The 57,671-nt window shown below is 59.9% G+C and carries 35 protein-coding genes and 2 tRNA genes (2 of these 37 running past the window's edge); 13 read left to right on the forward strand and 24 right to left on the reverse strand.

All coding sequences use genetic code 11. From position 1 onward, the window contains the following. A protein-coding gene (locus FYJ43_RS10925; RefSeq protein WP_154564775.1) for a S41 family peptidase crosses the window boundary here: on the reverse strand, window positions 1-1,397 show its 5' portion. It extends 1,870 nt beyond the left edge of the window; only the first 1,397 of its 3,267 coding nucleotides appear in the window; it begins with the start codon at window positions 1,395-1,397; its stop codon lies off the left edge, out of view. A 45-nt stretch (window positions 1,398-1,442) separates the two neighbouring features. On the opposite strand from FYJ43_RS10925, the gene FYJ43_RS10930 reads away from it, so the two are divergent. Next, the gene (locus tag FYJ43_RS10930) at window positions 1,443-1,826 is read left to right on the forward strand and encodes a hypothetical protein (RefSeq protein ID WP_154564777.1); all 384 of its coding nucleotides are present in this window, start codon (window positions 1,443-1,445) and stop codon (window positions 1,824-1,826) included. 2 nt (window positions 1,827-1,828) lie between these two features. On the opposite strand, the gene clpX is transcribed toward FYJ43_RS10930, so the two are convergent. The 7 genes from clpX to FYJ43_RS10965 all read right to left on the reverse strand — a co-directional run bounded on the left by clpX (window position 1,829) and on the right by FYJ43_RS10965 (window position 9,360). Further along, window positions 1,829-3,118: an ATP-dependent Clp protease ATP-binding subunit ClpX gene (clpX, locus tag FYJ43_RS10935; protein ID WP_154564779.1), complete on the reverse strand. Its 1,290-nt coding sequence runs from the start codon at window positions 3,116-3,118 to the stop codon at window positions 1,829-1,831. Window positions 3,119-3,299: 181 nt separating this feature from the next. Next, on the reverse strand, window positions 3,300-4,034 hold the full coding sequence (locus FYJ43_RS10940; RefSeq protein WP_154564914.1) for an ATP-dependent Clp protease proteolytic subunit: 735 nt from the start codon (window positions 4,032-4,034) through the stop codon (window positions 3,300-3,302). Then, entirely contained in the window at window positions 3,997-4,602 is a 606-nt protein-coding gene (locus tag FYJ43_RS10945) for a ClpP family protease (protein WP_122788224.1), read from the reverse strand. Before FYJ43_RS10945 ends, FYJ43_RS10940 begins: the two co-directional genes overlap by 38 nt. Window positions 4,603-4,710: 108 nt before the next feature. Next, window positions 4,711-5,925, reverse strand: a complete 1,215-nt coding sequence (locus tag FYJ43_RS10950; RefSeq protein WP_154564916.1) for an AI-2E family transporter — start codon at window positions 5,923-5,925, stop codon at window positions 4,711-4,713. Window positions 5,926-6,103: 178 nt separating this feature from the next. Then, a complete protein-coding gene (tig, locus tag FYJ43_RS10955; protein WP_326833603.1) occupies window positions 6,104-7,723 on the reverse strand; it encodes a trigger factor in 1,620 nt (539 codons plus the stop codon). Between the two features lie 291 nt (window positions 7,724-8,014). After that, complete coding sequence (locus FYJ43_RS10960; protein WP_326833604.1) at window positions 8,015-8,530, reverse strand: ClbS/DfsB family four-helix bundle protein; 516 nt, start codon at window positions 8,528-8,530, stop codon at window positions 8,015-8,017. A gap of 759 nt (window positions 8,531-9,289) precedes the next feature. Beyond that, window positions 9,290-9,360: transfer RNA gene (locus tag FYJ43_RS10965), tRNA-Gly, on the reverse strand. A 34-nt stretch (window positions 9,361-9,394) separates the two neighbouring features. Here FYJ43_RS10965 and FYJ43_RS10970 point away from each other — a divergent pair. From FYJ43_RS10970 to FYJ43_RS10990, 5 genes are all read left to right on the forward strand, one after another. Continuing rightward, window positions 9,395-9,595, forward strand: a complete 201-nt coding sequence (locus tag FYJ43_RS10970) for a hypothetical protein (RefSeq protein ID WP_154564783.1) — start codon at window positions 9,395-9,397, stop codon at window positions 9,593-9,595. Window positions 9,596-9,871: 276 nt separating this feature from the next. Then, window positions 9,872-12,748: a helicase-related protein gene (locus tag FYJ43_RS10975; RefSeq protein ID WP_154564785.1), complete on the forward strand. Its 2,877-nt coding sequence runs from the start codon at window positions 9,872-9,874 to the stop codon at window positions 12,746-12,748. Then, window positions 12,735-17,393 (forward strand): class I SAM-dependent DNA methyltransferase, encoded by a 4,659-nt coding sequence (locus FYJ43_RS10980; RefSeq protein WP_154564787.1) that lies wholly within the window; start codon window positions 12,735-12,737, stop codon window positions 17,391-17,393. Before FYJ43_RS10975 ends, FYJ43_RS10980 begins: the two co-directional genes overlap by 14 nt. Next, a complete protein-coding gene (locus tag FYJ43_RS10985; RefSeq protein ID WP_195839980.1) occupies window positions 17,390-23,782 on the forward strand; it encodes a DEAD/DEAH box helicase in 6,393 nt (2,130 codons plus the stop codon). Before FYJ43_RS10980 ends, FYJ43_RS10985 begins: the two co-directional genes overlap by 4 nt. Further along, window positions 23,775-26,039 (forward strand): 3'-5' exonuclease, encoded by a 2,265-nt coding sequence (locus FYJ43_RS10990; protein WP_154564789.1) that lies wholly within the window; start codon window positions 23,775-23,777, stop codon window positions 26,037-26,039. The genes FYJ43_RS10985 and FYJ43_RS10990 overlap by 8 nt, the downstream gene beginning before the upstream one ends. A 12-nt stretch (window positions 26,040-26,051) precedes the next feature. Here FYJ43_RS10990 and FYJ43_RS10995 read toward each other — a convergent pair whose 3' ends face one another. The 6 genes from FYJ43_RS10995 to FYJ43_RS11020 form a co-directional block, all read right to left on the reverse strand. Next, window positions 26,052-27,479 carry an HIRAN domain-containing protein gene (locus FYJ43_RS10995; protein WP_154564791.1) on the reverse strand — a complete coding sequence of 476 codons (1,428 nt, stop codon included), beginning with the start codon at window positions 27,477-27,479 and terminating at the stop codon, window positions 26,052-26,054. A 1,220-nt stretch (window positions 27,480-28,699) separates the two neighbouring features. After that, window positions 28,700-28,775 (reverse strand) — tRNA-Pro (locus FYJ43_RS11000). Between the two features lie 91 nt (window positions 28,776-28,866). Further along, on the reverse strand, window positions 28,867-29,802 hold the full coding sequence (locus tag FYJ43_RS11005; protein ID WP_154564793.1) for an alpha/beta fold hydrolase: 936 nt from the start codon (window positions 29,800-29,802) through the stop codon (window positions 28,867-28,869). A gap of 35 nt (window positions 29,803-29,837) precedes the next feature. Continuing rightward, window positions 29,838-33,083, reverse strand: coding sequence for a bifunctional lysylphosphatidylglycerol synthetase/lysine--tRNA ligase LysX (gene lysX, locus FYJ43_RS11010; protein ID WP_154564920.1), 3,246 nt, complete (start codon window positions 33,081-33,083; stop codon window positions 29,838-29,840). Between the two features lie 241 nt (window positions 33,084-33,324). After that, window positions 33,325-34,590, reverse strand: a complete 1,266-nt coding sequence (locus FYJ43_RS11015) for a hypothetical protein (protein ID WP_154564922.1) — start codon at window positions 34,588-34,590, stop codon at window positions 33,325-33,327. Between the two features lie 93 nt (window positions 34,591-34,683). Then, window positions 34,684-35,502, reverse strand: coding sequence for an Fpg/Nei family DNA glycosylase (locus FYJ43_RS11020; RefSeq protein WP_326833605.1), 819 nt, complete (start codon window positions 35,500-35,502; stop codon window positions 34,684-34,686). A gap of 123 nt (window positions 35,503-35,625) precedes the next feature. On the opposite strand from FYJ43_RS11020, the gene FYJ43_RS11025 reads away from it, so the two are divergent. Further along, window positions 35,626-35,865 carry a hypothetical protein gene (locus FYJ43_RS11025; protein ID WP_154564795.1) on the forward strand — a complete coding sequence of 80 codons (240 nt, stop codon included), beginning with the start codon at window positions 35,626-35,628 and terminating at the stop codon, window positions 35,863-35,865. On the opposite strand, the gene FYJ43_RS11030 is transcribed toward FYJ43_RS11025, so the two are convergent. After that, window positions 35,854-36,327, reverse strand: a complete 474-nt coding sequence (locus tag FYJ43_RS11030) for a ribose-5-phosphate isomerase (protein WP_154564797.1) — start codon at window positions 36,325-36,327, stop codon at window positions 35,854-35,856. The genes FYJ43_RS11025 and FYJ43_RS11030 overlap by 12 nt on opposite strands. A 56-nt stretch (window positions 36,328-36,383) precedes the next feature. Between FYJ43_RS11030 and FYJ43_RS11035 the strand changes: the two genes are divergently transcribed. After that, a complete protein-coding gene (locus FYJ43_RS11035; protein ID WP_154564799.1) occupies window positions 36,384-37,673 on the forward strand; it encodes a GNAT family N-acetyltransferase in 1,290 nt (429 codons plus the stop codon). A gap of 61 nt (window positions 37,674-37,734) precedes the next feature. On the opposite strand, the gene ligA is transcribed toward FYJ43_RS11035, so the two are convergent. Then, on the reverse strand, window positions 37,735-39,957 hold the full coding sequence (ligA, locus tag FYJ43_RS11040) for an NAD-dependent DNA ligase LigA (protein ID WP_154564801.1): 2,223 nt from the start codon (window positions 39,955-39,957) through the stop codon (window positions 37,735-37,737). A gap of 125 nt (window positions 39,958-40,082) precedes the next feature. Then, window positions 40,083-40,685, reverse strand: a complete 603-nt coding sequence (locus tag FYJ43_RS11045) for a DsbA family protein (protein ID WP_195839981.1) — start codon at window positions 40,683-40,685, stop codon at window positions 40,083-40,085. 169 nt (window positions 40,686-40,854) lie between these two features. On the opposite strand from FYJ43_RS11045, the gene pepN reads away from it, so the two are divergent. Beyond that, window positions 40,855-43,467: an aminopeptidase N gene (gene pepN / locus FYJ43_RS11050; protein WP_154564803.1), complete on the forward strand. Its 2,613-nt coding sequence runs from the start codon at window positions 40,855-40,857 to the stop codon at window positions 43,465-43,467. A gap of 104 nt (window positions 43,468-43,571) precedes the next feature. On the opposite strand, the gene FYJ43_RS11055 is transcribed toward pepN, so the two are convergent. Continuing rightward, complete coding sequence (locus FYJ43_RS11055; protein WP_154564805.1) at window positions 43,572-43,754, reverse strand: hypothetical protein; 183 nt, start codon at window positions 43,752-43,754, stop codon at window positions 43,572-43,574. Window positions 43,755-43,957: 203 nt separating this feature from the next. On the opposite strand from FYJ43_RS11055, the gene gndA reads away from it, so the two are divergent. Then, the gene (gene gndA, locus FYJ43_RS11060; protein ID WP_154564807.1) at window positions 43,958-45,406 is read left to right on the forward strand and encodes an NADP-dependent phosphogluconate dehydrogenase; all 1,449 of its coding nucleotides are present in this window, start codon (window positions 43,958-43,960) and stop codon (window positions 45,404-45,406) included. 65 nt (window positions 45,407-45,471) lie between these two features. After that, window positions 45,472-47,145: a glycoside hydrolase family 13 protein gene (locus FYJ43_RS11065; RefSeq protein WP_326833606.1), complete on the forward strand. Its 1,674-nt coding sequence runs from the start codon at window positions 45,472-45,474 to the stop codon at window positions 47,143-47,145. Here FYJ43_RS11065 and FYJ43_RS11070 read toward each other — a convergent pair. Both FYJ43_RS11070 and FYJ43_RS11075 read right to left on the reverse strand, forming a co-directional pair. Continuing rightward, window positions 47,142-47,987: an acyl-CoA thioesterase gene (locus FYJ43_RS11070; protein ID WP_154564811.1), complete on the reverse strand. Its 846-nt coding sequence runs from the start codon at window positions 47,985-47,987 to the stop codon at window positions 47,142-47,144. The two genes, FYJ43_RS11065 and FYJ43_RS11070, sit on opposite strands and share 4 nt — an antisense overlap. Then, on the reverse strand, window positions 47,987-49,894 hold the full coding sequence (locus FYJ43_RS11075) for an AMP-dependent synthetase/ligase (protein ID WP_154564813.1): 1,908 nt from the start codon (window positions 49,892-49,894) through the stop codon (window positions 47,987-47,989). Before FYJ43_RS11075 ends, FYJ43_RS11070 begins: the two co-directional genes overlap by 1 nt. A 128-nt stretch (window positions 49,895-50,022) precedes the next feature. Here FYJ43_RS11075 and FYJ43_RS11080 point away from each other — a divergent pair, with 128 nt between their 5' ends. Continuing rightward, window positions 50,023-50,559 carry a MarR family winged helix-turn-helix transcriptional regulator gene (locus FYJ43_RS11080; protein ID WP_154564815.1) on the forward strand — a complete coding sequence of 179 codons (537 nt, stop codon included), beginning with the start codon at window positions 50,023-50,025 and terminating at the stop codon, window positions 50,557-50,559. Window positions 50,560-50,563: 4 nt separating this feature from the next. Next, window positions 50,564-53,497 carry an FAD-binding and (Fe-S)-binding domain-containing protein gene (locus FYJ43_RS11085; RefSeq protein WP_154564817.1) on the forward strand — a complete coding sequence of 978 codons (2,934 nt, stop codon included), beginning with the start codon at window positions 50,564-50,566 and terminating at the stop codon, window positions 53,495-53,497. Between the two features lie 52 nt (window positions 53,498-53,549). On the opposite strand, the gene ettA is transcribed toward FYJ43_RS11085, so the two are convergent. From ettA to FYJ43_RS11105, 4 genes are all read right to left on the reverse strand, one after another. Further along, window positions 53,550-55,235, reverse strand: coding sequence for an energy-dependent translational throttle protein EttA (gene ettA, locus FYJ43_RS11090; protein ID WP_154564819.1), 1,686 nt, complete (start codon window positions 55,233-55,235; stop codon window positions 53,550-53,552). A gap of 121 nt (window positions 55,236-55,356) precedes the next feature. Next, window positions 55,357-55,818 carry a single-stranded DNA-binding protein gene (locus tag FYJ43_RS11095; protein WP_154564821.1) on the reverse strand — a complete coding sequence of 154 codons (462 nt, stop codon included), beginning with the start codon at window positions 55,816-55,818 and terminating at the stop codon, window positions 55,357-55,359. A gap of 114 nt (window positions 55,819-55,932) precedes the next feature. Continuing rightward, window positions 55,933-57,543 carry a YfjP family GTPase gene (locus FYJ43_RS11100; protein ID WP_154564823.1) on the reverse strand — a complete coding sequence of 537 codons (1,611 nt, stop codon included), beginning with the start codon at window positions 57,541-57,543 and terminating at the stop codon, window positions 55,933-55,935. After that, window positions 57,540-57,671, reverse strand: partial view of a GTPase family protein gene (locus FYJ43_RS11105; protein WP_154564825.1) — the final stretch only. The gene runs 1,734 nt beyond the window's last position; 132 of the gene's 1,866 nt are visible here — the last part of the coding sequence; the start codon falls outside the window, past its right edge; its stop codon occupies window positions 57,540-57,542. The genes FYJ43_RS11100 and FYJ43_RS11105 overlap by 4 nt, the downstream gene beginning before the upstream one ends.

Raw genomic sequence — 57,671 nt, forward strand, 5'->3', positions numbered from 1 at the left:
AATGACTCCCCCATCCCTTGCTCATCCCAGCATCGGATCTGGCCGATCATGGCCTCGCCATGTGCCATCGGCGAACGCCACACCAAGTATCGGGAATCCGGTGACCACGTCAGTCCATTCGCCTCACCTTCGAGAGACTTTCCAACCTCACGAATGGCCCCGTTAGCAATAGTGACGATCAAGATACGACCGTCATGGCTAATGACGGCGACCTTGTTACCGTCGGGAGACGGTGCGCTGTGCAGTACACGACCGATCCGCCCCTGGGCAATACGGCGAACCTCGCCAGTGCCGTCGAGGTGAGCGACCTCAAGGCAATCGTCACCATCGACGTCGCTAGCCCACACACCTTGGCCGGTCTGGCCAAGAACGCGCGGTTCACGAATGCGGACGCCATCGGCTGCCGAGAGGGCTCGCGCTGGGCCGGAGCGATGGGTAAGGAAATATGCGGCTCCTCGCCATTCGAGTAATGACCCGTCGCCGCCGTGATCAGAGATGATTGCTTCCAGACGGTCCGTAGGATCCAGCGGTACCCGCGGCGGGGCTCCGATACCGAGGTCGACGTCGAGACGCTGCGGCTCTGCGTCGAGGCCAGCCATCGTCCACAGCGCACCGTGGGCGTGGTAGACGATCGTTGCACCGTCAGTGCGTGGATCGCGGACATAACCCTCAGCCTCACTGTGACGGGTGTGTTGACGCAGGTCGTGCCCAGCTGAGTCAACAGACCATATCTGCGCCTGAGCCTGTGGGCTATCATCGTCGCTCATATCAGACGTGAACATGAGACGACCGTCAATCCAGCCGACGCTGTAGCGTCCGGCTGACGCGAATCGATCGTCGTTGCCATCACGCAGCAGGCGCACGAAGTGATCTGCCCCAGCTGGTCGCAGCCAAATCTGCGCGGCTGTTCCTCCGCGGTATCTCTTCCACCGCGAGCAGTCGCCAGAATTGGGGGTGACAACAGCGACGGCTCCGTCTGGCGTCACGGCCAAGTCCATCCCCGGCCCATATTCAAGACGCTCGATGTGACCGTCGAGAGACACCGTGTACAACCACGTCAAGCCAATATCGTTGGTTTGGTGTGGGGACGAAAACACCACGTGTTCGTCGTCCTGCCAACCGACGACAGCATTCTTTGCCGCTCCTAACCACGTGAGTCGACGCTGATCCCCGGTAGCCACGTCAATGACACATACTTCCGGTCGCTGACCTCGGTAGGAGGTCCATGCAATCTTGGTGCCATTGGGACTAAAACGAGGATTGCGAACCATGACATGATCGTTGCTGAGACGACTCGCCCGTCCTCCAGTGACGGGAACCAACCACACGTCGTCGTCAGCGGTGAACACCACGAGGTCGCCGTGGACATCGGGGTATCGCAGGTATCCAGTTGCCATGGCTGCCAGGGTACCGTCTGTCAACAAAACGCACAGGAGGAGCGCATGGCAAAGACGCGGAAATCCACCACACCGGGACTCGTCAAAACGGTTATTGAGGCTGGGACGCCACTGGCACGGGATCTATGGGATTCCATTAATGCTGACGGCCGCGCCGAAGCATGGGCGAAATCGGGCTACAGCAAAGCCCGCACATCGGTGACTTCCAAAATAGGTTTGGGGCGAGTCCAGCTCACCGTAGACCGTGTCCTTAAGTACGCTGACAACTCGTCGAATTCAAAGGCTCAACAATGGCGTGATGAAGCCCACGATATTGCCTCGCTCATTCCGCTGGTCAAAGTGCAGCGAAGCAAAGAACGCCGCAAATCTACCGTAATACTGCAGCGGCGGGCTGATTCGCTCCTCGCTGACGTCTTGAACGAGCATTGACCTCAAGCAGAGAGTCGGCCTCTGCCATGAAAGGCCGGCGAGGAGAAGTATTGGCATTTACCTTCCCCGGTGATGGCTTCCTCAGTTACCACGACTCGAGAAACATCGTCGCGGGAGGGGACGTCGAACATGACGTCCATCAGGGTCTCCTCGATGATAGCCCGTAGTCCACGCGCACCGGTCCCCCGCGCAACCGCTTTATCGGCGATCGCGCCCAAGGCTCCGTCGGTAAAGGTCAATTCCACCCCATCGAGTTCGAAAAGTTTCTCGAACTGGCGGGTCAGAGCATTGCGAGGCTCAGTCAGAATGCGAATCAGGGCTTCACGGTCGAGCGGATGCACGGTCGTCACCATCGGTAGGCGTCCAATAAACTCTGGAATAAGCCCAAACTGGTGAAGGTCTTCTGGGCACACCATGCTGAGAGCCTCGGGGCCTTCAACAACGTCGCGTTGTCCAGGATCGTTATTGAATCCCAACGGTCGGGTACCGATCCGCTTGGTGATGATGTCCTCAAGGCCAGCAAAAGCTCCACCCACAATGAACAAGATATTGGTGGTATCGATTTGGATGAAGTCTTGCTGGGGATGTTTACGTCCCCCCTGCGGAGGAACTGACGCTACCGTTCCCTCAAGGATTTTCAGCAAGGCTTGCTGGACACCTTCGCCGGAGACGTCGCGAGTAATTGACGGGTTCTCTGATTTGCGAGCCACTTTGTCAATCTCGTCAATGTAAACAATTCCTCGCTCAGCCCGCTTGACGTCGAAATCAGCCGCTTGTAGCAGTTTCAGTAGAATGTTCTCGACGTCCTCACCGACGTAGCCAGCTTCGGTCAGCGCAGTCGCATCAGCCATTGCGAAGGGGACATTGAGCTGACGAGCCATCGTCTGGGCTAGGTAGGTCTTACCGCAACCGGTCGGCCCAAGCAGCAGGATGTTCGACTTGCCGAGTTCTACCCCGTCATCTTCGGCCCGACGGGCATGCGGCACATTAACCTCAGGCTGAATGCGCTTGTAATGGTTGTACACAGCTACTGAGAGGGTCCGCTTGGCTTCTTCCTGGCCGATAACCCAGGTGTCGAGGAATTCGCACAGCTCGCGCGGTCGGGGAAGGTCCTCAACGCCACCGACCTCGTCGGAGGACGAAAACTCCTCCTCAATGATCTCGTTGCACAGATCGATGCATTCGTCACAGATGTAGACCCCGGGGCCCGCGATGAGCTTCTTGACCTGCTTCTGACTTTTTCCGCAGAAGGAACACTTGAAGAGGTCTCCGCTCTCACCAATTCGCGCCATCCGGCTTCCCTCCTACTCGGCAGGCCTATCTCACTTCGTCTTCTCCGGGACGATCATCCTCCCGAGGTGTGCGCTGTCCACCTTAGCTGTGGACGATATCTATATCGGGTGTCGTCGTCACCCGTGTCGGATGACGACGACTAACCCTGCAGTGGCCCTCGAGGGTCACGATGCGTGATTCTCACAAAGAGGTCAAGATGTCATCAATGAGACCGTACTCCTTCGCCCCCTGGGCAGTGAGGTACTTGTCGCGATCAATATCTTTGGACACCTGTTCGACGCTCTGGCCAGTCGCGGTAGCAAGCATGTTCTCCATGAGCTTGCGGATGCGCTGAATTTCGTCGTCCAGGATCTCAATATCGGTGGCCTGACCGTACGTAGCCTGACCCATCGCTGGCTGATGGATGAGAATCGTCGAGTTTGGCAAGGACAACCGCTGACCCTTCGCGCCAGCAGCCAGCAAGACGGCCGCAGCCGACGCGGCCATACCCAGGCAAATCGTCTGTACGTCGGGACGCACGTAATTCATGGTGTCGTAGATCGCTGTCATGGCGGTGAATGAGCCGCCAGGAGAGTTGATGTACATGCTGATCTGGCGATCGGCATCCATCGACTGCAGGCACAGCAGCTGGGCCATTACAGCGTTGGCGATGTCGTCAGTCACCGGAGTGCCGAGGAAGATGATGCGGTCCTCAAACAACTTCGTGTATGGGTCGACGCGACGCACACCGTAGGAGGTGCGCTCCTCCCACTGCGGGATGTAATAGTCGTTACGCGGACCTGCCGGGGCTAGCCCGCCGGGAGCAGCCTGCTCGGCCTGCTCGGCGTTGAAGGCGGCCAACCGATTCTTATCAAAGGCGTTGAATCCCATGGTCACCTCACTGATTAGGAGCGTCGCCACGAAGCTGCGACGCATTGCTGTAGACATGGTCAATAAGTCCGTAGTCGAGGGCCTCCTGAGCGGTAAACCAATGGTCCCGATCGGAGTCCTCGAGGATCTGCTCAAGGGTGTGGCCAGAGTGATCGGCGTTGAGCTGAGACAGCTCACGCTTGGTGTCCTTGAGCATCTTGGCGTTAATGGCGATCTCAGTAGCAGTACCACCAACACCGCCGAGCGGCTGGTGCATAAGGATCTTGGCGTGCGGCAGGGCGTACCTCTTGCCGGGAGTACCAGCAGTCAGCAAAAACTGGCCCATAGACGCTGCCATGCCCATCGTCACCGTCGCGACATCGTTGGAGATCCACTGCATGGTGTCGTAGATCGCCATTCCCCCGGTGACTGAACCGCCTGGGGAATTAATGTAGAGGTAAATATCGGCCTCGGGATCCTCAGCGTTGAGCAGCAACATCTGGGCGCACAGCGCATTCGCGTTCTCGTCCTTAACCTCTGATCCGAGGAAGACGATCCGGTTGCGCAGTAGCGACTGGTAGACGTTGTCGGTCATCCCGGCACCGCCGGTCTCGGGGCCGGCCATGGCGGGCATGCCCTGGGAAGTGATCGAAGTATTTTGATTCACGAACTCGAATTTACCGTGTGGACACGACAGTTCCAGAGCCTTTCGCGGTCAGCACTGCCGAACACCGTCGTCACGCTACTCGTCAGGGTCATCTTCTAAGCCTTCTGTAGGCCGAGAGGAGATGAGCGCATTGACCCACCGAGCACCCGGGTCGTGGTCGATCAGGGTCGCCTTGATGAGCAGGGAGCACGGCAGAGCAATGAGTGTTCCCAACGCTCCAAATACCCAGCCCCATAAGAGCAAAGATACGAAAGACATCGTCGGAGTCAGCCCGACAGCATCGCCCGCAAATTTCGGCTGAATAATCGACTGGATGACGAAGTTCAGTACCGAATAGGAGACGACGACAGCGACCGCTGCTACCCAACCGTCGTCGAAAAGCGCCAACAAGGCTGGCGGGATAACGCCGACAATGAAACCAATATTGGGGATGTAGTTAGTCAGGAAGCTAAACAGTGCCCACACCCCAGCCAGCGGAACTCCGATGATGAGCAAAGCCGCCCAGTCAAACAGCGCAACGATCAGGCCGAATACTGTCGTCACCAACCAATACTTACGAATTCCGCTAGCAAAGGACTCTAAGGCCACAACGACATCCGGCTTGCGGTTCCCGGCCATCCGTAGCCGATCATGCATCTGCGGGGTATCCATGACCATAAAGATCATTCCGGTGAGAATGACGATAATCATCGTCACAATGCTGGTGGTATCGGATGCCACTGACGTCACGACCGACATTACTTGTTGAGGGTCAATCTTCTTGAGCCTATCGGTGATGACGTCCTGGGAATACCCAATCTGGCTAGACCAGTGCAGTAGCTGGGTATAGATCTTTTCCATCTGTGGGATGTAACTCTGCAGCTGGCCAATCATCGCGGCCACCGACCACACCATGCCGGCGACACCAGCAGCCAGCACAATAATGACGGCGGTGCCAGCTGTGGTAGCCGAGATCCACCTCGGGCACTTGTGCTTCACGAGCCAGGTATGAATCGGGTATGCCGTAATAAGGAGGTTTAAACCGAAAAACAATGGCGCGATGACACTCGACAGCTCGTGTAGGAAACTCAGCCCCAACCACGCTGCTGCCACTGTAATGAGGACAACAGTCAGCTTAGGCAAGCCGTGTTTGCTGGTGGCTGTCTCAGCTTTTTCTTGATCGCTCGGCTGGGGTTGAAGCCCGGTTTCAGCCGCCTTTTGCGCGCTTGTTGCGCCATGAATGGGCTGTTCCTCGGCTTGCAATTCACCGCGCTCGACCGCACGGGCTGTTGCGATATCGTCAGCCATCATTTGACGCACATTGCGCAATTGACGAGTGGCGGGGGCAACAGAGATCCGACGTCGAGGTCGTGGGGGGCGCGCGGGGCGTTTAGTCATTGAGCTTCCTCGGGATTGATGTGAAACCGGCGTCGCGCGGAATACCCGCACGACGCCGATCATCAACGGATCATGTCGATCCTACGGGACATCACTCAGCTTTATCGCCTTTGGTGGCCGTCTTCTTGGCAGCGGGCTTCTTAGCGGGGGCCTTCTTAGCTGCCGGTTTGTCGTCAGCCTTTGCCTCGCCAGCCTTCTTCGTGGCTGTCTTCTTGGCGGCGGGCTTCTTAGCAGCAGCCTTCTTCGTGGTCGTCTTCTTGGAGGCTTCGTCCTCGGCCTTGGTCTCCTCGTCGGCCTCGTCCTCAGTCGTGTCGGCGGAGCCCTTACCGGCCTTATCTGAATCCTCAGCCGCAGCGTCCTCAGCGGGCTCGTCGGCGATCGTGCCGTCAGGCTGGATGCGGTCAAGCTCGAGGGTGTTGCCCTTGGAATCAGTGACGGTAGCGGCACCAACCATGGAAGCCAACGCCTTGCCGCGACGGATCTCCTGCATCCAGTCGGGCAGGTGGTTGTGCTGCATCATGTGCTGCGCCTCCTCCTCGGGGGAGGTGCCATTCTGCTGAGCCTTGCGGAACAGCAGCTCGGTCAGCTCGTCTTGCTCAACACCGATCTCGTCGTCATCGGCCATCTTGTCGAGGACGATCTGAGCCTTGAGGGCATCGAGAGAACGCTTCTCGATCTCGGCCCAGAAGTCATCGGCGTTATCCACCTCTTCCTCGGATTCCTCGAGGTACTCCTCAACGGTCATACCCGCTTGGGCCAGCTGCTGATTAACCTGCTGACGGCGAGCCTCAAGTTCAGAGTCGATGAGGCGAGTTGGTAGCTCGATGTCAATCTTGGAAATGACTTCTTCAAGTACCTTGTCTCGGGCATCAGCAGCCTGATCGAGGCGAGCCATGTTCTCCAGAGCGGTGCGCAAGTCGGCACGCATCTCCTCGACGGTGTCGAATTGGCTCACCAGCTGGGCGAAGTCGTCGTCAACGGCCGGAAGCTCCTGCTCGCACACCTTGGTGACGGTGACCTTAATGTCGGCATCCTGGCCACGCAGCGGGCCACCGACGAGCGTGGAGTGGAACTCGGCGGACTCGCCGGCTTTGAGACCGGTAACGGCCTCATCAAGACCTTCAAGCATGCCCTCAGAGCCAACTTTGTAGGTGACACCCGACGCAGTGGCGTCGTCAAGAGCTTCGCCGTCACGGCTTCCAGCAAGGTCAATGGTGACGAGATCGCCCTTAGCAGCAGCGCGCTCGACCTCCGTATTCGTGGCAAAACGCTGACGAAGGGTCTCGACGCGCTCGTTGACGTCTTCGTCGGGCACCTCAACGGCGGGCACCTCAACGGAGATCGCGGAAACGTCAGGCAGGTCAAAGTCGGGGCGGACGTCAACCTCGGCAGTGAACTCGACGACCTCACCGTCCTCCAGCTTGGTCACCTCGATCTCGGGCTGGCCCAGGGGAACGACTGTGTTCTCCTCGATGGCCTTGCCGTAAGCAGCTGGGAGGGCGTCGTTAATAGCCTCCTGAAGGACGACTCCACGGCCAAAACGCTGGTCGATGACCGGAGCGGGCACCTTCCCCTTGCGGAAGCCGGGAACGTTCACCTGATTGGCGATGTCCTTATAGGCCTTGTCAAGGCTGGGCTTCAGTTCATCGAAAGGCATCTCAATCGTGAGCTTCACACGGTTGGTGCTGAGCTTCTCAAGGGTGCTGGGCACGAAGTTTCTCCTGTGGTTCCGATTCTGTCGTCCCCGGTGAGGGGAACACACATTCCACCCGATTCTAGCGATGCAGTAGCCCCCAAGCCAGTGGAAGGTTTCTACCCAGAGACGGCACCCGCTCAGGGGCAAGGTCCACTATCCCGAAAAACTACCTCTAGCAGCGCGTTATGGCCTCGTCGATCTCACCCAAACCCATGCTCACCCAAACCCATGGAGAACACCGGCTGCCGGTCACCGATGATGCGGGTGAGGCCATCGACACGAATCGTGAGCAATAACCGATCCACCTCATACACCGGCCTGTTTCTTCCACTTCCTCATCTTGGTGCGAAACGTCGTAAACGGCGCAACTGTGTTGATATGCACCCATTTCCACACTGGCCACGCTGACGGCGTCGATGATGCCCAAGCCCGCCGCCCTGGCTCAAATAACTCTTCCTCCGTAAGACTATTAACAAGGTGGACGACCTCGCCAAGCATAGTTGTAAACCGATCAATTAATTCTTCAGCTGAGCTCTCCTCCCAGCGCTGATAAAATGCGTCATACAAATCACCCAACTGATTCCATCGAAAACCGGGGGCAGGAGTCACCACCTCAGCGCCAGCGTGTTCCTCACGTTCCCAGCTGAGCAGCAGCCCCATCCAGCCAAGCTGATACGCAATCATTTGACGGGGCGTGCGATCAACACCATCCACCAGCCGATCCCAGCCGCCGACAGGAACATCCGCAAATTCACCTATAAAAAGATCGCCACGCTTGGCAATCTCGGCAGCCAGCTCAGCGCCAGACTCATAGGATCTCACCGTACACACTTCCCCCCGAACGCGAGCCATTCTTAGTGAGCTAATTCTAACGTGAAGTCCTGCGGGTCGGAAAGATTCTTGAAAATGGGACTATAGGACAAAAGGTGTTGCTCTCGTGCGTGGTTTTCGTTGTGTTTGCACCGGATTAGCAGTGTTGACGTTGGTGGGGCCAGGTTTGGGCGGGATGAACACTCCCGAATGTCCGGTATGCGCGGCGGTGATGACCCGGCATGGCAAGACCCGTGGTGGGGCCAAGCGGTGGCGCGGTCGTAGTTGTCACGTCTCCCGGGTTGGTCATGTTAACTCAAGCGCCAAACATCTTGGACTGGCTGTTGGGCGCGGGTCGTCAGGCTGATATGTCTGGAGCTAGTAGGACCTTTCGGCCGCAGCCTTTTTTCTCAAATCTACATGCTCAAATTTCTGCACCCGGATCGAGACCGGTGGCGGAAGCATGTAGCGCACCTCGATGATCTTTTCGCACGATACGCAGACTCGATCAACTTATCCCGAATGCCCACCAACTGGCGCGACGTGTTCGAAGCCTAGCGGCATGCACTCCAGCGCGCTCATTAATCCATCATGTAGAAGCCGCATTCGTAGCCGTCTGCGTCGAGGGCCGATGCGTCACATGCGGGTTTTGGACCTGGATAAGCCTGTCGATGAAGCGTCCTGTCCTGCGCCCATGTATTGGATCAGTCCGCGCCCGACCATCCTGCTACGTGGAGCATGGCTTGGTATTTCTTCACCGAGGACGTTGAGAGCGGATGACGGGAATCGAACCCGCGTAGCCAGTTTGGAAGACTGGGGCTCTACCATTGAGCTACATCCGCGCATCCCCGAAGGGACCTCGACAGCATACATGGAATGACCGTCGGCGTCACATTAGCAGCGAAAGGGTGTACCACCGAGCAGCGCGACGATCTACCACTGCGCAGCGCGACGATGTACCACTGCGCAGCGCGACGATGTACCACTGCGCAGCGCGACGATGTGCCACAACCACCCGTCAGCGTGCGACATATCACCAGGCCACACGATTCCCATGATGTGACCTCACCATGGTGAAGAGACGTGCAATCTGCGAGTCATCGACGTGCCTGTCGGCCTCGTCTGCCTCATGGTGACCGGGGTCACATCACGTCGGCCGAGCACGGATCAACTCGCAACCAATCATTGACCCCCGACAAGCGGTTACCCGCTGTTGATATATCGTACCCATGCGACCGCCGTCATGACGGCGGTCGTCAGCGCAGAAAGTGGCCCGACTCCGCCCGACCGACGGTAGATGTGTTGTCATCAGTGCCGGAACAGGCGGTAGCAACCACAAGGATGGAGTTGACTATGCCAATCACCGTCGCGCCAGGTTCGGTCGTGCTGGTGCGTGACGAAGAGTGGCTCGTCAGCACTGTTGAGCACACCGACGATGGACAACTCCTGACGGTGCAGGGCTTGTCAGACCTCGTCCGTGGCACTACGGCGACGTTTTATGACCAGCTGGACACCATCGTCCCGCTGGACCCGCATGACGCGACCCCGGTAGCCGACGCGTCCCCGCACTATCGGGACGCGCGACTCTGGTTGGAAGCGACGCTTCGCAAGACCCCGATTCCCCTCGGCGAGCCCACCTTGGCCGCCAGCCAGTATGCGTTGGCTAAGCGTCTGCGATACCAATACTCGGCGGTACAGCAGGCCCTCGATCCAAAGAACCTGCAACCACGCATCCTCCTGGCAGACGCGGTAGGCCTGGGCAAGACGATCGAGATTGGGATGATCCTCTCCGAACTCATCCGTCGGGGCCGTGGCGAACGCATCCTCATTGTGTGTCCCCGTCACGTGCTGGAACAGATGCAAAACGAAATGTGGAGTCGCTTCGCAATCCCCTTCGTGCGTCTCGACTCCGTCGGTCTGCAGCGCGTCAAGCAGAAGATACCCGCCAACCGCAACCCGTTTAGCTGGTACAAGCGCGTCATCATCTCGATGGACACCCTCAAGCAGGACCGCTTCGCCCACGACCTCCACCGTCACGAATGGAACGCCGTCGTCATCGACGAGTCCCACAATGTCACCGGTGACACCACCCAGAACAACCGTCTTGCCCGAACCCTGGCACCCAATACTGACGCCCTCATCTTGGCCTCCGCGACCCCACACAACGGCAACCGGAAATCCTTCGCCGAGCTCATTAGGCTGCTGGAGCCCACCGCCGTCAGCCCGCATGGTGACCTCGACAAAGACGACCTCAAGCGTCTCGTGAAGCGACGCCACCGCAACGACCCCGAAGTGTCCAGTGTCGCCGGGGCCGATTGGGCCGAACGTAAACCACCGCAAAACCTTCTGGTCAGCGCCACCGCAGCCGAGGACGCCGTCGCCGACGAATTAGACCGGGTCTGGCTGCATCCCGCCGGTTCGTCCCCCTACAGCGGCGCAGCCTCCGCCCTCTTCCCGTGGACTATCGCTAAGGCCTTTTTGTCCTCCCCAGCTGCGTTGCGTCAGACCATCAGCGAGCGCCGCCGCCGCATCACTGCGCACCCCGTGACGCCGGATCAGCAGCTCGAAATCGAAGCGCTGGATCGATTGAACGACTTAAACGACGCCGCTTTCAATTCATCAGCCAAATACGACGAATTAGTGCGCTACCTACGCAGTATTGGCATAGATCGGCGTCGACCAGAGCGAGCCGTCGTCTTCGCTGAACGAGTCGCCACCCTGCACTGGCTGCGTGATCGTCTCCTCGACGACCTCTCCCTGCCCGCCGACCACGTCGCCGTACTGCACGGTGGTCTCAGCGACACCGAACAACAGCAGATCGTCGAATCTTTCAAGCAGTCAAACTCCCCCATCCGCGTGCTCGTCACCGGCGACGTCGCCAGTGAGGGCGTCAACCTGCACCAGCAATGCCACGAGCTCATCCACTTCGACATCCCCTGGAGTCTCATCCGTATTGAGCAACGCAATGGCCGCATCGACCGATACGGGCAGCGTCACTCCCCACACATCACGACGTTGCTGTTGGAGCCGTCGAGCCCGAGTTTCCGCGGTGATCTTCGGGTGCTGTCGCGTCTACTCAAGCGCGAGCAGGAGGCACACGAGGCACTTGGCGACGCTGCCAGCCTCATGGGCCGCTACAGCGCCAGCGCCGAGGAGGAGGACATCAAACAGGTTCTGGCAGGCCACAGAGATTTCAACGACGTTGTCAAGAGCGTCGATGAGCTATCACCCGAGGATTCCCTAGCCTGCCTCCTGGCCACCCTCAACGCGCCGGTTGACGATGAGCCGCCGTCAGCCGAGTTCACTGAGCCGAGCCCGCTGTACCCCCGGCCCGTCGACTTCCTGCGTGAAGCGTTGGAGGCCTACTACACCACACCGTCAGCAGCCCCGACGGATAGCGGTCGCGGTGGCGGAGTTTCGTGGCGAGATCACGGCGACGGCATCGTCGAGTTCGTCCCGCCTGCGGACCTGCGACAGCGCTTGGAAGTACTACCGCAAAGCTACCTGCGAGACCGCCACGTGCTTGAGCGGTTCTCGCTAGCTACAGACGAGACGGTCGCTCAGGAGCAGCTTGCCCGAGCTCTCACTGACGATTCCGACAGTTCCTGGCCTGAGGCTCACTACCTGAGCCCCCTGCACCCAGTGTTGGACTGGGCCGCTGATCGAGCGCTGTCGAAGCTGTCGCGCAACGCCGTCTATGTGGTGCGTGGCACGGTCGACTTACCTACTGTCTTGGCCGTTGGCACTGTCACGGATCGGCGCGGACTCGTGGTAGCGGCGAGCTGGATGTGCATCAGGTTCCTCAATCCCGAAAAACTAACATCCCCGTACATCACCATGCACACCTCGTCAGCTGATATGCTCGCTGAGGTTGGCATTGGCGCTGATATGTCTAATCCCGGCCCCGTTGCGCGGCCCGATGATCTCAAACCCTTAGTGACACGCGCCATGAACGCAGCGGACGAGGAGCTGACGTCCATGTTCAAGGCTGCCAAAGAGAATACCCAAACCCGGATCGCCGCATGGAACCGTAAGACCGTCGCATGGCAGGAGGACTCGCAGACCCTCATCCCCAACCATGCCCTTCGTGTCCGGCGGACCTCCGTCGAGGAGGAGAAGCAGCTCATCGCCGACATGGAGCCACAGCAGAAGCTGGCGCGACCCTTGCTCGTCGTCGTGCCGCAGACCGTCCCGACCGTTCATGAGGAGCGTGCCCATGCCAAGCAGTGACGCCCTGATCGTCGTCGAAGATTGGATCAGCGAGCACTTCTTTACCACTGACGCGCGCAAAGAATCCTTCCAGAAGCTCGTGCTGGATCGCCGCAAGCAGTGGGACGGCGAGGACATTGCGACGACACGGTCACGGTTCACCGGACAGGCCAGCAAGCTCGCGACGATGCTTGCCGCGCTGTACTCCGACGATCTCGACGAGGCAGCGAAGGCCGAGGCTACTGAGCAGGCCCACGAGGTGTTGCTGCGCGTGCTGGGGTACTTGACCGGTGAGTTCCGCATCCGCCGCGACGGGCCAGTGCGATGGTTCTCGACAGCGGGTGTCGAGCAGTCGGCACTGGCCGTCGTCACAGCCAAGCCGGTAGAGACCCCCGACCAGCTCATGGTCAAGGACGCTCGAACTCTCTGGACACCGTGGCGGCCGTCGGAAGATGCCCCGGATAGCGAGGAGGTGCACTCGGCGAGCCGGCTGGTAAGCACCCTGTTCGCTCCCAAGGAGGGGCCAAGCTTCGCCCTCGTCATGGCCGGCCGCTGGCTCGTGGTTGCCGAAAAGGGGCGGTGGCCCGAGGGGCGGTATCTAGCCGTCGACGTGCAGACCGTCGCGGAGCGGGCTGATCTCAAGAGGGGCGGCGAGGTCGACCGGGCTCTCACCTGCATTGAGGCGAGGTCGCTGGCTCCCGACGCCGACGGCAAGGTGTGGTGGACCGAGGCGCTGGAGGAGTCGATTAAGCACACCGTTGGGGTGAGCCAGGACCTGCGCGAAGGGGTCCGCGAATCCATCGAGATCATCGCCAACGAAGTCGTGGACCGCCGTCGCCAGCAGGGACTCAGCCCGTTGCCCTCAGACCAGGCTCAGCCTTTGGCGATGCAGTCACTACGCTTCCTCTACCGGATCCTCTTCCTACTCTATGCCGAGGCCTCCCCCGAGCTGGGAGTATTACCGGTAGGTGCCCCCGAGTACGACGCTGGGTATTCCCTTGACCGGCTGCGCGAGTTGGTGCAAGTGCCGTTGGTCACCGAGCAATCCATGCGCGGTACACATTTTTATGAAAGTTTGGGGACTCTCTTTCGGCTCGTCGACCAGGGGCATCTGGAGGACGCTCACGACGCTACGAGAGGGCTGTCATTCCACAGTTTGCGTGCTGATCTTTTCAGCTCAAAGGCCACTGCTCTCATCGACGACGTCGGCCTGGGTAATCAGGCCCTTCAGCACGTGCTCCAGCGGCTGCTGCTGACCAAGGAGCAGCATGGCAAAAAGGGCCGGGAGCGCGGTTACATTAGCTATGCCGAGCTGGGCATCAACCAGCTGGGCGCCGTGTACGAAAGCCTCATGAGCTACACCGGGTTCTTCGCCACCGAGGACCTCTACGAAGTCGCCCACGACGGCAACCCGGAGAAAGGCTCGTGGGTGGTGCCACTGGATCGAGCCTCCAGCGTCGCCGACAAGGACTTCGTACTGGTCGAAGACGACCAGGGCCGCCTAGAGCCGCGCATCTACCGGCGGGGACAGTTCGTCTTTCGGTTGTCGGGCCGGCAGCGTCAACAGTCGGCGAGCTACTACACCCCAGAAGTACTGACGAAGTTTACCGTCTCTCAGGCGTTGGAACAGCTCATCGACGACACCACCACCGCCGAGGAGATCCTGGGCTTGAGCGTCTGCGAGCCTGCCCTGGGGTCGGGGGCGTTCGCTATCGAGGCTGTGCGTCAGCTCGCAGCAGAGTACCTGAAGCGCAGGCAGGACGAGCGTGGCTGCACCATCGATCCCGAGGATTACCCCGCTGAGCTACAACGGGTCAAGGCCTACCTGGCGTTACACAACGTCTACGGGGTCGACCTCAATGCGACCGCAGTGGAGTTTGCCGAAATCACCCTGTGGCTCGACACCATGGCCAAAGGTTTGGACGCACCATGGTTCGGATTGCGGCTGCGTCGGGGCAATTCACTCATCGGTGCTCGCCGCGCCGTGTATCGAAAAGATGAGGTGACGTCGAAGGAGTGGCTGCGCACCCCGCCCACCGATGTGCCGCTTGACGATCTCAATCACCGCATCGAGGCCGACGACTATGGCCCCACGAAGGCGGACGGACGCATCCCGCACTGGCTGCTACCGGGGGCCGGGTGGGGCGCGACCGCTGATTCTCGCCAGGCCAAGCAGCTTGTTCCTGACCGCGTTGCCGCCGTCAAGAAGTGGCGCAAGCAGATGCGGACCAAGCCGACGAAAACTCAGCTGGAAACGCTGGTCGACATCGGTCGCCAGGCCGAGGAGTTGTGGGCGATGGCGCTGCGTCGCCTTATGGTGGCCGAGCAGCAGACCCGACGCGAGATCACGGTGTGGGGACGAGAGGCGACGACGACGAAGTCGGCGGTCACTCGAGAGCAGGTCGAGCAGTCTCTTGCCGACTCCAATGGGGCGTATCGTCGGCTGCGGCGAGTCATGGATGCCTGGTGTGCCCTGTGGTTTTGGCCGCTGACGGCCGAACCCGTTGCCCCGCCCAGCTGGGAGGAGTGGATCGACGCCTGCCAGATGATTATTGGCAGCCAAACCCAGATCCGCCTGAAAAGCACCGCGAAGCGTTACGACGACGATGCCCAGCAGCAGTTGGCCCCAGCCGACCAGTGGCAGGCCTTGGCCGAGCAGGAAAGCTGGGTTATCGCTGCCGGCGGCGCCGACTCTGTGGACACTGCGCTGGAACGTCACCCGTGGCTACGGGTGTGCGAGGAGGTTGCCAAGGAGCAGGGCTTCTTCCACTGGCAACTCGACTTTGCACCGGTCTTCGCCCAGGGCGGCTTCGATCTGCAGGTCGGGAATCCGCCGTGGGTGCGACCCATCCTGGACATGGATGCTCTCTTCGCAGAAGGGGACCCATGGTGGCAGTTGGCAGGGAAGGCTTCCGAGGAAGCTCGCGAACAGCGACGCACGGACACTCTCGCCCTGCCCGGTCTCACCGACTCGGTGTGCCGGGGCATCGCTGACGTCTCTGGGACAAGCTCATTCGTCGGGGACGCCACAAACTATCCCCTGCTGCAAGGCTTGCAACCCGACCTCTACCGGTGCTTCATGTGCCAGACATGGGCGCACATGTCTGGACGGGGCACTGTCGGGCTGGTACACCCCGAAACCCATTTCACCGATGAGAAGGCCGGGCATCTGCGCGAGGAGACCTACCCGAGGCTGCGTCGGCACTGGCAGTTCGTCAACGAACTCAAACTCTTCGATGAAGTGCATCATCTGGTCACTTATGGAGTCCACGTTTATGGTTCCCCCGCGCAACCGCACTTCCTTCAGGCAAGCGCCCTCTATCATCCCGACACGGTCGTGGGCTCGCTGCGCCACGACGGGTCAGGTGAGGCACCCGGATTCAAGGTTGATGGGCACTGGGATCAGCGCCCCCACGCCGAGCGCATCGAGGTGGTCACCGACGAGACCCTCGCCACGTGGCGCGACGTCCTTGACCCCGGCCTTGAGGCGCCACGACGGACGCGGATGCTCTACACCGTCAACCGCGACGTAGCGCAGACCCTACGACAATTGTCCGACGCGCCACGCTTTGAGTCCCTCCACCTCCGGTTCTCCCCTGGATGGCACGAAAAGAACGACCGCACCAAGGGGTACTTCGTCCAGCAGTGGGGAGCCCCCGATTCCTGGGATGATGTCATCCTTCAAGGCCCGCACCTTCACGTCGCGACGCCGTTCTTCAAAGCACCGAACCCGACCATGAAACACAATCAGGACTGGTCTGCGGTCGACCTGGAGACCCTTCCTCCCGACGCCATTCCCGTCACCTCGTACAAACCGGCTGGAGACCGGGCCCGTTACGACGCCGACTACACCCACTGGGACGACGACCCGGCCCGCGACCACTACCGTCTGGCATGGCGTGCGATGGCGGCAAATACTGGTGAGCGCACCCTCATCCCAGCCATCATTCCACCTGGCACAGCACACCCTAATGGAGTGTTCTGCGTAGGAGGTGCTGACAATCGGATTCTCACCGCCTGCGCAGGGTTCGCATCAAGTCTTCTCCTTGACTTTTCTGTTCGCGCCGCCCCCAAAAGCGGCATCTACCAAGCTGTGTTCGACCGGCTTCCTGCACCGTGCCAACGCCATCCGCTGCTGCCAAGACTTCTCCTGCGCACCCTTCGTCTCAACTGTCTTACAGACGCCTACGCCGACCTGTGGGCCGAGTGCTTCGACCCAGCCTTCACTTCCGACTCGTGGACCATCGACCGTGCCACGACTGCCTTGGGGAATGTTGGCCCCGAATGGACGCCGGGGACCCCGTTGCGTCGAGCGGTTGATCGGCGTCAGGCCCTCGTCGAGATCGACGCCCTTGTGGCTCTCATGCTCGGGGTCACCGCCGACCAGTTGTGCACCGTGTACCGCACCCAGTTCGCCGTTCTATACGGGTACGACCATGAGCAGTACTTCTACGACGCCCACGGCCGCCTCGTGCCGAACCAGGTGCTCAAGGTGTGGCGGAAAAAGGGTGACGCGATCACCAGCGACGAACGCACCCACACCAACGACGCGGATAACACGTACGTCTACGACCTGCCGTTTCAGACCTACGACCGTGAAGATGACATGCGCGTCGCCTACGCTGAGTTTGAGCATCGCCTGAAGACCCAAGGACCTGAGACATGAGTGAACTCGTCGCCTCAAAGCAGGCGGCCGAACTGCAGACCGCCTTGCTGGATTACCTCACGACCACCTTCGCACTGTCCGATGCCGATGCTCAGCGCGCACTCGATGAGTTCCTGCGCGACCCCGACGACGGCATCTTCAAAGGGCCTTACCTGCGTACCCGGATGCCTTTTGCCCCAGCACCCAAATACTCGGCCGACCAGCTCACCTGGATGCCCGAGGGTTTTGCGCCATACAGCCACCAGGCTAGGGCTTTCGCCCGTCTCAATTCGGCGTTGGGCCGTCCGCGTCCGACTCTCGTCACTACCGGCACCGGCTCGGGCAAGACGGAGGCTTTCCTACTTCCGATCCTTGACCACGTCGTCCGGGCCCGCCACGACGGTGTCGGCGGCACCAAGGCGCTCATCCTTTACCCGATGAACGCGTTGGCCAACGATCAGGCTCAGCGTCTGGCCAACCTCATAGCCACTGACGGGCAGCTCACCGACGTCACCGCCGCGATCTACACCGGTGAGCAGGAGTCATCTCGCACCACCGTCGACGGTCTCATCACCGATCGGGCCGTTATTCGCGACACCGCCCCCGACATTCTGCTCACCAACTACAAGATGCTCGACCAGCTCCTGCTGCGCCACGAGGACCAGCGCATCTGGCAGCAGTCAGCCGAATCGCTGCAATACCTCGTCCTAGACGAATTCCACACCTACGACGGGGCTCAAGGCACCGACGTCGCCATGCTGCTGCGTCGACTCGGCCTGGCCCTCAAGTCGTACTGGCCAGAGCGCGGTAGCCAGGCTGACACCCACACCGCCGAGGAATGGCAGCGTCCACTCGGGCGCATCACCCCGGTTGGCACCTCGGCAACCCTGGGCACAGCCGAGCAAGCGTCCACGACTGTGACAGCAGACGCGTCCTCCCCAGACCTTGAGCGTTCCGGCAACATGGTGTCCTTCGCCACTACGGTCTTCGGTGAACCCTTTGATGCCAGCTGTGTCGTCACCGAGTCCCGCAGAGATGTCGATGACTGGGCCGGTGACGCGCAAGCACGCCTTCAGCACGACGGAGTCGAACCATGCGCCGTCAACGCCCTCATGGTGACCGATGTTCTCGACGCCGTCGCAGGCAAGTCCCCTGACGAGGCGTGCACCATATTGCTGACCAGCCTGTATGAATATGAGGGGGATCCAACCGGTCGCAACCATGCATCGAGCCATGATGACCTCGTCACGCTCGCCAAGGGTCACCCGTTCATCCGGGAATTCCTGAAAGCCACCGCCGATGCGACTCACGTTCGCGATCTCGCCGACCGTCTGCTGCCGGGAGCCTCTCGCCAGGACGACCCCCGCGTCACCTTTCTGCTGGAGCTGATAGGCGCCCTCGGGCACCTGCGTGCGCTGCCTGACCGTGACATGCCAAGCACCGAGACTCACCTGTGGATTCGCGAGCTCAGCCGCATCGACCGGGACGTCTCGACTGCCACCAACTTTCGCTGGAGTGACGACGGCACCCTGGTAGGTCATGTGACCGACGACGGCACCGAGCCGGGAGTCGTCGCCTTGCCAGCGGTGTACTGCCGTCGCTGTGGCCGCAGTGGATGGGGCGTCCAGCTCGCCAGCACCGGCTACAACCTCAGCGCCAATGATGACAGCATCAGACGAATCCACGCGGCACACGAAGGGCGTTTCCGAGCCTTGCTCTCGGCCCCGCGAGAGGGGGCTCGCGCCGTCGACACGGGCGAGGCAGTAGCCTCACTGTGCTGGTTCGACACCGTCAATCGGTGCCTCGATCACCACATTCCCGACGCTGACAGCCCCGAGTACCGCAACGGCGTTCTTCTGCCCGTCCTCACCCAGACCGGCCAGGACGCTGACAAAGACGCCAAGAACGACGTCTGCCCTAGCTGCGGAGCCAAGGACGCCATTCGTTTCCAAGGATCGGCCATCGCAACACTGCTGTCGGTAAACTTATCTACCCTGTTCGGCAGCGACGACCTCGATGAAAAGAAGGCACTCGTCTTCACCGACTCTGTCCAGGATGCCGCCCACCGTGCAGGATTCATCTCGGCACGTTCCCACGCCCTCACCCTGCGCGCGATCCTGCGCAGCTCCATCAGCGACGAGCCCGCCACGATTCCCGAACTCGTCAGCACCGTGCTCAACGACGCTGACGACTCGTTCAAGCGCTACCGGCTGCTGCCCACCGAGCTCGCCGAACAAACGAACTTCAGAGACTTCTGGCGCTCGGGCCGCGACGCGATAGTGCCGAAAGCGACTCTCGCCCGAGTCCGTGATCGTCTCACCTTCGACACGATCCTCGAACTTGGCCTCCAGAGCAGATATGGGCGCACTCTAGAACAGACCGGCTCGATCTGCGTCGAGGTGGAGGCCGGGTCTTTTACTGACATGGCCGGCATAGGTCGGAAAGCCCTGGGACACCATGAGGACAACCTCGTGGGGGCCCTCGCCGGCCTGACCGACTCCACGGTGGTGGCGTGGGTTCGCGGGGTTTTGGAACGCATCCGCACTCAGGGAGGTATTCACCACCCATGGCTGGAGACCTACCTGGAGCACGACGGTGCGCGGTGGTACCTATGGGGAGGACGCCGTAAAAGTGACGGAATGCCCGCCTTCCCGCCGGGCCGTTCTGCCCCTGCTTTTCCGCGAGTCGGCGGCCAGCGCGTCCGCCACGAACAGCTCGACAATGTCACCGACGGCCAGAGTTGGTATGCCCGGTGGACTGGACGAGTGCTGGGAGTTTCCCCTGGTCATGGCGCTCGGTTGGCCAGGTCACTGCTGGAATGCTTGAGGCACGACGGTGTCTTGACGGCGATGACGACGCAGGCCCAGGCGACCGTCTATGGGATTCCCCATGAGAAGATCGTGGTGCGGGCGACCCGCGATGAGGAATTGCTCAACCGCACCATTGTGCTGCGCTGTGATCTGTGCCAGGCCGTGCACGCAGGCAGCCCCGACACCATACGTCAGCTCAGCAATGCTCCATGCCTCAATGGGAATTGCGGCGGGCACCTGACCCCCGCGCCGATGGCACCAGACAACTTTTATCGCGGCTTTTATCGCACCGGTGACCCGCGACGCATCGTCGCCCGCGAGCACACCTCGATGCTTTCAGACCAACAGCGGCTGGAATACGAGAACGGCTTCAAGGCTGGCTCGACGGATCCCTCGGCACCCAACGTCCTCGTCGCCACACCCACCCTTGAGATGGGTATCGACATTGGCGACCTGTCGACGGTGTTCCTGTCATCGTTGCCACGCAACGTAGCCAACTACGTACAGCGAGTTGGTCGAGCTGGCCGCGCGACAGGCAGCGCCCTCGATGTCACCATGGTCAGGGGTCGTGGCGAACACCTGCCCCGGTTGGGCGATCCGACGTCGATGATTAACGGCCAAGTGCGTCCTCCGGCAACCTACCTCAGCGCTGGGGAGATTCTGCGCCGACAGTATGTGGCACATCTTGGTGACGAGTTAGCCCGCGACCCCAACGCCGTGCATCCGCATACCTCGGGTGCTGCCATGAACGGCGACGACGGTGGCTTCCTCGCCACCCTCGTCGACCATGCCGAAGCCCACGCCGACGAGCACGTGGATCGCTTCTTATCGACCTTTGCACACCTGCGCGCCGATTCTATCAAGGACCTTCGCGCCTGGGCTACCCCGGTGGATGGTCCACGCACCAGCGGGCTTGCCAGACAGGTGTTCGCCGCTGCTACCCGGTGGGCGCAAACCTTAGAGGAGCTGGAGCATCGACGCACGACTATTGCAGCAAGTCTGCCCGAGCTGCGCCAGAAGGCGGACATCCCCAACGCCGGAGAAGATGACCGTCGCGCTTGCGCAGACGCCGAGGCGACCATCGCATGGATCCGTAAACTAAAGGGAAAAGAGACCCAGGAATACTGGATCGCTACCTTGGAGGAGTACGGGCTCTTCCCCAACTACACCCTCGTCGACGACTCAGTGGAACTCGACGTGAGCCTGAGTTGGTACGACCCTGACGAGCACCGTTACCAAGACGAGACGGCATCGTTCTCGCGGGGAAGCGCTGCGGCGTTGCGAGATTTCGCCCCCGGAGCGACGTTCTATGCCCTGGGCCACGCCATCACTATTGACGCAATCGACCTCGGACGAGATGGCGAATCCATCCACACCCTGGCAGTGTGCCCTTCGTGCGGATATACCGTCGATCAACGCCTCGAAGGCACTCCGGCGGCGTGTCCGCGATGCCACGATCACGGCATCGCGGACACGGGACAGCACCTGGAGGCCGTGGAGCTGACGCGCACCTCGGCTGCCATCAAGCGAGACGAGTCACGCATCGACGACGCCATCGAGGAGCGTGTCCGAACGAACTTCACCGTCGTACCAGCCGCAGACATTGACCCCTCACGGGTTCACAGTGAATGGTATGTGCAGGACACCGAATTTGGCGCTCGATACCTCGACCGGATGGACCTGCGCTGGATCAACCTCGGCAAGGAGGCGCCCAGTGCCCCACGTCGGCAGGTGGCTGGTTTCGAATGCCATACTCCCCTCTTCCGCGTCTGCGAAGGCTGCGGACACCTCGACCGCACTACCGGAACCAATCACCGCTCCGAGCATCGGCCGTGGTGCCGCTACCGCGACGACCTCGACGAGCATGTACGCACAGTCGCGCTCACCAGGTCCCTGACAACTCAAGCCGTCGTCCTACCGTTGCCAGCCTCGATTGTCACCGGCGACATGTTCGCGTTACCGAGTCTGCGCGCAGCACTCCTACTCGGACTACGCGAGCAATTCGGTGGGACTCCCGACCACCTCGGCATCATGGCGATCAAAGAACCCGTCGACGGCAGAACCCGCGACGCGTTGCTGCTGCACGATCTCGTTCCAGGCGGTACCGGCTATCTCGCTGAATTCACTGATCCCCAGAATGTGTGGGAAGCGCTGCGACGCGCCTTCGAAATCGTGCGCGACTGCCAATGCAAAGATGAGGAGCGCCTCGCGTGCCACCGCTGCCTGCTACCGCTGGCGTCCGCCCGCGACGCCCGATACGTCTCACGCGCCAAAGCCGAAGATTGCCTCAAGGTTCTCATGGGGCTAACTGACGGCGATACGCCTAGTGACCACATGACCTGGGAGATCGTCACCACGCCTGCCACGATCAGCTCTGACGACGAGTCCTATCTGGAGTCACGTTTCCGAGAATCCTTCATGGCTCTTGCACGCAGGCTCAACGCGACGGTATCCCAAAACTATGGGCCCGGCGGCAACGTCATCAACGTACGCATCGGGCAAGTGCTATACACCCTGCAGCCTCAAGTATCCATGCCCGGCTGCAAACCCGATTTCGTCCTGCGCGGCGGTGGCCGTCCAGATCTGGCAATATTCACCGATGGGGCGACCTTCCACGCCACCCCGGCACACAACCGGGTGCGCGACGACGCCGAGAAGCGCGCTGGGCTCCGCAATCTTGGGGTCGAGGTGCTGGCGGTCACGTTAGACGACGTCAATGATTTCGAGGCCAAGCGTGAACCAGCCGCACCCGCATGGTTCAACGCCTCAGCGTCGTCAAAGCTCATTGGCCTGTATGACTACACCTCTGACGCCGTGCGAGCCATCACTGGTGGGCCTTTCGCGCTCTTGGAGTACTGGATGCGGGGAGAGCCGCTGGAGGCTCTCACGCACTTCACCTCAGCCATCCCGATGTTCTTTTCGACGAATAACCCCCCAGATGGCTACGTCGATCCCGCGATACCCATTGCCGCTGTGAAACAGACAGATCTTATCGACAGCCAGCAAGCCGACCCTGGGACTGTACGCACCTGGTGGCGGCAGGACGGCCCCTTGAGTATTCGGACCCGACTACGAACGAGCAGTTTTCCCCCAGATAGCGACATCTGCGTTGTTCTCGACGACGATGCCGTCACTAGCGCCGAGTTCACGCACGCGTGGCATCAATGGCTTGCGTTGAGTAACGCGCTCATGCTGCGCAAGGCACCGAACCAAACAGTCATCTCTGGCTGCGTCGAACCGCCGCAGTCGGCAGAACAAGAGGCGGTTATCGCCGAGCCCGTAATCGACATTGACCAGATCCCCTGGCCCACCGTTATCGACGATCTCGGTCCCTCGCTGGCCACACCCGAGCTTCCCGGGCTGCTGCAGGACCTCGCGGCACAGGGAGTGCCTGAGCCGGTGGCTGGCAAAGAGGTCGGATCCGAGGGCATCATGGTTGACCTAGCATGGCCCGATTCGCATGTAGCAGTGATCTTCGCGCCGGAACCCGACGACGGGGACTTGCTGGCCGAGGACGGATGGACGCTGGTGCGCCCGACAGCACACGACATCACGACGGCGCTGGACAATGTGGCGTCAGGGGAGGCACACCATGGCTGAGTCGACGATCGTCATGTCGAAGCAGGCGAATAAGCTCGACGGATCCCTCAGGGCGAAGGCGTTCACCTTTCTAGCTAAACTCACCGAAAACGACGAGACGCCCGGCCTGCATATCGAGAAGGTGGCAAACTGCCGCGACAGCAGGATAAGGACCGGTCGGGTCGACCAGCAGTACCGCGCTGTGTTGTTCAAGCTCACTGACGGTAGTAGGCGTACCCACTACGTCCTCGAGGGTATCTACAACCACGATGAGGCCTATAACGTGGCCACGCGCGTCGAACTCGCCATCAACCCTCTCAATGGAATCCCTGAAATCAAGCGGTCCGAACCGCCCATCCCCAACCCACACGTCAGCTCCCCTACCCCGCCAACCATTCCCGTCCAGGAGTCGTCTCCCGTCATCACCGCCGATCGGTCAGAAATGCTGTCCCTCGGGCTAGACGCCAACCTCGTCGATACCGCGCTCTCCCTCACCAGCGAGGACGCCATACTCGATATGGCTGCGTCGCTCAGTGGCTGGCAGGGGGCCATGCTCGTCGATCTGGCCTCCGGGATGACGCCACAGCAGGTGCGTGCGGAACTGCTCGGGGCGGAGGAACAGCCCGAAACAGAACAGTCGCCAGCGCTCAACAGGCAACAGGCACCGGCAGGCGACACGGTCGGCATGATGTCGGTACTTGACGAGTCTGACGCCGCGCTGCTCCATAGCCTGCGCAGCCCTGCGGCGGCCATGGAATTCGCCACGATCGAAGGCAAAGACGAGCTGCGACGGGTCATCGAGGACGGAGACTTCGGGGCGTGGCGAGTGTTCTTGCATCCGACACAGCGCCGATTCGTCAATCGCCGGTGGAACGGATCGTTTCGGTTGAGCGGTGGGGCCGGGACCGGCAAGACAGTCGTCATACTTCACCGGGCCGCGTCGCTGGCTCGCGATAACCCGAACGCCCGAATCATCATCACAACGTTCACCAAGAACCTCGCTAATGAGCTGTCCGAAAACTTGGAGTCACTCGATCCGACCCTGCCACGAGCATCCGCGCTGGGAGAGCCAGGCATATACATCAGCGGCATTGACGCCTTGGCTAGCGCCGTCATCCGAAATGCTGGACCTGACGCCGCCGAGGCTGCCAGAGACGTCCTGGGAGACCCCCGCACTGACCTGACCGGGCGCACGCCGACGCGGCTGTGGCAAGACATCCTCGACCAGGCTCAACACGAGGTGCCTGAGCGGCTCGCTCACCACCGACTGCTCGAGACTGAGTACGAACAAATCATCCTGCCGAATCTCATCACAACCCAGGAACAGTACGTGCGAGTACGACGCCCTGGGCGGGGATTCCGGCTCAATCGTCGCGACCGTGATGCGATATGGACGCTTGTGAGTACGTACCGACATGACTGCCGTATCGGTGGCACCATTTCGTTTGCGGAGGCGGCCGCTATTGCCGGGCAGTGCCTCACCCGTCACGGTGGTGTCGCCGATCACGTCCTTGTTGACGAGGGTCAGGACCTCGCCCCGGCCCACTGGAGACTCATCCGATCGCTCGTGCCCGAGGGGCCAAATGACATCTTCATCGCTGAGGACTCTCACCAGCGCATTTACGGGCATCGGTTGGTGCTGTCGCGGTACGGCATCATGACGCGAGGCCGTTCGCGGCGATTGACCCTCAATTACCGCACCACAGCGCAGATACTTCACTGGTCGACCCGGGTACTTGAGGGCGGATCTTACGTCGATCTGGACGGTGCTGACGACGACACGCTGACCGAATATCGGTCGGCTCGACGCGGTCCCGAGGTCTCCACACATGCGTGTGCGACGACTACCGAAGAATTCGACATCCTGGCCAAGACCGTCGGGGAATGGGCGAAGGGCGAACAGCCTGAGACCACCGCCATACTGGTGAGGGACCGGTCACAACGCGATCGAGTCATTGATGCGCTGCATGAACGGGGAGTGCAGACCCGAGCCTTTGATCATGGCCCGATACCGTCCGGGGTGCCGATTGTTATGACGATGCACCGTGCCAAGGGCATGGAGTTCAGCAAGATATTCCTCTTCGGTATTTCCTCGCGGTCTATCCCGATGGGCATCAAGGCATACGATTTTGATGAGGATGAGAAAAAACAAGCTCTGCTGCGGGAGCGGTCGCTGCTCTACGTGGCAGCATCGCGGGCACGCGATGAACTTGTCGTGAGTTGGACCGACGAGCCCAGCCCATTACTGAACGCTTCTGAATCCTCCCAAACGCACTAGCGCGCGAACCCGTCACTCACCGTGGTACGGCGACGATACTGAGACTGCGGTTTCACTGACAGGCCCAATGGCGTGCCCAGATACATTGTCGTCGACCCACTCTGGGGGTAATTCGCTGCCCTTAATGGCCTCAAGTACAAGGTCGACTTTCAGCTGATTACCGGTGATTCTGCCACGGCAAACCAAAGCAATTCCTGCATCCTCGCACGCTTCGACAACCGGAAGAAAATGCTGGCTCATCTGGGTTGAGAGCATACCCACCGTCTCACCACATACCTTGACGCCAACCACCGTTTTCTGAGTTGTTTTAAGTTGCTTGATATACGATCCAAGTTCAGCTACCACTGGCACAGAATGCTGGCCATCGAGGAGGCCCAACAATGTCTCGATGTGGTCTTCTTCACCGGTAACTTGCACCTTACGACCTCGCGGCAGAATTGCTACTCGTCCATGTGGCATTCCGGCAAGGGTGGCTATCTCATCGGGCCGTGGCAGCTTAATACTCGCGCCGGCTCGAAACCCATGCTGACGGTTCATCCAGATCGACGCCGGAACCGACAAGCATCGGTCAGAGGCATGAAGCGCCTCGATCACATTGAGGTACGGTTCCCTCACCTTATCGGGGACCATCCCAACCTGCACATCGTCAATAAAGACGGCAAGTTTATGGTTCGCAGTGAGCCTGATGTGGGCGTCAAGGTCTTCCAGTCGCACCTTCTCACGCTTACCGTCGTGACCACGAGACATGCAGACCCGCATAATTCCAGCTTTAGACTTCTTTACCACGCTGAGCGCGCAGCTACGAGTACATGACCCCCACGGCTGAACTGGTACTTGCGTACGCAGCATCGCCGACGGTAATGCCCGCCGGTGACCTCTCAGTAGCATGGGACGTGGGCTGTCACCTTGCCGAGACAGGGCCGTACGGAGGGCATCATTCGTCGGCACCTCGACGTATGCGTCGAGGGTACTCATGACGCGTCCATGAACATCCATCGACGCCACGCCAAGCGCATCCCATTCTGGAGCTATTTCAGCGGCAGCCCATACAGACAGGTAGCCGATGTGATGACCATTCACGCTGACCTTAAGCGCGTTTTTATCGTTGCTGTTCTGGGGTTCACGCTCGACGCACAGCACCGTTGACCCAATTACAGAATGAGGGACCGCGTAATAGCACATCCCGAAAACATCATAGCGAGTAACGCGATCTCCAACGCTATAATTCACCGAGGGCCCTAAAGAATCCACCCTAACAGCTACTTTAGCGGCGGGCAATACATTCCTATATCCAATGCGATTACCAATAATCGCAAGCCAAAAACCAGCAGCCAACCATATTCCCGTTTTCGGTATGAGAACCATAGCGGCAACAATGAGGGCGCACCACCACGGGTGGGACGCCATGAAGTCCCTCACTGTGTTCGTGCCTTTGATCATGCTTCGACCCATCGATTAGTGGCCTGGCTTACTACGCCTACCCCGTCCTGTTCTCACCTTAACAACTAATCTTGGACGCCATTATCGTCGGCAAACAGGACTATCGCCTCATGCGTCATCGACTCACGACCTCTGTAGCAGTGCCCGGCTGGCCAGTCCCTACTCGTGGAGTACCTCGACCAACGGCATCTATGCGAGCCGCCGCATCATTCAGTACCCGATCCCGCTACACAGTCCGCCCCCTTCGCCCGTGGCCGAGAAGCTAACCTGTCGTTTCCCTGTGCTGCGAGTTGGAACTCAATCACAGGTCAACGTCGAGAACACCGACCCTGCAATTGACACCTTGACCAGAAAGATGAGGATACCGACAATGAGGCGTCACGCAACTAGCTCCTCCGGCCCGCGCTCCTCCCGTACTCCTCCGCCTGGACAGAAGAACACCCTAGTCAGGCGTCACCTATGCCGGTTGGGGTCCTGCAATGATTGGATGAGCCTGACCGCACCCTCCGTCAAGGCAGGACGGCACCAATCCCAGCGACAGCCCAATGTCCTGACAAGATCGCGCTGATGACAATTCAGCGTCGATCTCCTTGTATCCCGCAAGGATCTGTGGGGGAGGTAAGGGTCCTTGAAACTTCGGCGCCCCGATGAGCGTTGACTCGCTGAGGTCGGCATCTGGGCCGTAAACATCTGCCGACTCAGATGATTCCCCACGCTCTTCCACGCCTTCTGAGTAATGCGGTAGGAGTCGACCGTTTGCGGCTCCGGCTGGCGACTGAGAGCTTGCGGATTCGCGAGAGTCACCAGTCGCGCTCCTCGAAGCATCGCTTCTGCGAAGTTCATCGTCACCGTACTCATGGTGCGACTGTATGTCATTGTCATCGTGAATTCCCAGACTCGCTCATACTTTATCCCGTTCACCGATGTCCTACTACACCAAACTGACGGTACAAGATGGTCCAGCGACTCAGCCGAATCTGACCCCCTCATCGTCAACGCCACCCAGTTGGTGATTTTCTATTATCGGACATCTACGACCCGTAAATACCCCAGTACAATTCACGCTAGACGCGCGCGATAAAACCCGTAGTCAAAACTGTACTCAGTCCAGTCACTCAATGACGTTCGATATCGCTTAATGCCGCATAAAGTCGCAATAAAACCACGGTCGCAACCATCGCTCGACTAGCTAACACGCCACCAAAACGGGTCTGACTAGATGGTCGGGGCGACAGGACTCGAACCTGCGGTCTCCTGCTCCCAAAGCAGGCGCGCTAGCCACTACGCTACGCCCCGTTCCGCTACGGTTACCGCAACGAGAACGGCAGTAGCTTAGTGGAACATCGTCTGGTTGGCCAATGAGTCGCTGCGGTGACTAGCGTTTCCGTCACGCCAACGCTGACTGAATCGCATCTGAAATAACTTCGGGACGATCCAGCATCATGAGATGGTGGGAGTTTTCCACCACAACTAGTCTTGCTCCCAGCATCGGGGCCAGGCGTTCATGACGTTTCAGCTCTTGCTCTTGGCCTGAGTACACCGCCGACAGCAACACCGTAGGCACGTCGGGCCAGGCATGGTCAGACCGTACCGCCATGAGGTCCCATGCTTGCTGGTCGTAGCCAATCCATTCGGCTACTGCCATCGCCATCGCGTCGGGACTGCCATAAACGCGATGAAGACGGTGGTTCTGAAACTGATGCCACACCACGGAGCCCGACCTCATCGTCTGCGCCATCACGCCAATGGCAAAGGCGCACCGGCCCACTGGTCCAGCGGCTGAATCCATGATCTTGTAGACCGCATTCGGTAATGCAATGTTGTGCCGACACGGCGGATGTGTGGGCCACTCGACAGAGGGATCAACGAAGACGACTCCAGCAACGGCCTCGGGATGGATCCGGGCGAAGGCCTCGGCATGGAAGGCTGCCATGGAATGGGCGACGAGAATTACCTTCCTCGGTTGCCGAGTATCCCAGTGTCTGTGAATCAGACCGACGAGCTCGGTCAGACTAGCGATTTCTTCATCCAACTGCGGATAGTGCCCTGGCCAGATAGTCCCACCAAGCCCAGGGCGGTCGTAGGAAATGACGTCGAGGTGCTGGAGCCGGTCGACGACAGGTTTCCAGAAGTCGCTCGATGCCGCAGCTCCTGCCATGAGCACAATGACGGGGTCCTCGGCGTTGTAGCGTGGCCCTTCCCCGTCGTCATACACGAGGCGAAAGGGTCGCCCGCCCAGCTCACGCACCGACGTCAGTGCGTCATGAGACGAGTCAAGCACGGTGTGGGGGTCTCCGTCGAAACAATCGTCATCGTCACTCATGACACTCCTCACGTCACGGTTCAGGCTCCGCGCCCTCACGAGGTGCGCGGACGCACCAGCGGGAAGCTAATTGTCTCGCGAATCGACGCATTCGTCAGCATCATAACCAGACGGTCGAGGCCCATGCCCATACCGCCAGAGGGTGGCATCGCGTACTCAAGGGCCTCCAGGAAGTCCTCATCGAGCTCCATCGCCTCCGGGTCACCGCCTGCCGCCAGCAAAGACTGTGCTGTGAACCGTTCTCGCTGGATCACCGGATCAACGAGTTCGGTGTAAGCCGTACCTACCTCGGAACCAAAGATGATGAGATCCCATTTCTCGGCCAACCTGGGATCGTCTCGATGCTGACGGGTCAGCGGGGATACATCAGTCGGGAAGTCGCAGAAAAACGTCGGCTCGACGGTCACATGTTCGCTCAGATGCTCGTGGAGCTCTAGGACGACGTCGCCCCGGCTCCACTTCGGCAAGGTTGCAATCCCAAGCTTGTCGGCGTACTTCACGAGCGTCTCTTTGGGGGTATCGGCAGTGACTTCCTCTCCCAAGCCACGCGAGATCCCCTCATTGACGGTGATGACATGCCATTCGTGAGCGAGGTCAATTTCATGCTCGACACCCTTACGATCGCGCCCCCGCACGACCGTCCCGCCGATGGCGTTGCGAGCAGCAGACAGAATCATCTCCCTGGTGAGGTGACGCATCTGCACATAATCGCCATAAGCCTGGTATGCCTCCAGCATCGTGAACTCCGGATTATGGGTCGCGTCAGCGCCCTCATTGCGGAAGTTCCGACCGATTTCGAACACTCGCCCTGCGCCGCCGACCATAAGCCTCTTGAGGTATAACTCAGGGGCAATGCGCAAATACAGTTCCAAATCGTAAGCATTAATGTGAGTGCGGAACGGACGGGCATTCGCGCCGCCGTGGATCGTCTGCAAGATCGGTGTCTCGACCTCGATGTAGTCGTGACTCAGCAGAGTTTCTCGCACCGCACGAATAGCGTTCGATCGGGCACGCAATTGATCGCGCGCACCGGGATTGACGATGAGGTCGAGATAACGTTGACGGACCTTGGCCTCCGGATCGTTGAACCCCGATCGTCTCGACGGCAGTGGTCGCAGCGACTTCGCTGCCAGGCGCCACGACGTCGTCTCTAAACTCACAGTCCCGTTACGGGACGCCCCCACCGTACCGGTAGCAACCATGTGGTCTCCCAACGAAACCGTGTGGCGGAAATCGCGCAGGTTGTCGACCCCCATAGCGTCACGTTCCATCACGAGCTGGCAGGTACCAGTCCAGTCAACGAGATCAATGAAGATGACACCGCCGTGGTCACGGCAGGCATCCACTCGCCCGGAGACCGTCATTTCTTGGCCCGTTACCTCGACGACAACGTCCCCAGGTCGGTGGTCTGGCTTACAGTCAGGTGGATACGCCTCCACTCCGGATTCAAGCAGGCGCTCGCGAGTGGCCATTCGGGTACGAACTTGTTCGGGAAGACGGCGCCGCGGAAGGACAGGCGTGCGTTCTTCGGCCAAGAATTCGGCAATTTCAGGATGCCCGCTGATCGAATAAATCGGCTGCGGCGGTGGCTCAACCGGGTATAGCCATCGGGGAATATCGAGTTGCCCCTCGGCAATACCCATTGCCAGCCCCACCTGGGCCAGATCGGAGGTGTCGGTGAAGTTGAGGTACCGCGTCTGCCAGCTCGGCTTGTATTTGACGTTGGAACGGTACAACTGCTCAATTTGGAACCACTTCGACGCCACGAGCACCAGCCAGCGATTAAGCCTGCGCACTGGCGAAGCCCCTACTCGAGCACCTTCTTCGATAGCCTCGCGGAACACTGCGAAGTTCATCGACACCCGTCGAATACCAATCTCCGGCCCGGCTGCCATAAGCCCGGCAACCATGAGCTCCGTCACACCGTTGTCTGCTCCTTCGAGGTCTCGCCTCATGACGTCAAGGGATAAACCGTCATTGCCCCACGGAGTGAAGGAAAGAATGCCAGCCGTTTTGCCGGCACGGGGGCCGTCATCGGGATATATCGCCTCTACCATCACGCATCGGCCATCCAGCGGATCCCCCAAGCGGGACAACGCCATCGAGAACCCGCGCTCGTCACCGTTTTGACGCCACTTATCGGTGAGGTCGATGAGGCTGTGCAGCTCTTGCGGATTGATATCTTCATGGCGTCGAACCCGAGTTGTGTACCCCATTGCCCGCAACTTCGTGACGGTGTGACGCACGGGCTTGAGATCGGGATCGTCGAGATTAAATGCCGCTGGGGAAATGATAGCCTCATCGCCGATACGCATGGCTTTGAGACCGGCCTGATTCCACACTGTCGCACCCTCCTCTGAGGTGCCAATAACGGCAGGAACCCAGCCATAGGTATGGGCGACATGAAGGAAAGCGTCAATAGCTCCTGGCCATTGATCAACGGGGCCGATTGGGTCACCCGACGCTAACGCCACTCCGGCCTCAGTGCGATAGCAGACAGCTGCACGGCCATTATGGGAAAAAACAACAGCTTTATCACGACGAAGAGCAAAGTACCCCAGCGAATCTGCCGGATTCTCGTCAAGAAGGTGGCGCAATTTCAACTCGTCAGAAATGCTCATCATGGCGATATTGCGCTGCGAGCGCAGAGTGACAATCAGCGCAGCCACCAACACAACGGCCAGCAGGAATGACACGACATCCTGTACCCAGTGAGGCGACGTCGTCTCCTGAGCCATATCTGCTGTATTACCTTGTAAAATGCGAGTGATGATGTGCACCAGACGGTTTCGCGGTCGCCCAACACCGCCCGTCAAGGACACCAACAGCCACCCAATAAATCCGGTAGCTAGCAGCCCACCAACAAGCACAATGGCCGCCCGGCCAAGATTGGCGCGAACCGTGTGCGCGGAGAAACTGCGACGGTGAGTAAGTAACGCTACCAGGATCCACCCAACAGAAAACACATTGAACAGGTATCCAGCTAGATCAATGTCATTCAGGGTATCCGTCGGGCTGCCCGACATAACTTCAGTGACGACAACGATAAAAAATGCGACTGAGACAAGCCACATCAACCCAAACACAATGAGGCTCACCCACCAGGCAAACCTCTTACGCCGCGATAGCGCATCTGAAAGCACCAGCAAGACCACGACGCCGGCCCAACCGAAACCATCAATAGGGAAAATGAACAGCGAAAACACGTTGTTGGCAATTGCCACCCATGTCGTGCGACTGAAAACCAGGCGCAACACAGTCAGCAGAGCGGCGATATTCATCAAACGCGGAATGACGACAACCGGTGTCGGCCTCGCGCTCGGCGTCACTCGAGACCCGGCGCGTGGCCGGGCAGTCGATGCCGCTTGTGTCTCAGGTACAGGGCGCGATGATGTCACGCCACAACTGTGCCACGTCCCCACGACACAACCAGAGCCTCACCGCCGCAACGACTCAACTTACCTACTGAAAATAGTGTCCACACCACCACAATGGGACATTTTCAGGCTGTGGGCCGATCTGTCACCAGGTGAGCAGTGCCAGATCCTCGTCGTCAAGATGCTCGCTGATGAGCAAGCGACGTACCGTGCGCTGCCGTAATTCCCCTACCCGCATCGGCCCATACGAGCTCGTCAGGTCTTCCGGCCAGACTGTGGTCATCGCATAGGCGAGGGCGGCGCGACGCCGAGGCACCCGACGTCCGTCGGCATAGAGCGGTCCTCCGGGCACTGCGGGCAGAAAGGCTCCCAACTCCCACACCGCCTCGTCGGCATCCCCGTTATCGAAGCGCCCCGTCCATATAGCTCGTTCCGCACGTACCAGGCGATCCTCCTCACCACCACAGCCGACATGTCCCCAGACTGTTTCTGGAACGAACTCAGCTAGCTCGGCCGAGGCTATGCACCGGGACATGAAGGTGCCTGGCTCATGTAGCGGAAGCTCCCACAACCGACGCAGCCCTTCGTCGCGAAGCTCGCAGCTACCCAAACGGTGGCCCAGCCGGAAGGCAGCACAGCACGTCAAAAGCTTGCCGATGTGATCGTCATCTGTTCTAAAAGGCCGTGACAAGATGTTTTCCAGCCCCTCAGCGGCCATCTCAAGGGCCTCGAATGGCGCAACTCTCATGCCAACCGCGTTCATGAGCAGCCAGGTCTGCGAGCCGGAAACCGTGCGGGGATCAAATCCCGAGACGATCTGGTCGACACGGGCGCCGACGGCGGTGGCAAGGTCGGGAGACCACCCAATCATCACCCGTGTCGTACCGCCAGATTCGTAAACGACAAGGTCATGAGCCCCCATCGGCAGCGGACCGATTGTCTCGCTCGTGTGGTCGATCCCGTCAATCAGAATGCCGGCATCAGGGGTGTGACACATCATTTCTTCAGGCGGATCAACGATCGTTTCAGCGGGCAACCACGAGGGAAGGCATCCCAGTGCCTCGACGACAGTGCTTGGTGAACGGCCACGCCACAACGCCATTCGGGTGCTGCCTGGCGATAGTGAGATGTCGGCGCCCCATAGGCTGATCCCCTCGTCAGCGGGCTGACAATCCCCCATGTCCTGATGCCAGACTGTCACATCGCCGCCGACGGTCCTCGTGACGACGACTCCGCTAGCTCCGGCAGCCCAGACGATCGCTGGGACTGGCTGATCGAGGATCCACGTCGGACCGGGAACCGTCACCTCAGCATCGGCACCGGGAGGCATAGTAATCCCGGCGACGAGTTCCGCCGCATCTCCTTGGCGCAACTGGATCGAAAGGACCGCCCCACATGGGTGAGCCCACATCCACGAGGACTCTTGACACGATTCCTGGTTTGACACCAGTGCCCACGGCTGACCGACAGCGACGTGGTTCATCCTGACCTCCAGAAACAACCGTCAGTGGTGGCGACGCTGACATCGCGGGCACCAGAACAGGTGACGCCCTCCCTGTGCGATCATCCGTATCGGCGTGTGACACACCAGACATGGCTGGCCTTCGCGCCGGTAAACGTAGACCTCGCCTCCATGAGGATCTACCCGAGGGGGCCGCCCCATCGCCTCCGGGGTGTGCTCCGGCTGCACGGTATCAATGCGTCCTGCCTCAACCCCGGCGCGCATGAGCATGACCAGATCATTCCACATCGTCAGCCATGTGGAATGAGAAATCTGCTTGCCTGGAGTCGCCGGATCAATACGGTGACGAAATAGCACCTCTGCTCGGTAAATATTGCCAACGCCGGCAGTAATCGTCTGGTCTAACAGCAGATCGCTGATTCGCCGTGACGACCGTCGTATTGTGTCCCACGCAATGGCCGGATCCGCGTCGTCACGGATGGGGTCGGGCCCAATTGTGGCAAGGATTGCCTCCCACTCGTCGTCATTGATGAGCTCACACGTCTGTGGTCCACGCAAGTCAGCCGCAGTTTTGCCATCAGTAATGCGCAACCGCACCTGGCCAACGACAGGCATCGTCGGGGTGACTGTCAACTTACCGATGAGCCCCAAATGAATATGTAACAAATGGTCACGGCGATCATTGTCGAAATTGACGAGAAGATGTTTACCCCATGCTTGTGCCGAGGTAAGTACTGTGCCGTCCAGCATGGCCGCATCTTCAGCGAATCGTCCCTGTGGAGAAGTGACGTCAACCCGTGATCCGGCGAAGGCTGAACCAACGGCGTTAGCGAGACGGTGGATAACGTGGCCCTCAGGCACGATTGTCCTTTCGAATAGTGGGTGACATCACGACCATGCCGAGTATGGGGTCATGACACCGTGAAAGTCGAACAAGCACGGCGAAAGTCGAACAGGCACGGTGGCTTGGGGCAGGATGGGTTTATGAATGCCACTAGCCCCGACAATCAGCACCGAATCCATGACCGTCGGCGTGGTCATGGGCCAATCCTCGATAGCCACCGCGCTGTGAGGGTGCGCGAACTTGCCGAGCATCCTGAACCCTCGGGTGAGTCACGGATGCCCGAGCCGGGCCACGAGTGGCAGGTGGTGCTGGCAGATCTTCGACGTCGAGCTAACGCCAGCCCGCTCAACGATTCTGGGCAGCAGAGCTCACCCCAGTGAGCCCTCGTTCTCCCAGCGAGTGAGCGTGTCAATACGGCGCTGGTGACGATCTTCGTGGGAGAAGTCAGTCGTCAAGAAGGTTTCGACGATCTGCCAGGCTTCCTCGCGGGTCTGCATCCGACCGCCCAGCGAGACGACGTTCGCGTCATTGTGGAGACGCGCGAGCTCAGCGATCTCAACGGTGTATGCCAGCGCAGCTCGGATCCCCTTAACCTTATTCGCGGCGATCTGCTCACCGTTGCCCGAACCACCCAACACGATGCCTAGCGACCCCGGCTCAGCCGCCACTGCCTGGGCGCACGGGATGCAGAAATCAGGGTAGTCATCCTGAGAGTTATAGCTCACAGCGCCATGATCGACGACTTCGTACCCGGACTCCCTCAACTTGTCAACGAGGTACTCCTTAAGCTCAAAGGCAGCATGGTCGGTTCCGATATGAACGCGTGAAGGCTTGAAGGTCATGCCTCCATCATGGCACCTTGGCCCAGCCAGTCACGATGTCAGATAGCCTGAAGGCTATGGCTGAAAGCACCTCATCTGTTCAGGTCCCCGACCCTTACCGTCTGGAGCTGGTCACTAGCGACGGTTCCCGTAGCGAAGCCGTCGATAATGTACTGCAGGCTGTGGCACTGGGGTTTCACTTGGCCCAACCCTCCGACGCTGAGCTCGAGCGCTACGCCGCCTATGTCGCGGGTCAACAGTTGTGGACGATCCGCCAGCCCGACCCAGACCCGGAGTTCCCTGGTCTTCCTGTCGCAACGATGGCGACGTACTCAAGCACCATTAACACCGGTCACGGCCACCTGGAGCCAGCCACATTTATTACCGACGTCACCGTGCGCGCTAGTCACCGCCGTCGCGGCTTACTGCGCACTCTCATGACTAACGCCTTGACTCGCTCCAAGGACGAGGGTCTGGCATTCGCCGCCCTGACTGCTACTGAGGGCAGCATCTATGGACGATTCGGATACGGCATCTCGACGCGTTCACAAAGCGTCGAGATCGTCGCTGATGGCCGATTCAAACTCAACCACACCCCGCAAGGAACCGTGTCGATGGCCGACCCACTCGCTATCGACGACCTTCGCCTCGCCGTGTTTTCCGAGTTTCATCGAGCCCATCGCGGATCCCACAACCGCGAGCCATGGCACGTCGATTTCTCGTCCGGGCGCTGGAACCCCCAGATGGGCGGCCCGAACCGTCGCATCCGTTCCATCGTTCACTACAACGACGATGGCGAACCCGACGGCGTCGTATCTTACGAAATTGACAAGGATTTCGGCTCCCGGATCACCGTCCGCGACATGGTCGCCACCACTGCGGATGCCGAGGTCGCACTGTGGGAGTTCCTGGCCTCGATTGATCTCATCGAGACGATCACGGCACCGAAAGTCGACCCTGCCACCGCACTGCCGTGGGCAGTGGAAGACCCCAGGGTGGTGAAGTTCACCCGCCACACTGATCTGGGCTGGCTGCGCATCCTTGACGTCGATAAGGCGATGGCCGTCCGCGGTTGGGACCACCAAGGCTCGGTCACCTTCCACGTCGTCGACCCGATGGGTTATGCCGAAGGTACCTGGCGAGTTGACGTCGAGGCTCCGGGAGCGCCCGCAGCCGTCACGAAAGTCGACGATTCTACCGATGCCGCCACCCTTGATGTCGCTGCCCTTGGGTCACTGTATTTCGGAATGGGTCGGGGCTTCTCGCTCGCCGCCGCCCACCGCGTTACGGGAACTGACGAGCAGATCGCAGCCGTCGACCGGATGTTCTCCACCGTCGACGTCGCCCATAACATTTCGGAATTCTGAGGTCATCGTGGACCGGGACTACATACCCGGTCCACACCGTCTGCAACGACAGGTGGTTCCTTTACCCGACAGTTGTCACTCCCTGCGGGCCATTGTCAAGCAAATACCGGAATCCGGCCTCATCAAGAATGGGACGGCCCAATTCTCGCGCCTTGGTCTCTTTGGATCCGGCATTTTCCCCCACAATGACGTAGTCAGTCTTCCCGGAGACCGACCCCGCCGCCTTGCCGCCGCGCGAGACGATGGCCTCCTTGGCCTCATCACGACTAAATCCCTCCAAGCTTCCCGTGACGACCACAGTCAATCCGTTAAGGGTCTGCTCGGGGGCCTCGTCATGGTCGTCTGCCATCCGTACTCCGGCTGCAGCCCATCGCCTGACGATGTCTTGGTGCCAGTCCACGTCGAACCATCCCTTGACGGATTGGGCGATAACCTCACCAACTCCGTCGACTCCGGCCAGATCCTCGACAGACGCTTCCCGAATCGCCTCGATGGACCCGAAGTGGGTAGCCAAAGCTCGCGCCGCCGTCGGTCCGACATGACGGATAGACAGGGCAACCAGCACTCGCCACAACGGCTGTGCTTTAGCCTTCTCCAACTCTTCGAACATTTTCTTCGTCGTCGCGGTTGGAACTGACGGCTTCTTCGCTGTCGCTTTCGTAAAGAAATAGGGCTCACGCTGCCAGCGGCCCGATGTGCCGTTACCCTTTTTACGACGCCATACCTTGACTTCGGCGAGGTCGCCGAGTTGCAAGTCAAACAAACCGGCCTCAGAACTCAGCACCGCGGTTTGACGCTCGGGGAGCGCCTCGGCAACATCGTCGTCATCTGGGCGCTGGTTTTCCGGATCAGTCAAGGCGATAGCGGCCTCCCAGCCGAGAGCTTCGATATCGAGGGCGCCACGCGACGCTAGCCCGAAGACCCGTTCCCGCAGCTGAGAGGGACAACCCTTGGCATTGAGGCAGCGAAGATCCTTGTCACCGTCTTTTTCATAGGCCAGTTTTGTCCCACAGCTCGGGCAATGGTCGGGCATAGAAAACTCCCGCTCGGTGCCGTCACGCAGCTCAACCACCGGGCCAAGAATCTCCGGGATGACATCCCCGGCCTTGCGCAGCACCACGGTGTCGCCAATGAGGACACCCTTGCGCTTAACCTCGAAAGCATTATGGAGGGTAGCCATTTCGACGGTAGATCCAGCAACTGTGACTGGCCTCATAACGCCATAAGGGGTGACGCGACCAGTCCTGCCAACATTGACGCGAATATCTACGAGCTCAGTGTTGACTTCTTCCGGCGGATACTTATATGCGATAGCCCATCGAGGGGCTCGCGAGGTAGCGCCAAGCGTGCGCTGCAAAGAAACGTCATCAACCTTGACGACGACGCCGTCAATCTGATGGGATGCGTCATTACGAAACTCGCCCCAGTGGGTCACGAAATCGTGTACCTCATCGGCATTTTCCACGATCTTGAAGTACGGCGAGACCAGCAATCCCCACTGCGCAAGCTTGTCGTAAGCATGACCTTGACTAGGGAAATCGTAACCTTCGACTGCCCCAATACCGTGGACGATCATGGACAAAGGCCGCGACGCCGTCACCTGAGAACTCTTCTGCCGCAGCGAACCGGCAGCCGCGTTGCGCGGATTCGCGAAGGGGTTTTTACCTGCCTCGATAAGGGAAGCGTTGAGGTCGGCAAAATCAGCGATCGGGAAAAATACCTCGCCACGCACTTCGAGCAACCTAGGAATATCGTCACCAGTCAATATGTGAGGTATCGCCGCAATCGTACGCACATTCGCGGTGACGTCCTCGCCGATACGCCCATCACCCCGTGTTGCACCAGATACCAGTTGGCCATCGCGGTAAACAAGATCAACCGCTAGTCCGTCAATTTTGAGTTCACACAGAAAGCTAGGGATCTTTCCGACGGCGGCCACCACCCGGCTCATCCATTCTGACAGCTCGTCGCGGGTAAAGACATTGTCCAGACTCAATAGCCGCTCAAGGTGCTCGACTGGGGCAAAATCGGTGACCCGCTGTGGTGCCCCTACCCGCTGAGTTGGCGAATCTGGAGTGCGCAGCTCGGGATGGTCGTCCTCCACCTTGGTGAGCTCGACCATGAGCTGGTCGTATTCAGCGTCAGATATCGTGGGCGCGTCATTGGCGTAGTAGGCATCCTGGGCATCAAGAATGCGCTGGGCCAACTCGGTCCAGTGATGGCGCGCCTCGGCCCCAGCCTCGCTGGCCTCCAACTCGCGATCTTGGGTGGAATCGTCAACCATGCCCCCATCCTTGCGCAGTTCAGTTGTGCATTCATCCCCGAACTGCCGACTGGTGCATCACATGCCTCATTGAGTGGGACCGAGCGTGAGTGGGGACCGAGCGTGGCTTCCCCCATGGTCACGTGTCAGTCGAAGATCGGGCCGACCGTGCGAGTCCGTTTAAGTTCGAAGAAACCGGGATAGGCCGTCACCTTTTCGAAACCGTCAAAGAGTTCTCCAGCTTCTTCGCCCTGTGGCGCCGGAGAGATCACCGGGCCAAATAAAGCCATCCCGTTGAGATGGATGACCGGGGTGCCGACGTCTTGCCCGACCGGATCCATACCTTCATGGTGGGAGGCACGCATGGCTTCATCGAATTCGTCGGTGGTCGCACGCTCAGCGATCGATCCGTCGTATCCACAGTCAGCCAAAGCAGACGTGACCGTTTCGACCGTGCGCTCTTGTTGACCCAGGTGGTAGCGAGTGCCTAGCGCAGTGTAAAAATCGCGGACAGCCTCTTGACCGTGCACCTGCACCACACCAGTCGCGGCTCTCGCACCAATCCACGCTTTTTCCATCTCAGCACGGTAATCGTCAGGGAGGTCTCGTCCCTCGTTGAGAACGGCAAGGCTCATAACGTGAAAAACGGTATGGACGTCGCGAACCTTCTCTACCTCAAGCATCCAGCGCGACGTCATCCATGCCCACGGGCACACTGGATCAAACCACAAATCAACTGTTGTCGTCATGGCACCAGCCAACAGCATGGGCTTACTCAGGCAAAGACGAATCCTTACATTGTTCGCGCCTGGCGCAGTATAGGGGCCATAGTCCAACAATGGCGAGACAGCCAAAGGTGGGAGCCGATAGGATCATTAAGGAATTGTTGGGTGCATTATGTGTGCTCATAACTAACGCATGTTCCACGGAGGCATGATGAGTTCGGTCAACATCACTCGTGAGGAAGCGCAACAGCGCTCTCAGGTCATCACGGCGCACAGTTCAAAGGTGCTCGTTGATCTTTCTGGCCGTGATCCCAATGGCGACCCGCTCAGTGAGCCGACCGAAACCTTTGTCTCCTCCTCAACAATTCGGTTCACATCGACTGGCGGAGACAGTCATCTCGACCTCATTGCTGATGGCGTCTATGCCGCAGACCTCGACGGCACCCCATTGGATCCAGCGGTATTTTCACAGAATCGTTTCCCATTCACCACTGAGCCGGGAACCCATGAGATCACCGTTACCGCGCTGTGCCGATACTCCCATTCCGGTGAGGGCCTCCATCGTTTTGTCGATCCCGCCGACGGTAAAGTTTATTTGTACACCCAGTTCGAGATTGCTGACGCTCGGCGCATGTACGCCGACTTCGAGCAACCCGACCAAAAGATGACGTTCGAACTACAGGTCATCGCACCTACCGGGTGGACGGTCGTATCCAATTCCGCCACTCCAGAACCAACCGAAGGCCCATGGGAGGGAATGTCGCGGTGGTCTTTCGAGCCCACCCTCCCAATTTCGACCTATCTCACGGCTCTTGTCGCCGGTGAATACCACGTCGATCACGGCACGATCCACACCGACTCTGGAGAAATAGACGCCGACATTCTGTGCCGTCAGTCGATGAAAGAATATCTCGACGCCACCCGCATCCGAACAACGACCCAACGCGGATTCGAGGTCTATGAAAGCGAGTTCGGATACCCCTATCCCTTCGGTAAATACACCCAGTCTTTCGTGCCGGAGTTCAATGCGGGTGCCATGGAAAATGCTGCCTGCGTGACCCATCGCGACGACCTACTCTTCCGCTCCCGCGTCACGTCGGCTGCCTACGAAAACCGCGACAACACCATCCTTCATGAACTTGCTCACATGTGGTTTGGCGATCTCGTCACGATGAAATGGTGGGACGACCTGTGGCTCAACGAATCCTTTGCCGAATGGGCGTCGCACCACTGCCAGGAAAAGATTGTCGAGAAGCACGGCGGCATTGATCCGTGGGTGTCCTTCGCTAATCAACGTAAAACTTGGGGCTATACCCAGGATCAGTTGCCGACCACCCACCCCATCGCAGCCGACATGGTCGACCTTGACACCGTTGAACAAAACTTCGACGGGATCACCTACGCCAAGGGCGCATCGACCCTTAAGCAGCTGGTCGCCTTCGTGGGGGAAGATGAGTTTCTCGCCGGTGTACGGACATATTTCGCTGAAAACGCGTTCTCAAACACCGAGCTGAAGGACCTTCTTCACCAGCTCCAGGTGGCGTCGGGACGCGACCTGTCCTCGTTCACTGAGCAATGGTTGCGCACCCCCGGCGTCAACACCATTCGCCCTGACTACGACGTAGACGACGATGGTAACTTCACCCGCTTCGACATCGTCCAAACGGCCAGTGATGAATACCCAACCTTGCGCACCCACCGTTTGGGAATCGGCATCTACACCTTGACCGACGGCACCTTGGTTCGCACAGAGCGACTCGACGTCGACATTCACCACGAGCGCACCCCGATCGCGGCACTTGTCGGGCATTCCCGCGGCGATCTGGTGCTACTCAACGACGGCGACCTTACGTATGCCAAGGTGCGCCTCGATGATCACTCACTGGCCACCCTCATCGACCACATCGACGCCTTGTCCGATCCACTGGCCCGCGCACTGTGCTGGAGCTCGGCGTGGGACATGTGCCGCGATGCCGAGATGCGCGCCCAAGATTACGTCACCTTGGTTGGCAAGGGTCTGCCGAGCGAATCCGACCTCACCGCCGTGACCGCGCTGATTCGCCAGGCAACCACCGCCGCTACCTCGTACACCAATGTCGACGCCCGCCAGGACGTGCGTGACCGTCTCATCGCAATCCTCGCGACTGGCCTTCGAGACGCCGAGCCCGGCTCGGACCACCAGGTTGCCTACGCCGACGGTTTGACGTTCGCAGCAACCACGGGCGCCGCAGATCTCCTCGAAGGGTGGCTGTCGGGAGAGGAAGTGCCCGAAGGACTCGATATCGACCAGGGTATGAGGTGGCGCATCGTCATCGCGCTTGCCCGCATCGGTCGAATCGGTAAGGACGAGATCGCCGCTGAGGAGCAACGAGATAACACCATCTCCGGCTCCGAGCAGGCTGCCGGGGCCCGCTCCGCATTGCCGACCGCTGAGGCCAAGCAGGCTGCCTGGCAGCGTGCCACCACCGACGATTCTGTGCCGAATGAGACCTATCGTCAGTTGGTCATGCAGTTTGTTCAACCCGATCAAGCCGAGGTTCTTCGCGCATACGTCGACCCATATCTTGATCTGTGTAAAGCCATTGACTGCCACGAGGGCCAGTGGGCGAAGGCCGGTCACGCCCAAGTGCAGAACGCCTTGATGTGGCTGTTCCCGAGTACGGAAGTCATTGACGCCGCCTGGCTCGGCAAGCTAGACGAATGGGTTCTTGAGAACAACCCGGGCAGTACGGTTCGTCGCGTTCTCGCTGAGCGCGCTGATAGCGCCCGCCGTACCCTGCGTTGCCAGGAGGCTAGCCGTAGGTGAACGACAGAAGTGGCCTCGAACCGAATAGGTCGAGGCCACACTATAAGCTCAGGCATCGTCACAGCTCAGACTCTGTGCCCGCAGCTGCTCCAGCCGACTGACAATCAGTCAGAATCATCACTGCCGCGTCCCTTGGCAACATGAATTCCCCACCCAACGAGGAAAAAAAGGATTGCGGTCGCGATCGGCCATACAACACACAGCATGAGCATATGTACAGAGCTGTAGTCAGCTTCGGGCCAGCCAGGTAAAGTTTTCATCGGCACGAGAGCCAGCGCATCGATCATGGCTTCAGCGTAGCGTCTTCACAGGCGTCAGGAACCGAACTTCGTCGTGCTCCATCGAGATCGGGGCCCAGGAAGGACACGCGTATCGCCTCCAGCTCACCGGCATTGCGTCCACGCCGTCTCATGACCTGGCCGGATCCACCCCATCTGGATTACGCGCGAATCACTGGAAAGATGGGGACGAGACATCAAGGAGGAACCACATGAGTGACACTGCGCCACAGACCGCCGAGGTCGGCGTCATCGGAATGGCTGTCATGGGCTCAAACCTAGCCCGCAATATGGCCCACAAGGGCTTCCGTGTCGCCATCTACAACCGCACGTCGTCACGCACTGACGAGGTGATAGCCGAGCACGGCACCGAAGGGGCATTCTTGCCTTTCCATAACGTGACCGACTTCGTAGCCAGCCTCGAGCGCCCGCGCCGCATCGTCATGATGGTCAAGGCCGGTAGCGGCACTGATGCTGTCATCAAAGAGATCATTCCCCTCCTCCAGCCAGGCGACGTCCTCGTCGACGGTGGCAATGCTTATTTTGGCGATACCCGACGCCGGGAAGCCGAAATCCGCCCCACCGGCATCCACTATGTCGGCACCGGCATCTCGGGTGGTGAGGTCGGCGCCCTTGAGGGACCGTCAATCATGCCCGGCGGCTCACAGGAGTCCTACCGCATCATTGGACCGGTTTTGGAAACGATCTCTGCCCACGTCGATGGCGAACCCTGTTGCGCATGGATGGGCACTGACGGCGCCGGACACTTCGTCAAAATGGTCCATAACGGCATCGAGTACGCCGATATGCAGTTCATTGGTGAAGCTCATGGCCTCCTACGCGCCGCCGGTCTGACCAATTCCGAGGCCGCCGATGTCTTCGAGTCATGGAACCATGGCGATCTTGACTCCTATCTGGTAGACATCACGTCCCGGGTGCTGCGCGCGAAGGATCCTCGCGACCCCGCCACCGACCTCCTCGACGTCATCCGCGACGAAGCCGGTATGAAGGGAACGGGCACCTGGACGGTCCAGACTGCTCTTGAGCTTGGGGTGGGCGTTTCCACCATCAGCGAGGCCGTCTTCGCCCGGTCCGTTTCCAGCGCCGCTCAGCTGCGAAGGGTGGGCCAACAGGCACTTGAGGGGCCGCAACGCACCATCGCCGTGACAGACCGGCAGGCCTTCATTGACGACGTCCGCGATGCGCTATGGTCGGCGAAAGTAGTGGCCTATGCACAAGGCCTCGATGAGATTCGCGCCGCAGCCACCGAATACAACTGGGATGTCGATATGGGCCGCATCGCGTCAATCTGGCGCGACGGCTGCATCATTCGCGCGCGTCTCCTCCAGCGCATCAAGAACGAATATGCCGCCGGCGACCTCACAACTCTGCTGGAAGCCCCATCCGTCAAGACCGAACTTGCACGCTGTCAGCAACCCTGGCGGCGAGTGGTTGCCCGCGCTGTCGAAGCTGGCGTTCCGGTGCCGGGATTCTCCTCAGCCCTGGGCTACTACGACCAGGTTCGAGCCCCTCGGCTCAATGCCGCGCTCACCCAGGGCTTGCGTGACCTTTTCGGTGCCCACACGTACCGTCGTATCGACGACGAGGGATCTTGGCATGTCAGGTGGTCCGGCGATGGTCACGAAGTCCGCGTCGACTAGTCAGGCCTGCGCAACGGCACTCGTGAGGCCATGATTTCTTGCCCGTACACCCCATAAGGATCCCTGTGACCAGCTCCCCCACAACCAACGATTGGTGGACGTCCGCCGTCGTCTACCAGGTCTACCCACGCAGCTTCGCCGACTCGAACGCAGACGGAATAGGTGACATTCGCGGCATTATCGACCACCTCGATCACCTCGCTGCTTTAGGCGTCGACGCCCTGTGGATATCACCGTGGTATCCCTCCCCTATGGCCGACGGCGGATATGACGTCAGCGACTATTGCGACATCAACCCGGATTTCGGCACTCTCGCCGACGCTGACGCCCTCGTGTCACAGGCACACGCACTAGGTCTGCGAGTCATCATTGATCTCGTCCCGAACCATTCTTCCCAAGAGCACCCATGGTTCAAAGATGCGTTGGCCGCAGCACCCGGATCCATGGAGCGCGACCGCTACATCTTCCGTGATGGTCAAGGCGACAACGGTGAGTTTCCCCCCAACAATTGGCCATCAGTTTTTGGCGGCAGCGCATGGCAACGGGTCACCGAGCCCAACGGCACCCCCGGACAGTGGTACCTGCACTTTTTCGACGTATCCCAGCCCGACTGGAATTGGGAGAGCCCCGACGTCCTTGAGGAGTTTGATCGGGTGCTGAGATTCTGGTTCGACCGGGGAGTCGACGGTTTCCGTATCGACGTCGCGAACTCAATGGTCAAGGAATCCGGTCTGCCGGACCTCCCCGACGACGCAGCCATCGGCGAGCTCGTCGGAGATAGCCCCATGTGGGATCAGCCCGGCCTTGCGCCTATTCAGCGACGCTGGCGAGCCATTGCCGACGACTATGCCGACACTCCACAGGGCCCCCGCATGTTCGTCGCTGAAGCGTACCTGCCCCATGACCGTCTCGTCCGCTACCTCGAGCCAGACCGGCTGCACACATCCTTTAATTTCGAATTCCTCATCTCGGCGTGGAAGGCTAGCTCGCTTCGCACCACCATCACCGAATCACTCGCAGCTCACGAATCCGTGGGCGCTAGTGCCACATGGGTGCTCGGTAACCACGACAATTTTCGCCCAGTCTCCCGCTACGGCAAGGAGATCTCTGGGCTGGACTTTTCAAACCCGTCAGCTCCGCACGCCCAATTCCACGGCACCCCTACCGACGTGGCTCGTGGACGACTCCGGGCCCGGGCTGCCGTCATGTTGGAGCTGGCCCTGCCCGGCGGCGCCTACATTTACCAAGGCGAGGAACTTGGCCTTCCCGAAGTGGAAGACCTTCCCGACGAGGCCCTCCACGACCCCACCTGGGAGCGCTCTGGGCACACCGACCGTGGTCGGGACGGATGTCGTGTTCCACTGCCGTGGAGCGGTTGCGCCGCACCCTATGGGTGGTCGGCAAACGCCAACACCTGGCTCCCGATGCCGAATAACTGGGCCGAGTGGACCGTCGAATCCGAACAGCAGGATTCAACGTCGTTCCTGGCCCTCTATCGCACCCTGCTGGCCGAGCGCCGCGCCAACCCAGCGCTGGGTGCCGGAACGATGACGTGGAACGAATCCGGCGACGAGGTTCTCGATTTTTCTCGCGAGCCGGGGTTCCGATGCATCGTCAATTTCGGTGGCGAAGATGTGGCCGTGGACGCCACTACAGTTATCGCGTCGTCAGTGACGTTGAGTACCCACGGCACAACGGCATTGGTCGGTCGTGACCAGGCCGTGTGGTTGCGAGCCTAAAGGCTGACGAGGTGGGCCGATAAAGCCTGCCTCGTCTGGTCATCAATCGGTACCGACGTGCCCGTGTCTGGGTCGACACACACCAAGACGGTGGCGGCGTCGAGGGCCGACCCTTGCTGTGTCTCGATTGACCCAGCCAGCGTCATTGACGAGGTCCCCAGTCGAGTCAGGGCAGTATGAACCCGGCACGATCGTTGATCGGGCAATACCTGGCGGCGATACCGGATATCCTGACGCACGACGACCCACAGATGGTCCCCTGCTCGTCTCATCCCTGGCGACCACGCCGTCGTCGCCAGAATCCTCGCCTCCTGTAAATACCCGGCCAGACTCACGTTATTGACATGGCCTTGACGATCGACATCAGACCACCGGATGGGCACCTCGACAATGTCGCCAGTCTCGGACACGTCCACCACCGTGAGGGGCTTCCATTGCTGCGGCTCAACCGTCATCGACTCGAACGCACCACGTTCCCCATCGGTGAGGCGTCGGGGCCGACCAGCGTCGAAATCAAAGGGGCAGATGAGTCCCCGCGCGCGAGCGACCTCGACGTCGTGATGCCAAGCGCGATAGTCGAGGACGGTCCGTGCCGCGCCAAGCTGGGAGCACCCCACGGCCACACGCAAGGGGCTACCGTCAACCACAAAGGAGGCTAAAAACTCCACATCTTGGCTGACGACGACGATCCCGGTGTCAAGCATTTCCTGGGCACCATTGGTGTAAAAGGCTTGATTGCGTGATTCCTGAACAAGCTCACTAATACGAACGTTATTGACGTGTCCCTGGGCATCCATATCCGACCAGCGCAATGGGATATCGACGACGACAGCTCCCGTCATTACTTTACGCTTCCCTTTGCTGCGCCTGGCTGATCATTTTCGTCGGCAAACATTTCGTCAAGGAGATACGCATATGTGTCAGCCACGACCCCACGACGCACCTTGAGGCTGGTCGTCACTGAGTGAGAATCCTCGGTGAGATCATGGTCAAGAATGGCAAATCTCTTCACGGTCTCCCACCGCTCAAGTCGTGAATTAGCGCGATCGACGTACCATTGAATACTGCGACGCACACGTGGGTCTGCCGTAAGCTCAGCGTAACTGGCGTCAGCTCTGCCATGCCTCTTGCCCCACGTCATGAGCGCGTCTTTATCGAGGGTGAGCAGAGCAACAGCGTACTTGTGTCCTTCACCGAGGACGACAGCATTGGATAGGTACGGGCAATTGGCCATGAGAGTGGCCTCAACCTTCTGTGGGGCAACATATTTGCCACCTGAAGTTTTGAAAAGATCCCGTTTGCGATCAGTGATGCGCAGATAATTTTCCTCATCGAATTCACCAATGTCACCCGTATGGAACCAACCATCGGTAAATGCGGCTGCGGTCTTTTCGGGCAAATTATGGTAGCCACGAGCAACGATCGGCCCAGAAACTAGGACCTCACCGTCGTCTGCAATCTTTGCCAAGCATCCCGGCGCGACAGGCCCAACCGTTCCCGAGCGGATAGCATTAGGGCCGCTAAAGAAAGAAACCGCTCCGATCTCGGTAGCCCCATATCCCTCGACGATGGGAATACCCGCCGAGAAAAACCACTGCTGCACCTGTTCAGAAAGCTTAGCGCCACCACAAATCATGAACTCGACCCCACCAAGTTTGCGGCGCAAAGTAGAGAAAACCAGGGCATCAGCAATCTTGAGCCTAGCGGCCAACGTGACCGGCAACCGGTCACCGGCGCGGCGGTAGCGCTGAGCATCACGACCGGACGCAAAGGCCCACCGCGACACCTGGCTCATCAGACGTCCTTGCGGGTAGGCCGTCATCACTCCAGCACGGATCTTCTCAAAGATACGGGGAACACCACACATGACACGGGGTTTAACCTCAGCAAGGCTACGAGCTAGCCTCGGGATGCGCGGCTCGATGGCTTGGGTAATGCCAATCTCTAAACAAATCGCAATGAGGCATTTGCCGAAAGCGTGAGACAGTGGCAACCACAGCAAATGGATATCCCCGCCTCGGAGCATATATAGGCCCGTCTTCCAGGCTTGGCCCATATAGGTCCAAGCCTGGTGGGTGAGTTCAACTCCCTTGGGGGTGCCTGTGGTGCCTGAGGTGTAAATGAGAGTACACAGGTCGTCAGGTTGAATGGAGTCGATCATGCGGCGGACAAGATCTGGCTCTGCGGCCAGACGCTGCCGTCCACGAGCAATGACCTCGGCCATGGTGATAAGTCGGTCATCACTGACGCCGGTCTGCTCGGAATCGTCAACAAAGCTAATGATGTGACGTACAACCGCATCAACGTCGGGACGACCCTGAATTTTGGCGACCTGGGCCGTGGAATCGACGAAAAGAATGGATGACTCTGAGTCAACCAGAATAAAACTGGCTTCTTCTGGCCCAGAATTCGGGTAAATCGTCGTGGTAGCCCCGCCTGCGCACGATATCGCCATATCGGCGATGATCCACTCTGTGCGGGTTCCTGACAGTAACGCGACGCGCCCTTCACGGGGAAGACCAAATTCCATGAGGCCGGCGGCAACCTCATGGGCCTGGCGCCGAAACTCGGCAAACGTCATGGGAAGCCAGGTATTGGGCTCATCGTCGGGCCCCGAAGGCGTCAGGAATGCGATGCGGTTGGGATGAGCATCTGCCTGACGATCAAGTAACGCCGCGAAGTTCTTTGCCGAGGCCGCAAGGAGCTTCTTCTGCAGCGCAAGAGACTCCTCGTCATTGATACGGCTCATGAACTCACCCTCTCCTCAGTCAAAAATGACTTCTGCCACGCTATTGCATGTGTCATTGGCTAGTCTCCACAACTCCCGGTGTCAGTGATGGGCGGTTGTCGACAGGAGCAGGTCGCGCCACGGGTACCATGAAGATCATGTCACAGGGCGGCTCTCGAGGCAGCATTCGTGGGAATGCCAATGATGCCGGTAACGATACCGAGTCTCGGGTAGAAAACTCGGCTGCGGAGCCTTGGTTGAGTATCGAGCAACAACGCGTCTGGCGGGAGTGGCTTCTCGCGTCAGCGCACATCACATCGCACCTCGTGGCAGACCTGCGACGTGACGGCCTCGACGTGTGCGAATACGAGATCCTTGTCACCCTCTCGGAGGCTGACGACGCGGTACGGATGTCTGTACTGGCCGCCCAAGTGCGTCAGTCGAAGTCCCGACTCACCCACGCTATTGAGCGACTAGAGGATCGCGGATTCGTCACGAGGGAGCCCGATGGTCGGGATCGTCGCGGGGTGGTAGCTCGGCTGACCCCCGCTGGGATCGACCAGCTGCGTGAGGTCACTCCCCACTATGCCCGTGCAGTTCGCCACATTTTCATCGACCCGGTCGACCCTCAAGACTTCGCAGCCGTGGGACGGGCCATGACAGCGATTCTTTCCGTGCCAGACTGAGGCCATGACGGCCACAACGGACATTCTCCAGGACTTCCGAGCAACGCTAAAAAGGCTCGACGCCTCTGCCATGGAGATCCTCGACGATTCCCGACTGGCGCGCGCCCTTTATTCCTCAGACGCCTCGATCTATCGCGTCGTCCCCACTGCTGTCTGCCATCCCCGCAGCACCGACGAGCTGTCTGCCCTTGTCATAGCCGCACATCAGGTAGGCCTGCCCATCACCACGCGAGGAGCCGGTACGACCTGTGCTGGCAACGCGGTAGGAACCGGACTGATCATCGACACATCCGCCCACCTCAACCACATACTGTCCCTCGATCCTCACACTCGCACCGCCGTCGTCGAGCCCGGCGTCGTCCAAGATTGGTTGCGCCACGCCGGAGCCGACCACCAGTTGCGCTTCGGCCCAGACCCTTCCACATCGACCCGATGCACCATCGGAGGAATGATTGGCAATAACGCGTGCGGACCGCGGGCACTGGGGTATGGCCGCACTGGCGACAATATCGTTGACCTCGACCTGCTGACCGCCGATGGCCATCTGACGACCTTGCGCCGTGGAGATCTCGCCGCGCCTTTCGCCCAGCGCCTGACAGACCTGGCGGACGCGAACCTCGCAACGATTAGGACCGAGTTCGCGACCTTCTCTCGTCAAGTCTCCGGGTACTCCATGGAATGGCTACTGCCAGAACGTGGTCGCAACTTCCCCGCCTTCATCGCCGGCACGGAGGCCACACTGGGTATCGTGACGCGAGCCACCGTGCAGCTAGTTCACGAAGCTCCCGTCAGCGTGACGGTAGCGCTGGGATACCCGTCGATGCCTGAGGCCGCTGACGCCGTTACCGCCCTGCTACCTTTCGCCCCGGTTGCATGTGAAGGTTTTGGCCGCCGAATCGTCGACGTGGTCTCGCGAGCAGGCCGGCCCGTCCCTGATCTTCCCCGTGGCGACGGCTGGATGTTCGTGGAGCTTCGCGGCGAGGAGGACGCCGAGGTCACGTCACGAGCCCAAGCGATGGTTGCCGCCAGTGGCTGCCTAGAGGGGTGGGTTGTCTCCCATCCGGGCCAGGCCGGAGCCCTCTGGAAAATCCGTGCCGACGGTGCCGGCCTGGCTGGGATCAGTCTCGACAAGCCAGCCTGGGCAGGCTGGGAGGACTCGGCTGTACCGGCACGCGATCTCGGCGCCTACCTGCGCGACTTTGAGGCCCTGCTTGACGATCATGGTCTGCATGGCCTGCCATATGGGCATTTCGGGGAAGGATGCCTGCACTGTCGCATCGACTTTCCACTAGATCAGCCTGATGGGCCACAGCGCTACCGCGCCTTCGTGGCTGAGGCCGCTCACCTCGTGGCCCGATATGGCGGATCTGTCTCTGGGGAACACGGTGATGGTCGAGCTCGGTCTGCCTTGCTGGATTCAATGTATTCACCCGACGCTGTCAGACTGTTTTCTCAGGTCAAGGCCATCTTCGACCCAGACAATCTGTTTAACCCAGGAATTCTGGTCGACCCTGCACCGGTGGAGGCCGATATTAGGGCCCATGAGTCCGCGCTGTCCCCCATTACCATTACCCACCCCGAATTCGCCGCCGCCGTCCACCGGTGTACCGGGGTGGGAAAATGCATAGCTCACACCGCTCCTGGCGCAGTGATGTGCCCTTCGTATCAGGCATCTGGCTTGGAGGTCGACTCCACGCGTGGCCGAGCCAGTGTGCTCAAAGAAATGGTCAACGGCACTCTCATTCATGGCTGGGACTCTCCCGAGGTAGAACGGGCGCTCGATCTGTGCATGGCGTGCAAAGGATGCGCCCGAGACTGCCCCACGGGGATCGACATGGCTAGCTATCGCAGCACCGTTCTTGACGAAAAGTACCGACACCGGTTACGTCCCCGCTCTCACCTGACGATGGGTCTGCTTCCTCGCTGGGAGCGCATGCTCAATCGGATTCCGGGGGCGCCGTCCCTGGCCAACGCGGTGCTGTCCGTGCCTGCCTTTGCACGCCTCGCTCGGTGGGTTGCCGGAGTGGACCAGCGTCGTCCCCTCCCCCGCTTCCAGCCTTCGGCCAGATTGGCCAGCTCGCACGCGGCCTCAGCTAGACATATCGCGGCGAATCAGGACATGGCTCCGTCGTCTACCACGAGCACCAACTCGGGCTCCGGGACTCGCCGCAACGGGGACAGAGGCGACGTTGTGATCTGGGTGGATTCTTTCTCCGACATGCTCGAAGGGTCAGATCTTTCGGCGGTCGTCGCCGTGCTTGCCGACGCCGGTTATCGTCCCCGAGTCCTTGCCGACGACGTTTGCTGCGGATTGACGTGGATCACCACCGGACAGCTCGACGGTGCTCGCCGTCGACTTCGCGCTGGACTGGACGTCCTTGCTCCGCTATCCGACGCCCACGTCCCAGTCGTCGGATTGGAACCATCGTGCACTACCGTCTGGCGCGATGACGCCCTACGCCTTCTTCCAGATGACTCACGCGTTCACCGGGTCGCCCGAAACATGCACACCGTCGCAGAAATGCTGGAGGCAGCCAACTGGACCCCACCGTCTCTAACAGGCCACACCATCGTCGCGCAACCTCATTGCCACCACGCGTCGATTCTTGGGTTCGGCCCAGATAAGCGTCTCCTCGAAGCAGCCGGGGCGACTGTCACGGTGGTCAGCGGATGCTGCGGCTATGCCGGAAATTTCGGAGTTGAGAATGGCCACTACGATTTTTCAGTGACCGTTGCCCAGCAGAACCTGCTACCAGCCATCGAGGAAGCTGGCCCACACGCCATCATCCTCGCCGATGGGTTCTCATGCCGACGTCAAACCTCGGATCTGGCCGGACGCCGGGCACTGACCCTCTCGGAACTGTTCGCCTCACATTTGCCCGACAATGTCGCGGGCTCCCCAGTCGACGGCTCGGCAGGTGCGGCGATCACCTCGTAGCGTCAACCACGTCGGCCCCGATCCCAGACCGGGGCCGATTCATGCACGTCACTCAGTCGCGCGTCAAACGGCGATGCTTCGACGCATGTGGCCTCGCGGCGTCGGGGCCAAGGCGCTCGATTTTATTAGCCTCATAGTCAGCGAAGTTACCCTCGAACCAGAACCAGCGCGGCACGCCATCTTCATCCTCGCCTTCCCATGCCAGGATGTGGGTTGCAATGCGGTCTAGGAACCAGCGGTCGTGGGAGACCACCACAGCACAACCAGGGAACTCCAGCAGGGCGTCTTCAAGGCTCGAAAGGGTCTCAACGTCAAGGTCATTCGTCGGCTCGTCGAGGAGCAAAACATTTCCACCCTGCTTGAGGGTAAGAGCGAGGTTCAACCGGTTGCGTTCACCACCGGAGAGCACCCCAGATTTCTTCTGCTGATCTGGGCCTTTGAACCCGAAGCTGGCAACATAGGCCCGCGAAGGTTCTTCAAAGTTCGCGACCTTGATGTAGTCCAGCCCATCGGAGACGACTTCCCAAACGTTCTTTTCCGGATCAATCCCGGTACGGTTCTGGTCGACGTAAGAGAAACTGACGGTCTCACCGACCTTGAGGGAACCCGAATCAGCTTTCTCCAGCCCAACGAGGGTCTTGAACAGGGTTGTCTTGCCGACCCCGTTTGGGCCGATAACACCGACAATGCCGGCTCGTGGCAAGGTAAATGACAGATCCTTGATGAGGACGCGTTCACCGAATCCCTTAGACAAATGGTCAGCCTCCAGCACAACGTTGCCTAGACGCGGCCCCGGCGGGATATTGATTTCAGCGGTGTCGATCTTGCGGCTGCGCTCAGCCTCAGCGGCCAACTCCTCATAGCGGGCCAGGCGGGCCTTGTTCTTAGCTTGACGGGCCTTGGGTGAGGAACGCACCCATTCCAACTCTTTTTCGAGGATCTTGGCGCGCTTGGCGTCCTTCTTGCCCTCGATCTGCAAACGCTTGCGCTTGGTGTCCAGGTACGTCGAGTAGTTACCCTCGTATGGGTGCAGCTGGCCACGATCAACCTCGCAGATCCACTCAGCGACGTGGTCAAGGAAGTAGCGGTCGTGGGTGACGGCCAACACGGCTCCCGGGTAAGACTTAAGGTGACCCTCAAGCCAGTTCACGGACTCGGCATCCAGGTGGTTGGTGGGCTCGTCGAGAAGAAGCAAATCAGGCTGTTCGATCAACAACTTGCACAAGGCAACACGACGACGTTCACCACCTGACAGCACCTCTACAGGAGTGTCGCCGGGAGGGCACTGCAGGGCGTCCATAGCTTGCTCAAGGCGGGTGTCGATGTCCCACGCATTGGCGTTATCCAGTTCCGTCTGCAGCTCACCCATCTCGGCCATCAAGGCATCAAAGTCGGCGTCGGGGTTGGCCATCTCCGCAGAGACTTCCTCAAACCGCGCCAGCTTAGCCTTGACGTCACCAACAGCCTCTTCAACATTCTCCCGAACGGTCTTACCCTCGGTGAGCGGGGGCTCCTGGAGCAAAATTCCGACAGTGGCACCCTTAGCGAGGTTGGCATCACCATTATTCGGCTTATCGAGCCCAGCCATGAGCTTGAGCATCGTGGATTTACCAGCGCCGTTTGGTCCGACAACACCAATCTTGGCGCCCGGAAAAAACGATAGCGTGACATTGTCAAGGATAACTTTGTCACCCACCGCTTTTCGGACGTTGTGCATGGTGTAGATGAACTCGGCCATCGGCACTCCTCCAGGATCTGCAAGAACGGGGCGGTCGGTACTTTACCGACCGCTGCACAGTATGCCAGCCGTCATAACGACTCCCGCCACCAACTCATTCCCTCATCGGCTGTTACCAATCTCAGGAACCAACCAGCTCGACATCGTCGTCAACCACCTCGACGTCCTCATCGACCTCACCAGGAGAATCGTGGCGAGGCATCATCCGGTCATCACCGAGCGGCGCGTCAGCACGTTTCTCAGGCCGACGACACACAGCCGGCAACCGAGAGAGATCCGGTCCAACGTTGTGCGCAACAACAATGAGCTGCTCGTGGGAGCCCTCATCGTCGATCCAGCTGCGGGTGCGGAGCCGCCCGGTCACCATCACCGGGTCCCCTTTGCGCAGGGAAACATGGCAGTTGTCAGCGAGTCGGCCATAGACATGCACTGACATCCACGTCGTCGTCCCATCAACCCACTCTCCCTGCCGCATGACACGCGGGGTATGGGCAACCCGAAACCGGGCCCCGCGCCAGCCCTCTGCGGTCTTCATCTCGACGTCGGTTCCGAGGTTCCCGGTGAATGACACGTTTGCGTCCATCTGTGAGCTCCTTTCACTCACATACGGTTATCGGCACAGTTCCCGGAATCCACCAGGCAATATCGCATCTGTGGATAACCGCGAGGTGACATCGCCGCCTGTGGATAACGGCGCTCAAGACGCCTTCGCTAGAAGTCTCACAACCTCGTCGTGGTGATCGAGCTCGGCATTCACTGGATCGACAACCGACTGCCATGCGACGTCGGCGAGGTTGGCCCGCAATTCAGATCTGGCATAACGAGCGGCAGCTCGGGCACCCACCTGCACACCGACCTGACACAGCATAGAAACCATGATTCCCGCGACGATTCCGCCCGCAACCATAAGAGTCGGTACCGGGAAATGATGCCATCTCACCGGCGGAAGCCGCACCTGCATGTATGCACTCACGGCATCAGCGGCGAGCCATGCCAGCCCAGCGACCACAACGATCACGAGGACCCACTGCACTACTGTCACGAGCTTCCACCAGCCGGTACCGCGGTGTACTCCCAAATCGGTGGAAACCACAGCTCGATCGATGTCGTCGGGAAGGTCCTTGCGGTGAGACAGAGATGCCGCGCGCACTGCGTCAGCCCAGGAACGCGGAAGACCCTCAGCCGCATCCAAGGCCAACGATCGCACTGCTGTATCGACCTTAGCCTCGGCGACACCGACTCGCGCAGTCAGCGCACTACGCTGCACGTCGGTAGGTTCTATGCCGCTTTTCAGCGCCTTCTTCCGCTGAGACGTCACGTCCAAATGTAAGCGGTGTAGCGGGTCGGGACGGAGCCTTGACATCCATGCCGTCACCGGCCAACCGGTAGCTCGATGCCCCCTCCTGCGATAGGCATCCCGAGTCGCTTCAACGACTGGTTCGACACCGCCAGCAAGGCACAGCACCTCAATCAAGTGATCGACGCAATCGTGACTCACGTGACCCGCCACATCTCCCGTTGCCTCGCTCAGGTATTGCAACACATCGTCGAGATCAGCATGCAGCCGGGCGGCTTGGGCTTTCTTAGCACGCACAGTATGGGCTAACACCGCGCGCATATTTTCCACGCCCTCACCAGTCCTCGCTGACATCGCCATGATCTTGGCCTTGTCCAAGCCTTCGGAGTCCAGCAACCGGCGAAGATCACGCAGGCAGCTTTTTCGCTGCTCCTCGTCAAGCCGATCAACCTGGTTGAGAACCACCGTCATAACCTCAGCGTGGCGAGCCAACGGCGCCAAATAACGGGTATGCAAAGCGGCATCAGCATATTTCTGTGGGTCGACTACCCACACGATCATGTCGACCATCTCGACAAGACGATCTACCTCGAGGCGATGCTCTGTACGCACCGAGTCGTGGTCCGGCAGGTCAAGCAGTACCAAGCCATCGAGAGGGTCCTCACTACCCATGTGGTGACGACGAGGAACGTCGAGCCAGTCCAGCAGAGTCTGCGCTGATTGCGTCCCCCACACCGCGGCAGTCGCCTTCGACGTCGTCGGACGCCTCACTCCAGGATCGGCCAATTGCGCACCTGCCAAGGCATTAAAGGTCGACGATTTTCCCGACCCCGTTGCGCCAGCAAGAGCAACGACGGTGTGGTCTCCGCCAATTCGACAACGCTGATCCGCCCGTGTCACAACGGCACGAGCACGAGCCGCAACATCGTCAGGGACGATCCCCTCAGACAGGTTCACCGCCTCAGTGAGCAGGTCGATACGCTGCGAAAGATCGACGCGACGCCGCCTCATCGGTCCTCCTGACGAGGCTCGGGGTCCAATGTGACGGCCGGTTCGACGACCTCAGCATCAAGGACCGGCATGCCCGCTCGCAACTGCCCCATGTCAGCAGCGTGGGACGCCTCGACTTCAGGTTGCCG

Source organism: Cutibacterium porci (genome assembly GCF_009696315.1).
Lineage (GTDB): Bacteria > Actinomycetota > Actinomycetes > Propionibacteriales > Propionibacteriaceae > Cutibacterium > Cutibacterium porci.

Bases quoted from the DNA above. Each gene is read 5' to 3' on its own strand.
- FYJ43_RS10930 (WP_154564777.1), top strand. From the start codon at position 1,443: ATGGCAAAGACGCGGAAATCCACCACACCGGGACTCGTCAAAACGGTT.
- clpX (WP_154564779.1), bottom strand. From the start codon at position 3,118: ATGGCGCGAATTGGTGAGAGCGGAGACCTCTTCAAGTGTTCCTTCTGC.
- FYJ43_RS10940 (WP_154564914.1), bottom strand. From the start codon at position 4,034: ATGCGTCGCAGCTTCGTGGCGACGCTCCTAATCAGTGAGGTGACCATG.
- FYJ43_RS10945 (WP_122788224.1), bottom strand. From the start codon at position 4,602: ATGCCCGCCATGGCCGGCCCCGAGACCGGCGGTGCCGGGATGACCGAC.
- FYJ43_RS10950 (WP_154564916.1), bottom strand. From the start codon at position 5,925: ATGATGGCTGACGATATCGCAACAGCCCGTGCGGTCGAGCGCGGTGAA.
- FYJ43_RS10970 (WP_154564783.1), top strand. From the start codon at position 9,395: ATGACCGTCGGCGTCACATTAGCAGCGAAAGGGTGTACCACCGAGCAG.
- FYJ43_RS10975 (WP_154564785.1), top strand. From the start codon at position 9,872: ATGCCAATCACCGTCGCGCCAGGTTCGGTCGTGCTGGTGCGTGACGAA.
- FYJ43_RS10980 (WP_154564787.1), top strand. From the start codon at position 12,735: ATGCCAAGCAGTGACGCCCTGATCGTCGTCGAAGATTGGATCAGCGAG.
- FYJ43_RS10985 (WP_195839980.1), top strand. From the start codon at position 17,390: ATGAGTGAACTCGTCGCCTCAAAGCAGGCGGCCGAACTGCAGACCGCC.
- FYJ43_RS10990 (WP_154564789.1), top strand. From the start codon at position 23,775: ATGGCTGAGTCGACGATCGTCATGTCGAAGCAGGCGAATAAGCTCGAC.
- FYJ43_RS10995 (WP_154564791.1), bottom strand. From the start codon at position 27,479: ATGATCAAAGGCACGAACACAGTGAGGGACTTCATGGCGTCCCACCCG.
- FYJ43_RS11005 (WP_154564793.1), bottom strand. From the start codon at position 29,802: ATGAGTGACGATGACGATTGTTTCGACGGAGACCCCCACACCGTGCTT.
- lysX (WP_154564920.1), bottom strand. From the start codon at position 33,083: ATGAATATCGCCGCTCTGCTGACTGTGTTGCGCCTGGTTTTCAGTCGC.
- FYJ43_RS11015 (WP_154564922.1), bottom strand. From the start codon at position 34,590: ATGTGGGCTCACCCATGTGGGGCGGTCCTTTCGATCCAGTTGCGCCAA.
- FYJ43_RS11025 (WP_154564795.1), top strand. From the start codon at position 35,626: ATGAATGCCACTAGCCCCGACAATCAGCACCGAATCCATGACCGTCGG.
- FYJ43_RS11030 (WP_154564797.1), bottom strand. From the start codon at position 36,327: ATGACCTTCAAGCCTTCACGCGTTCATATCGGAACCGACCATGCTGCC.
- FYJ43_RS11035 (WP_154564799.1), top strand. From the start codon at position 36,384: ATGGCTGAAAGCACCTCATCTGTTCAGGTCCCCGACCCTTACCGTCTG.
- ligA (WP_154564801.1), bottom strand. From the start codon at position 39,957: ATGGTTGACGATTCCACCCAAGATCGCGAGTTGGAGGCCAGCGAGGCT.
- FYJ43_RS11045 (WP_195839981.1), bottom strand. From the start codon at position 40,685: ATGACGACAACAGTTGATTTGTGGTTTGATCCAGTGTGCCCGTGGGCA.
- pepN (WP_154564803.1), top strand. From the start codon at position 40,855: ATGTTCCACGGAGGCATGATGAGTTCGGTCAACATCACTCGTGAGGAA.
- FYJ43_RS11055 (WP_154564805.1), bottom strand. From the start codon at position 43,754: ATGATCGATGCGCTGGCTCTCGTGCCGATGAAAACTTTACCTGGCTGG.
- gndA (WP_154564807.1), top strand. From the start codon at position 43,958: ATGAGTGACACTGCGCCACAGACCGCCGAGGTCGGCGTCATCGGAATG.
- FYJ43_RS11070 (WP_154564811.1), bottom strand. From the start codon at position 47,987: ATGACGGGAGCTGTCGTCGTCGATATCCCATTGCGCTGGTCGGATATG.
- FYJ43_RS11075 (WP_154564813.1), bottom strand. From the start codon at position 49,894: ATGAGCCGTATCAATGACGAGGAGTCTCTTGCGCTGCAGAAGAAGCTC.
- FYJ43_RS11080 (WP_154564815.1), top strand. From the start codon at position 50,023: ATGAAGATCATGTCACAGGGCGGCTCTCGAGGCAGCATTCGTGGGAAT.
- FYJ43_RS11085 (WP_154564817.1), top strand. From the start codon at position 50,564: ATGACGGCCACAACGGACATTCTCCAGGACTTCCGAGCAACGCTAAAA.
- ettA (WP_154564819.1), bottom strand. From the start codon at position 55,235: ATGGCCGAGTTCATCTACACCATGCACAACGTCCGAAAAGCGGTGGGT.
- FYJ43_RS11095 (WP_154564821.1), bottom strand. From the start codon at position 55,818: ATGGACGCAAACGTGTCATTCACCGGGAACCTCGGAACCGACGTCGAG.
- FYJ43_RS11100 (WP_154564823.1), bottom strand. From the start codon at position 57,543: ATGAGGCGGCGTCGCGTCGATCTTTCGCAGCGTATCGACCTGCTCACT.